The 57671-nt window shown below is 54.1% G+C and carries 43 protein-coding genes and 4 tRNA genes (1 of these 47 running past the window's edge); 29 read left to right on the plus strand and 18 right to left on the minus strand.

Annotation, left to right across the window (positions count from 1 at the left end; all coding sequences use genetic code 11):
* Nucleotides 1-459 precede the first annotated feature (459 nt).
* Entirely contained in the window at nt 460-1881 is a 1422-nt protein-coding gene (locus G497_RS0100895) for a DegQ family serine endoprotease (RefSeq protein ID WP_027186734.1), read from the minus strand.
* A gap of 306 nt (nt 1882-2187) precedes the next feature.
* On the opposite strand from G497_RS0100895, the gene G497_RS0100900 reads away from it, so the two are divergent.
* Nucleotides 2188-3600, plus strand: a complete 1413-nt coding sequence (locus G497_RS0100900; protein WP_027186735.1) for an ArnT family glycosyltransferase — start codon at nt 2188-2190, stop codon at nt 3598-3600.
* A 171-nt stretch (nt 3601-3771) separates the two neighbouring features.
* Here the strand turns inward: G497_RS0100900 and G497_RS0100905 are convergent, their stop codons facing one another.
* Nucleotides 3772-4743 carry a glycosyltransferase family 2 protein gene (locus tag G497_RS0100905; RefSeq protein ID WP_027186736.1) on the minus strand — a complete coding sequence of 324 codons (972 nt, stop codon included), beginning with the start codon at nt 4741-4743 and terminating at the stop codon, nt 3772-3774.
* Nucleotides 4744-4754: 11 nt separating this feature from the next.
* A complete protein-coding gene (locus G497_RS0100910) occupies nt 4755-5939 on the minus strand; it encodes a putative hexosyltransferase (RefSeq protein WP_027186737.1) in 1185 nt (394 codons plus the stop codon).
* 746 nt (nt 5940-6685) lie between these two features.
* Between G497_RS0100910 and G497_RS0100915 the strand changes: the two genes are divergently transcribed.
* The gene (locus G497_RS0100915; RefSeq protein ID WP_027186738.1) at nt 6686-7417 is read left to right on the plus strand and encodes a glycosyltransferase family 2 protein; all 732 of its coding nucleotides are present in this window, start codon (nt 6686-6688) and stop codon (nt 7415-7417) included.
* 96 nt (nt 7418-7513) lie between these two features.
* Nucleotides 7514-8188: a TVP38/TMEM64 family protein gene (locus tag G497_RS16040; protein ID WP_051257694.1), complete on the plus strand. Its 675-nt coding sequence runs from the start codon at nt 7514-7516 to the stop codon at nt 8186-8188.
* A 347-nt stretch (nt 8189-8535) separates the two neighbouring features.
* On the opposite strand, the gene secF is transcribed toward G497_RS16040, so the two are convergent.
* The 3 genes from secF to yajC form a co-directional block, all read right to left on the minus strand.
* Nucleotides 8536-9642 (minus strand): protein translocase subunit SecF, encoded by a 1107-nt coding sequence (secF, locus tag G497_RS0100925; RefSeq protein WP_027186739.1) that lies wholly within the window; start codon nt 9640-9642, stop codon nt 8536-8538.
* A 295-nt stretch (nt 9643-9937) separates the two neighbouring features.
* On the minus strand, nt 9938-11524 hold the full coding sequence (gene secD / locus G497_RS0100930) for a protein translocase subunit SecD (RefSeq protein ID WP_027186740.1): 1587 nt from the start codon (nt 11522-11524) through the stop codon (nt 9938-9940).
* A 348-nt stretch (nt 11525-11872) separates the two neighbouring features.
* Complete coding sequence (gene yajC, locus G497_RS0100940; protein WP_027186742.1) at nt 11873-12253, minus strand: preprotein translocase subunit YajC; 381 nt, start codon at nt 12251-12253, stop codon at nt 11873-11875.
* 653 nt (nt 12254-12906) lie between these two features.
* Here yajC and rdgC point away from each other — a divergent pair.
* From rdgC to G497_RS0100970, 5 genes are all read left to right on the plus strand, one after another.
* Nucleotides 12907-13515 (plus strand): recombination-associated protein RdgC, encoded by a 609-nt coding sequence (gene rdgC / locus G497_RS0100950; protein WP_027186744.1) that lies wholly within the window; start codon nt 12907-12909, stop codon nt 13513-13515.
* Nucleotides 13516-13520: 5 nt separating this feature from the next.
* Nucleotides 13521-14042, plus strand: a complete 522-nt coding sequence (locus G497_RS0100955; RefSeq protein WP_027186745.1) for a hypothetical protein — start codon at nt 13521-13523, stop codon at nt 14040-14042.
* A 240-nt stretch (nt 14043-14282) separates the two neighbouring features.
* The gene (locus G497_RS0100960; RefSeq protein ID WP_034636043.1) at nt 14283-15299 is read left to right on the plus strand and encodes an ABC transporter permease; all 1017 of its coding nucleotides are present in this window, start codon (nt 14283-14285) and stop codon (nt 15297-15299) included.
* Nucleotides 15300-15302: 3 nt separating this feature from the next.
* Nucleotides 15303-16133, plus strand: a complete 831-nt coding sequence (locus G497_RS0100965; RefSeq protein ID WP_051257695.1) for an ABC transporter permease — start codon at nt 15303-15305, stop codon at nt 16131-16133.
* Between the two features lie 269 nt (nt 16134-16402).
* Nucleotides 16403-17995, plus strand: a complete 1593-nt coding sequence (locus tag G497_RS0100970) for a DNA repair protein RecN (RefSeq protein WP_027186748.1) — start codon at nt 16403-16405, stop codon at nt 17993-17995.
* A 329-nt stretch (nt 17996-18324) separates the two neighbouring features.
* Here G497_RS0100970 and G497_RS0100975 read toward each other — a convergent pair whose 3' ends face one another.
* Both G497_RS0100975 and dksA read right to left on the minus strand, forming a co-directional pair.
* Entirely contained in the window at nt 18325-20271 is a 1947-nt protein-coding gene (locus G497_RS0100975; protein WP_027186749.1) for an NFACT RNA binding domain-containing protein, read from the minus strand.
* 394 nt (nt 20272-20665) lie between these two features.
* Nucleotides 20666-21028, minus strand: coding sequence for an RNA polymerase-binding protein DksA (gene dksA / locus G497_RS0100980; protein WP_027186750.1), 363 nt, complete (start codon nt 21026-21028; stop codon nt 20666-20668).
* Between the two features lie 211 nt (nt 21029-21239).
* Here dksA and G497_RS0100990 point away from each other — a divergent pair.
* The 7 genes from G497_RS0100990 (at nt 21240) to G497_RS0101020 (ending at nt 25375) form a co-directional block, all read left to right on the plus strand.
* Nucleotides 21240-21314: transfer RNA gene (locus G497_RS0100990), tRNA-Gly, on the plus strand.
* 59 nt (nt 21315-21373) lie between these two features.
* Nucleotides 21374-21447 (plus strand) — tRNA-Cys (locus tag G497_RS0100995).
* Nucleotides 21448-21451: 4 nt separating this feature from the next.
* Nucleotides 21452-21526 (plus strand) — tRNA-Gly (locus G497_RS0101000).
* Nucleotides 21527-21551: 25 nt separating this feature from the next.
* A tRNA-Gly gene (locus G497_RS0101005) sits at nt 21552-21626 on the plus strand.
* A gap of 406 nt (nt 21627-22032) precedes the next feature.
* Nucleotides 22033-23199 (plus strand): ketoacyl-ACP synthase III, encoded by a 1167-nt coding sequence (locus G497_RS16045; protein ID WP_051257696.1) that lies wholly within the window; start codon nt 22033-22035, stop codon nt 23197-23199.
* A gap of 12 nt (nt 23200-23211) precedes the next feature.
* Nucleotides 23212-24996, plus strand: coding sequence for a GNAT family N-acetyltransferase (locus G497_RS18790; protein ID WP_051257697.1), 1785 nt, complete (start codon nt 23212-23214; stop codon nt 24994-24996).
* An 85-nt stretch (nt 24997-25081) separates the two neighbouring features.
* Nucleotides 25082-25375: a hypothetical protein gene (locus G497_RS0101020; protein WP_156907866.1), complete on the plus strand. Its 294-nt coding sequence runs from the start codon at nt 25082-25084 to the stop codon at nt 25373-25375.
* 307 nt (nt 25376-25682) lie between these two features.
* On the opposite strand, the gene G497_RS16055 is transcribed toward G497_RS0101020, so the two are convergent.
* From G497_RS16055 to G497_RS0101045, 5 genes are all read right to left on the minus strand, one after another.
* The gene (locus G497_RS16055) at nt 25683-27284 is read right to left on the minus strand and encodes an HAD-IIIC family phosphatase (RefSeq protein WP_051257698.1); all 1602 of its coding nucleotides are present in this window, start codon (nt 27282-27284) and stop codon (nt 25683-25685) included.
* Nucleotides 27285-27290: 6 nt separating this feature from the next.
* On the minus strand, nt 27291-28370 hold the full coding sequence (locus G497_RS0101030; RefSeq protein ID WP_027186752.1) for a 3-oxoacyl-ACP synthase III family protein: 1080 nt from the start codon (nt 28368-28370) through the stop codon (nt 27291-27293).
* A gap of 25 nt (nt 28371-28395) precedes the next feature.
* Entirely contained in the window at nt 28396-28824 is a 429-nt protein-coding gene (locus tag G497_RS16060) for a VOC family protein (RefSeq protein WP_051257699.1), read from the minus strand.
* Nucleotides 28817-29053: an acyl carrier protein gene (locus G497_RS0101040; protein ID WP_051257700.1), complete on the minus strand. Its 237-nt coding sequence runs from the start codon at nt 29051-29053 to the stop codon at nt 28817-28819. The genes G497_RS16060 and G497_RS0101040 overlap by 8 nt, the downstream gene beginning before the upstream one ends.
* A gap of 181 nt (nt 29054-29234) precedes the next feature.
* Nucleotides 29235-33824: a hypothetical protein gene (locus G497_RS0101045; RefSeq protein WP_027186754.1), complete on the minus strand. Its 4590-nt coding sequence runs from the start codon at nt 33822-33824 to the stop codon at nt 29235-29237.
* 486 nt (nt 33825-34310) lie between these two features.
* Here G497_RS0101045 and G497_RS16065 point away from each other — a divergent pair, with 486 nt between their 5' ends.
* Nucleotides 34311-35489 (plus strand): lipid A deacylase LpxR family protein, encoded by a 1179-nt coding sequence (locus G497_RS16065; protein WP_051257701.1) that lies wholly within the window; start codon nt 34311-34313, stop codon nt 35487-35489.
* Between the two features lie 119 nt (nt 35490-35608).
* Here the strand turns inward: G497_RS16065 and G497_RS0101055 are convergent, their stop codons facing one another.
* The 4 genes from G497_RS0101055 to ybgF all read right to left on the minus strand — a co-directional run bounded on the left by G497_RS0101055 (nt 35609) and on the right by ybgF (nt 39891).
* Nucleotides 35609-35938, minus strand: a complete 330-nt coding sequence (locus G497_RS0101055; protein ID WP_027186755.1) for a DMT family transporter — start codon at nt 35936-35938, stop codon at nt 35609-35611.
* A 112-nt stretch (nt 35939-36050) separates the two neighbouring features.
* Nucleotides 36051-37076, minus strand: coding sequence for a tyrosine recombinase XerC (locus G497_RS0101060; protein WP_245576329.1), 1026 nt, complete (start codon nt 37074-37076; stop codon nt 36051-36053).
* 7 nt (nt 37077-37083) lie between these two features.
* Nucleotides 37084-38745: a DNA-processing protein DprA gene (dprA, locus tag G497_RS20530; RefSeq protein WP_034636046.1), complete on the minus strand. Its 1662-nt coding sequence runs from the start codon at nt 38743-38745 to the stop codon at nt 37084-37086.
* A 183-nt stretch (nt 38746-38928) separates the two neighbouring features.
* Nucleotides 38929-39891, minus strand: a complete 963-nt coding sequence (gene ybgF, locus G497_RS18795; RefSeq protein ID WP_169726949.1) for a tol-pal system protein YbgF — start codon at nt 39889-39891, stop codon at nt 38929-38931.
* Nucleotides 39892-40299: 408 nt separating this feature from the next.
* Between ybgF and G497_RS0101080 the strand changes: the two genes are divergently transcribed.
* The 11 genes from G497_RS0101080 to G497_RS16085 all read left to right on the plus strand — a co-directional run bounded on the left by G497_RS0101080 (nt 40300) and on the right by G497_RS16085 (nt 55285).
* On the plus strand, nt 40300-41259 hold the full coding sequence (locus tag G497_RS0101080; RefSeq protein WP_027186759.1) for a hypothetical protein: 960 nt from the start codon (nt 40300-40302) through the stop codon (nt 41257-41259).
* A 1112-nt stretch (nt 41260-42371) separates the two neighbouring features.
* Nucleotides 42372-44297, plus strand: coding sequence for a biosynthetic arginine decarboxylase (speA, locus tag G497_RS0101105; RefSeq protein WP_027186761.1), 1926 nt, complete (start codon nt 42372-42374; stop codon nt 44295-44297).
* A 540-nt stretch (nt 44298-44837) separates the two neighbouring features.
* Nucleotides 44838-46022: a saccharopine dehydrogenase family protein gene (locus G497_RS0101110; RefSeq protein WP_027186762.1), complete on the plus strand. Its 1185-nt coding sequence runs from the start codon at nt 44838-44840 to the stop codon at nt 46020-46022.
* Nucleotides 46023-46130: 108 nt separating this feature from the next.
* On the plus strand, nt 46131-47306 hold the full coding sequence (nspC, locus tag G497_RS0101115; RefSeq protein ID WP_027186763.1) for a carboxynorspermidine decarboxylase: 1176 nt from the start codon (nt 46131-46133) through the stop codon (nt 47304-47306).
* A gap of 11 nt (nt 47307-47317) precedes the next feature.
* Nucleotides 47318-47671: a DMT family protein gene (locus G497_RS0101120; protein ID WP_027186764.1), complete on the plus strand. Its 354-nt coding sequence runs from the start codon at nt 47318-47320 to the stop codon at nt 47669-47671.
* A 112-nt stretch (nt 47672-47783) separates the two neighbouring features.
* Nucleotides 47784-48680, plus strand: a complete 897-nt coding sequence (locus G497_RS0101125; protein ID WP_156907868.1) for a DUF3298 domain-containing protein — start codon at nt 47784-47786, stop codon at nt 48678-48680.
* 4 nt (nt 48681-48684) lie between these two features.
* Nucleotides 48685-50325 (plus strand): hypothetical protein, encoded by a 1641-nt coding sequence (locus G497_RS18800; RefSeq protein ID WP_027186766.1) that lies wholly within the window; start codon nt 48685-48687, stop codon nt 50323-50325.
* A 138-nt stretch (nt 50326-50463) separates the two neighbouring features.
* On the plus strand, nt 50464-50775 hold the full coding sequence (clpS, locus tag G497_RS0101135; RefSeq protein WP_027186767.1) for an ATP-dependent Clp protease adapter ClpS: 312 nt from the start codon (nt 50464-50466) through the stop codon (nt 50773-50775).
* 1 nt (nt 50776) lies between these two features.
* Nucleotides 50777-53311: an ATP-dependent Clp protease ATP-binding subunit ClpA gene (gene clpA, locus G497_RS16080; RefSeq protein ID WP_084515830.1), complete on the plus strand. Its 2535-nt coding sequence runs from the start codon at nt 50777-50779 to the stop codon at nt 53309-53311.
* Nucleotides 53312-53410: 99 nt separating this feature from the next.
* A complete protein-coding gene (locus G497_RS0101145; protein ID WP_027186768.1) occupies nt 53411-54451 on the plus strand; it encodes an agmatinase family protein in 1041 nt (346 codons plus the stop codon).
* A gap of 6 nt (nt 54452-54457) precedes the next feature.
* Nucleotides 54458-55285: a HesA/MoeB/ThiF family protein gene (locus G497_RS16085; RefSeq protein WP_051257703.1), complete on the plus strand. Its 828-nt coding sequence runs from the start codon at nt 54458-54460 to the stop codon at nt 55283-55285.
* A 21-nt stretch (nt 55286-55306) separates the two neighbouring features.
* On the opposite strand, the gene G497_RS0101155 is transcribed toward G497_RS16085, so the two are convergent.
* Complete coding sequence (locus G497_RS0101155; RefSeq protein ID WP_027186769.1) at nt 55307-55816, minus strand: DUF456 family protein; 510 nt, start codon at nt 55814-55816, stop codon at nt 55307-55309.
* 498 nt (nt 55817-56314) lie between these two features.
* Between G497_RS0101155 and groES the strand changes: the two genes are divergently transcribed.
* Together groES and groL are read left to right on the plus strand one after the other, a co-directional pair.
* Nucleotides 56315-56602, plus strand: a complete 288-nt coding sequence (groES, locus tag G497_RS0101160; protein WP_027186770.1) for a co-chaperone GroES — start codon at nt 56315-56317, stop codon at nt 56600-56602.
* A gap of 42 nt (nt 56603-56644) precedes the next feature.
* A protein-coding gene (gene groL, locus G497_RS0101165) for a chaperonin GroEL (RefSeq protein ID WP_027186771.1) crosses the window boundary here: on the plus strand, nt 56645-57671 show its 5' portion. 617 nt of this gene lie beyond the right edge of the window; only the first 1027 of its 1644 coding nucleotides appear in the window; the start codon lies at nt 56645-56647; its stop codon lies beyond the right edge, outside the window.

Here is a 57671-nt window from a genome sequence, read left to right on the forward strand (position 1 = left end):
CTTCTCCGCTCGGGCTGCGTAGAAATGTACGGGCAGCAAAGCTACCCGTACCCTCCGCCCTCCCTCCACGGCTCGCTACGCTCGCGACTGCCGTCGGCTTTAGGGAAGGGTCATACATACGGCGGGCGCAGCCACCTTAGCCTCCGCGCAGCGTGTTGGCTTGCCGCAAGGCAAGGCAACACCAACCGGATGTGCCGTTCGGGCATGGCGTTGGTGAAAAGATACAATTTTTTGCGCAGGCAAGGCGCGGGGCGATTTTGCAAGGGGCTGTATATAAATACTGCCCCGCTGGAAAATTGCCCCGCAACGCAGCATGCGTGAAAAAGGGTAGTTTTACCAACGTACCATGCCCGACCTCATCAACAGCGCTACAAGTGCATCAAAAAGCTCCACCAAAAAAGAAAAAGTGGGCAAAGGCCAAAGCCTTTGCCCACAGTCTTTATGATTCAGAAGAGCAAGTTACTTTTTCTTCCCAAGGTCCACAGCCGCAAAGAACAACCGCCCTTCACGGGCAATGTGCAACAGCACAGCACCATTGCTTTTCTCAGCCGCCGCCACAAGGGCGTCAAACTCTGCCACGGTGGCAACAGAGGTGCGGTTTACTGAAACCACCACGTCACCAGGACGCATACCCAAGGTGGCACCTACACTGTCTTGTGCCACATCTGTCACCACAAGGCCCTTGGCACCAACCACCTTCAGTTTGGCAGCCTCGCCTTCTTCCAGGGGGCGCACCATCAGGCCAAGGCCTGTGCCGCTCCCATTTTCATTGCCTACAACGCCAGTACCTTTGCGCTCTTTCACCTGTACTGTTTTTTCCAGTTTTTTCCCGTCACGCCATACCGTAAATACGGCTTCTTTGCCGGGGGCAAGCAGGGCCACTTTGCGCAGCAGGTGTTCATTATCATCAATGGGTTGCCCGTTGAGGGCAAGCACCACGTCACCAGACTTGATACCAGCCTTGTCCGCAGGGTCGCCTGCCATCACGTCACCCACAAGGGCACCTTTGGAATCTGGCAGGCCAAGGGCCTTGGCTGTGGCTGCGTTTACCTTCTGAATGGTTACACCAATCCAGCCACGGCTCACGCGCTTGTTATCTTTCAGGTCACCAATAATCTTTTGGGCCATGCTGGAAGGAATGGCAAAGCCAATGCCTTGCGCCTGGCGGGCAATAGCGGTGTTCACGCCAATCACTTCGCCATTCATGTTTAGCAAGGGGCCGCCACTGTTACCAGGGTTAATGGAAGCATCCGTTTGCAAAAAGTCGTCATAGCTGCCGGAGTGAATGTTCCGGCTTTTTGCGGAAAGAATACCCGCAGTGACGGTTCGGTCCAAACCCAAAGGGTTGCCAATGGCCAGCAACCATTCACCCACTTCCAGGGCGTCGGAATCGCCAAATTTAAGGAAGGGCAAATTCTCTGCTGTAATTTTCAGCAGGGCCAGATCGGTTTCCGGGTCTGTTCCCACCACCTCGGCCTTAAAGCCCTCTTCATCTTTCTGGCGTTCTTTATCACTAAAGGTAACGCGAATGACGTCTGCCCCTTCCACCACGTGGTTATTGGTCACAATGTAGCCGTCGGCTGAAATAACAAAACCGGAACCAAGGGAAGCGCGTTTCTGGCTGCGCTCGGGCTGGCCACCAAAGTTGTCAAAAAATTCTTCAAACCCAGGCTGGTTCCGGAACATATCAAAGCCGGGGGGCAACATGGGTCGCTGGCGCATTTTTTCGGTGCGCTCGGTGTTAATGTTCACCACGGCTGGTCCTGCGGCTTTAACAAGGTCGCGAAAGTCCGCCATGGGGGCTGCAACAGCACTGCTGGCAGCAAAAACCACACACAAGGCAAGCAAAGTGCTTACCCGTGAAAATAACCGCTTATGCATAAGTACACTCCTGTTTACATGCAAAAGGTATGCACACAACATACCCAATGGAAAAACAATAAATCGTATTTCAGGTTTGTAAAGAGGAGGTACTAACTTGACACACAGAATGGGCATGTGTAGCATTTTATACATTGCATTGGTCATTCTCATATGATTGCCAGGTAAGTGTCGGGCTATCTTTTTATTCTCTGCCAAGCATTGCCTTGCACAGAAGGCGCACTGCACAAGCAAGGCCATTTTTAAATACACCAGACAATGTTACAATAACTTTGCGTGGTTGAGTTGTGTTTACCGGGAGCGTTTGTGATTAAGCAGAAATTATATTCTTTATATTCCTCGCCCTACCTGTGGGGTGCACTTATTGCAGGAACACTCTTGTTCAATGTCTTTTTTTTACTCGGCACAAAACCAATTAGTAGCTGGGATGAAGCAAGGCACGGCGTAAGCGCTTACGAAATGCTGCAAAGCGGCAACTTTGTGGTGAATACCTATATGGGGGACTTTGACTACTGGAATTTGAAGCCGCCGTTTGCTTTTTACCCCATGCTTGCAGGCTTTTCCCTGTTTGGCTTTACCCCCTTTGGCTTACGTTTTTTTTCTGCAGTAAGCACCATCGTACTTTTCGGCATCCTCTTTATGTTTAGCAATAAAATTGGAGGACTGAGAACGGCAAGACTGGCCTGCGCAACCTTATTAAGCGTTGAACAGTTTTTTTTAAAGCATAATGCAAGAACAGGTGATGCAGACGCTTTTTTCGGGCTTTTGTATTTTGCCTCTGTTGTGGTGCTGCTGTACCATTGGCGCAAACCCGTGGCCAGTTATGTGGCTGCCTTCCTGGCAGGAATGGCCTTTCTTACCAAAAGTTTCCATATAATTCCCCTTATACCCACCATCGTCATCATCTTCTTTCTGCAATGGGGATGTTCCAAGCAGTCCGTAATGCTCTTCCTGCGGGCCTGCCTTGTGGGCGCACTACCTGTGGTTGTGTGGGGCCTGCTGCGCTACCAGTATGACGGCTTCTTGTTTTTTATTACCATGATTAAGGTGGATGTTTTGAACCGCTCACTTACGGCAGTGGAGGGGCACGGGCAACCACCGCTCTATTATGTGGCGCAAGTGCTTAAGGCATTTTGGCCCTGGCTTGCGGCAACAGGGCTGGCATACCTTGCCCTGCTCTTTCTGCATAAAAAAAGCGATGTGATTGCATGCTGGAAAAGCACCATAACCGACAAAGAAAAATTGCTTATTTGCCTGGTCGTTGCCGCCATAATGCCCATTTTCTTTTTCAGCCTTTCCCAGTCCAAGTTGCGCTGGTACTCATACCCTGCCTTCCCCTTTTTCGCCCTTGGCATTGGCTACGCCTTGCATTGCGCACTTACCTGCCTGAAGGATCATGCCCGCGTCTGTTTTGCCCTGCTTACTCTGGTGGTGACGTTTGGTGTGGTGCAAGAAGGCGTTTTACTTGCTCACCTTATGCAGGCTGTAAACAAGCGGGTGCCATCACAAGATTTTATGGAACAACTCGGCACGAATAAAGAGATGCAAGGCGCGGTGCTTTTTCTGCAACAGGGTGAATGGGAGCAACGTGACGTTCTTTCATCCTATTTTTATGGCCCGTTTACATTGGCCCCGGGGGGGGAAGCGGCGTTTGCAGCAAGCAACAACCCCAAGAAATTCCTTGTGCCCAATGAGCCTACAACAGACCGGGAACGGTAAATATACCGCTAGGGTTACCTCCCTGTGGGCATCCCCCCCATTCCTGATGCATAACACCCAAGCACGTAAAAGCGCTCAGAACAGAAACAGCCACAGCACCACCCCAAAACGGGTTTACGTGCTGTGGCTGTTCTGGCAAAAACAAACGTCTATAGGCGCAAAGAACTGGCGCTACGGCAATGTTTTTTCAAGGCTACAGTTTATGCATTGTTCCACAATATACAGTGGCCTGGCTTTCACTTCCTCATAAATTTTGCCAATATATTCGCCAATAATACCAAGAGAAAGCAGAATAATGCCCCCAAGGAAGGCTTGCAGGCACATAAGGGAAGTCCAGCCTTGCACAGCGTGCCCAAGAAGCAGGCTTCCAAACGCCCAAAGGGCTGCAAAAAAACCGCCCATGGCACTTACAACGCCAAGCACGCTCACCATACGCATAGGCATGACGGAAAAAGAAGTTATGCCGCGCCATGCAAAAGCCAGCATTTTACTCAACGGATATTTGGTTTCTCCATACTGGCGAGCATTGCGTGAATACGACACTGCCACCTGCTTAAACCCACTCCAGGCAAACAGGCCCCGCAGAAAAAGCTGGCGTTCCGGCATGGCATTTACAGCGTCTACACAGCGGCGGGAAACCAGCCGGAAGTCGCCAGTGTCGGCGGGCATATCAATGGCAATGCTCCAGCGCATAATGCGGTAGAACAGCCAGGCAGAAGCAAGCTTGAAGGGCGTTTCCCCTTCGCGCTGGGTTCGCTTACCATAGGCAATATCATAGCCTTCCTTGTAGCGCTGTACCATTTCCAGCACAACATCCAGCGGGTCTTGCAGGTCTGCGTCCATAATAACCACAGCGTCGCCCTTGGCATAGCGCAAACCGGCTGCCACAGCAGCCTGGTGACCAAAATTACGGCTGAAGGACACCACCTTTATGCGTTGGTCTGCCTTGGCCCACTGCTGTAGGTAAGCCAGCGAGTTGTCGGCGGAACCATCATTCACAAGGACAATCTCAACAGCCGTTTCCCCCAGCGCAGGCAACCATGCTTCCAGCGCTGCCCTAAGGTGGGGCAGGGTATCTTCTTCATTGTATACAGGAAAGATGAAGCTGAGCAATGAAAGCTGATTTATAGTGGTGTCATTCATGGCTGTGCTCCTTAACATTGTTCTGTTTTTGGCGTGGTTGTTGCCGTAAGGCTATGGTACAAATCTGCCCCTAATACGGCCACAGCTACACCAATGGCAGCAGCCCCAACCTGAAGCGGAATAACACTGACTTCGAATAAAAATGGCATATAGGAAGTGAGAGAAGCGAGTACAACCAGGGCAGGCACATAAAAGCGCTTTGGCTCATAAAACGCATAAATAAGGGTTAGTATATCAGCAATAAAGAAATAGCGTTCGTGCATTCTGGGCAGGAAAAAAGGCACCGCAGTGGCAAAAAATGCCATGGAAAGCAGCACATGCTTTACGGAAGGCCGCATTTTAAAAAAGGCGAAACACCCCGTAAATACAAAGGTAAGGCCTGCCCACTGGGCACCTTTTTTAAGAGGTTGGCTTACATCATGAATAAACGACCACAGTGTGGGGGCACTCATAGTGAGGTGCTTGAATGTTTTGGACTGTGCCAGCAGTGCTTTTAAAAACAAGGAGCTGACAGGTGCCCCGGCAAAAAGCACTATGGGAAGGTAAAACAGCATGTAACAAATAACTGGCAGAAAAAGGGTCCATAGTGGAATGGGCCCCACCAAGGCAAAAGCCATAAACACGGGCAACACAAAAATGCCTTGCAGCTTAAAGCACAGGGCAACAGAATAGGCCAGCATAGCCCGCACATAAGAGGCTTTGAGCATGTAATACAGGGCCACAACAATAAACAGGGTAAGCAGTGAATCGCACTGGCCCCAGGCTGCGCCGTTAAGCAGCACCGTTGGCAGGCAAAGTGTTACGGCATAGGCCATTTGGCCCCGCATTTTGTTGCCAGTGGCTGTATACACTGTGCGGCCTGTAAAGGCAGCCAGCAAAAAGTCTGAAATGCAGGAAATTATTTTAATGGCATACAGGGGCGCAACATGCAGCTTGGTAAAGAAGTACATGAGGTACAGGTAAGGCATGGTATAGTCGGAAAAGCGGCTTTGAAACACCGCAAACCCTTCATTGGAAATTTTGGTATACCAAGGCAAAAGGCAGTTGAGGTAGTCGCCTGATTCAAAACTCACCAATTTTTGCCGCACAACAATGGCAGCTACGCTCACAATAAGAAGAAACAAAATATCTGCATATTTATAAATATGTTCACGAAAGCGCTGTTCAAATGCATTGTAATGCGATGCCAAACTCATGCAATCTCCTGTTTCCATTCAGGCTGTGGTTTATTTGAATACTGCGCCCATAAAGGGCATTTTTCGTGCAGTATTACACGTAAAAGGTGTATACAATCATACCCTTGTGGTAAGCCATGCGGCATTTACTGTTATTGCATCATGGGTTTATATGCCTCAGGCACCAAGGCAAGGCGTAATATACTCATTTAGGCCATATTCGCCTAGTCTTTTTTGCAGGATATTTACGCAAGTCACACAACCCCGAAAAATGCCAACTCCATTGCCGCCCTGTGAAATAGCATGTGCTCCCCTTGCTGCAACACCCCTTCTTCACATGCCCTGGACAATGCATGCAGCACTCACAGAATGTACCTGCCGCTACGTTGCCTCCGTGCCTCTTTGTATCAATACCTGCCATGTAACAAGGTAAAACTGCCGCACGCCAAAGGGCAACTGGCCCTTGCCAATAGCACACCACATGTCCGCTATAGACCATTCTCAAGCAGCGTTTATGTGCCCAGTGCCCTTGTGAACCACTTCCCTATGCGCTATAAACACGAACAGCCAAACGCCAGCAAGTGCGCCGCTCAACGGCACAAACCATGAGCCCCAAAGAAGCAGGGTTGCCATTCCCGGTTACTGCCATGCATAAATTACGAGTAAAGACCATGGGGGATGCTCTTCCCCAAAAGCCTTAAACACCTCACGCCAGTGTTCATTCGGAACGACTTTTCCTCCAACAGCAAAACGCAATGTACTCCGCCATGAAACAAACGTTTTCCGCACCCACTGTGACGCTGATTGTTCCCGTTTACAACGAACAGGAAAACCTGCCCCTGCTCACCCAGGAAATTGAAACAGCCATGCAAACCCAGCCCCGCTTCTGGCAGGTGCTTTATGTGGACGATGGCAGCACAGACAACAGCCTGGAAACCATCAAGCAATTGGCGGCAGAAAACCCACACGTGCGCTACCTTGCCTTTGCCGCTAACTGTGGGCAGTCTGCCGCATTTGCCGCAGGCTTCAAGGAAGCTGAAGGCGCCGTGCTGATTACCCTGGATGCAGACCTGCAAAACGACCCTGCGGACATTCCCGCCATGCTTGACTGCTATGACAAAGGGTATGACATGGTCATTGGCTGGCGCAAAAACCGGCAGGATACCGTGCAAAAAAAACTGGCCTCACGCTTTGCCAACGCCGTGCGCAACCGCCTTTCCCGCGAAACAGTGCGCGACACGGGCTGCTCTTTAAAAGTGCTGCGGGCCAGCATGGCCAGGGAGCTTCCCATGTTCACAGGCATGCACCGCTTTTTACCCACCCTTATGAAGCTGCGCGGTGCCACTGTGGCTGAACTGCCAGTAAACCACCGCCAGCGCAAGCACGGCGTTTCCAAATATGGCATTTGGGACAGGGCCTTCAGCGCCCTGTACGACCTGTTTGCTGTGCGTTGGATGCAAAGCCGCTCCTTCCGCTATTCCATTCGGGACAAAAAATAGGCATATACTTTTTGTTGTACTATAACATACTATTCTTCCCTGCTGCCCAGCCACGCACACTGGCCTGGGCGGCAAACCATTTCCTCAGGGCTTCCCATGCATAAGAATATTGTTGTATTTGTGGTTCTTATTACCATTGCCGTGCTGGCCCGGCTACTTGACCTGGATGAAATGCTGGAAGCCACCTGGCTGCATACCCACATTGTCACCCAAGGGGCAAAAGGCATAGCCCTGTTTGTGGGGCTTACTGCCGTATTTTCTGCCCTGGGCATACCCCGCCAACTGCTGGCCTTTGCCGGGGGCTTTGCCTTTGGCATTGGCTACGGCCTTGGCTGGGCACTTCTTGGCCTTACCCTTGGGTGCACCCTTGGCTTTTACACCGCCCGCCTTGTGGGCCAAGGCAACCTGCCCCATAAAGTCCATGCAGCCTTAAAGCGCATTGAACCCTTTTTGCAATATAAGCCATTCCTCATGGCCTTGTGCATTCGCCTCATGCCCATTGGCAACAATGCCCTTACCAGCATGGCCGCAGGCGTCAGCCACGTGCCTGCCGCAAGCTTTATTGCCGGTTCCGCAGTGGGCTATTTACCGCAAACTATTATTTTTGTCCTGCTGGGCAGCGGCATTCAACTGGAATCCACCTGGCAAACAGGTCTTTCCATCGTTCTATTTCTCATTTCTTCAGCCCTGGGCACGTGGCTTTACCGCCGCTACAGAAGGCATGCTGCCATGCACAGAGCGCCCCTGACAACCGCTTCGGCAGAACAATAACGCCCTCTTTTCAACAGAGCCCATCTCACAACGCACTAAACAACAAAAGCGGCATGAACACATGCCGCTTTTGTTGTTTAGCCCTGGAATTAATTGCCTGAGGAACACTTGAATAAACCATTCCGTTACTACTGAAGAATTGCCTTTAGGAAACGCTCAGTTTTTCGTTTGGCAAGGCACAAGCTTTTTTTGCTATGCCGGGCCATCTTTTCTCCCCAATTTCCCTAAAGCCGACGGCAGTCGAGAGCGTAGCGAGCCGTAGAGCGACAAGACGAGGCGTAGGCGGCCCCGCCCACCGGAGCATGTACCCCGTTTCAGGAGCGGAAGAAGGTCAAAATCAGCGTTTCCTACACTTGTCCGGCAACCCTGCCATCTGTATCGCGCGGGCGTTCGTCAACACCAATGTGGGCGTGGCTCACTACGTCGTCACCCATGGCAAGCAAAATAGGGCTTGCCACAAACATGGAAGACGCTGTTCCCACCAGCACACCAATAAACATGACCAAAGAGAAGTCGAAAATAATCCCCCCACCAAACAGCAGCAACGCAGAAATAACCATAAGCGTCGTGCCGGAAGTGAGAATGGTTCGGGAAAGGGTTTGGTTAATACTCTGGTTAATAACCACGGAAAGGGGCTGATCTTCATTGTTACGCAAATTTTCCCGTATGCGGTCGTACACAATAATTGTGTCGTTCAGGGAATAGCCCACAATAGTCAAAAGAGCGGCAATAATGGTCAGGTCAAACTCTTTGCCAAGCATGGCAAAAACACCCACGGTTATGAGCACGTCGTGCACAATGGAAACTACCGCCCCCAAAGCAAACACCAGCTTCAGCCGCCAGCATAGCACCACAGTACAGCCAAGGGCCAAAAACACCAAAAGCACCTTGTTTACACCAAAAGCACCCAGGGCAAACATGCCGCCGCCTAGCACTGCCGCCATAATGGTGGCGCTCATCCAGCGGTATTCAAACCGCCCGGAAATATAAATGGCCGTAATTAGCGTGGCATAAAACATGGCTTCCAGGGCTTTGGAACGTAAATCAGCCCCCACCTTGGGGCCAACCATTTCCACCCGCTGAATTTCAAATTCTTTGCCCGCCATATGCTGGCGCAACGCACCGGCAATACTTTCTGTTACCCCGCTGGAGCTTTCTTCCCCCACGGAAATACGTAACAAATACGTGCGTGAATCATCGCCAAAGCGCTGTATTACAAGCCCTGGCAGCCCTGCCCCGTTAAGGGAGGTTTTCAGCACTTCATCGGAAACAGGTTCAGCAAATCGCACTTGGGCAGTCGCCCCACCGGCAAAGTCAATGCCGTACTTGGGGCCACCCGTAAGTACCATGGTGAGTATGCCCGCGGCAATAATAAGCACGGAAAGTACGTAGGCTATTTTCCGCTTGCCCACAAAATCAATATTCAAGTCGTTTTTTATTAAATAAAGACCCATTGTTTTCTCCTTGCATGGCAACTTTTTGCGCTACATTCCCAAAAGAAGGCAGCATTGCCAAACGCTATGAACCACTGATTCAACAGCTTTTGGGAAACGCTCAGTTTTTCGTTTGGCAAGGCACGAGCTTTTTTTGAAGCAGGAGTGACAATTCCGCAGGAAAGCGGAATTGGGAACCGCCCGCAGGTCGGGAGCCGAAGGCCGAGGCCCAGGAGGGGCCGAGTCAACTCTTCTGTCCTCGACTGTTTCAAAAAAAGTGAAGCAACGCAGCCAAACGGAATAAATCAGCGTTTCCTTAAATGCTTAGCTTACGCCCCGGCTTACGCATCCAAATCGTGAAAATGACCCTGGAAACAAAAATGGCCGTGAACATGGAAGCGATTATACCAAGGGTAAGGGTAACAGCAAAACCCCGAATGGGCCCTGTGCCAAACTGGTACAGAATAACGGCCGCAATGATGGTGGTGAGGTTGGAGTCAACAATGGCAAGAGTTGCCCGGGAAAAACCCGCTTCAATGGCTTCCAGCGGGCTCATGCGGCGCATTTCTTCACGTATGCGTTCAAAAACAAGCACGTTGGCATCCACCGCCATACCAATGGTCAGCACAATGCCCGCAATACCCGGCAAGGTAAGCGTTGCCCCAAACAAAGCCATGCCTGCAAGAATAAGCAGCACGTCAAAAAGGAGCATAAAATTGGCAATAACGCCGGAAAAGCCGTAGTAGACCATCATGAACAGCATAACAATGGCACCGCCCACCAGGGCAGCAGTTACGCCCTGGGTAATGGACTCCTGCCCAAGGGAAGGCCCAACACTGCGTTCTTCAAGCACTTTTACCGGTGCAGGCAAAGAACCTGCACGCAGCACCAGGGCAAGGTCGGTGGCTTCTTCCAGAGTAAAGTTACCTGTTATGCTGGCATTGTCGGTAAGTTTTGCCTGAATAACCGGGGCCGAATGCACTTTGCCGTCCAGCACAATAGCAAGGTTGCGCTGCAAGTTGGCTTCTGTCAGGCGGCCAAACAGCTCACTGCCGCGCCTGTCAAAAGAAATGGCCACTTCATAGTCGCCATACTGGGCACTGCCCACCACAGCATTTTCAATGTGGTCGCCTGTAAGCGACACTTCTTTTTCCACCGTAATAAAGCGGGGGGCACCCTTTGCTTCATCCCCGCGGCTACCCACATAGGGCAACTGCTCTGTGGGGCCTTTGGTTGTGGCAGGGTCCACCACAAGCCGAAATTCCAGGTGGGCAGTTTTGCCTATAATACCAATGGCTCGGTTGGAATCATCCATTCCGGGCAACTGCACTACAATGCGGCCATCCTGCTGCTTGCGCACGTCTGGCTCGGCAACGCCAAACTGGTCAATACGGTTACGAATGGTGGAAAGAGCCTGGTCCAGGGTGGAATCTGTAAAGCGCTGGCGCTCCAGTTCTGTCAGGGCAAGGCTGTAGCGCAGCCGCCCATTGGCCAGGGTTTTGGGAACTTCAAAGGCCAGGGAATGAAATTTCTGCTTCAGGAGCTCTTCAAATTCCTCCTGCTTGCCAGGCACAGTGAGCACAAATTCCAGACGCTCACCTGCCAGTTGCGGCGCAGTAATAAGCAAGCCCTTACGGCTGGCTTCTGCCAAAAGTTCTTGCCCCACCTGGGAAAGGTTGGCTTCAATGGCTTTTTCCATGTCCACGCCAAGAGTCAGGTGAATGCCTCCCAAAAGGTCCAGCCCCAGGTTCACGCGGGTGTTTGGCAAAAATCTTGCCAGCCCCTGGGGCTGCTCTCCCTCTTTAAGGCGGGGAACAGACAACATGTCTGGCAGCATAACATACGCACTGGCACACAACACCAGCAGCACAATGGCTACGCGCCATAAAATACCTTGTTTCATGAATGCTCCTGCACTGAAAAACATACACCGCAGCGCCTTCCAACCCTTTGCCCAATGCCCGTTATAAGGAGCACTGCAAGCAGCACAGGGGGAACACGTGCGGAGAAACGGGGGGATAAGCCCTGCATGCAAGGGTGGCAACCCCACAGGCCATGCCGCATTGCGGCGGCGTGCCCGGTGGGCCTACCACAAACACCGGAACCTTCCCGGAAAAAAGTGGACCGAACAAACAAAAAAAAGCTGCCCGCGCTCTTTTCCCGGCAATTCCCCCCAAGGCCCACCACATGTGTGGTTATGCCCATGGGGGGAAAGCGCCCTGCGAACAGAGAAAAAAACGCCGGATGCAGATTATTTTTTGTTTTCAGCCGAATCCTTGCCAGCTTCTTTCCCTTTGCCTTTTGCAGGTGCAGCAGGCGGGGTGGCAAAGCCGGAAACAAAAGAACGGCCCACGGTAATTTTGGTTTCGCCAAGGTCAAGCACCAGCTTGTCGTCTTGCACTTCCACAACCGTACCAAAAATACCGCCAGCGGTAATAACCTTGTCGCCACGCTTTAATTGGGAAAGCAGTTGCTTGTGTTCTTTAGCGCGTTTTTGCTGTGGCCGGATAAGCAGGAAGTAAAACACAGCAAACATTAAAATAAGGGGAATAAAACTGGCCAGAGCCCCTTCTCCACCCTGGGCAGCCTGCCCACTTGTACCCATGGCATATGCAGCAGTAGTCCAGAACATGAATCCTCCAAAAAAAGTTCATGGGCGCACCATGCGCCCGCGTAATATCCTTATTACTATAGCCACTAGGAAGCAAACTGGCAATGGTTTTCTCTACTACCTCGCGCACAAGGCCGAAGGAACAACCACCCTGCCCCCCGGCCCAGGCCACAGGCTAGCGCCGCCGGGGTATTTGCAGTTTTCCGTAAAATGGCCTATACAGGCAACACAGCGGTATACCTGCCGTTCTTATAGAACCTAAGGAAACGCTGATTTATTGCGTTTGGCAGCTTTTTTCCACTCGGGCTTCGTGGATATGTGCAAGGTGGCAAAGCCACTCGCACCCTCCGCCCTCATTCCACGGCTCGCTAGGCTCGCGACTGCCGTCGGCTTTAAGGTTTTTTGAAACAGTCGAGGATGGAAGAGTTGACTCGGCCCCTCCTGGGCCTCGGCCTTCGGCTCCCGACCTGCGGGCGGTTCCCAATTCCGCTTTCCTGCGGAATTGTCACTCCTGCCGCAAAAAAAGCTCGAGCACAGGGCCTGTGTCCCCGACCTTGCCAAGCGAAATAACGGCGCGTTTCCAAAATGCTCGTTAATGAGTGCTTCCCTAAACGCCAAGAGCCCCGCACCTGCCCCTGTGCGTTTTCTTATTACAGTGCAACCAGAAGGCCACCATGTCATTTTTAAACAGCAGCACAAGCTTTACCCGCTTTCGCATTACCGACCCCGTTCCCCCAAGCCTGTGGCCAGAACTGCCAGACAAGCTCCGGCAATTCGCCTTTCAGGACATTGATGAAATTCCCGAACAGCGTTCTTACGGCTGGGTAAGCTTTGAAGATATGCTGGACACGACCTTTGGCCTTGCCCCCGTTGAAAAGGGTGAGTACGTTACCTTTTCCATGCGGCTGGACACCCGGCGCGTGCCCCCGGCAGTAACCAAAAAACACCTGGCCCTGGCCCTGAAAAAAGAAGAAGCCCTGATGCGTGAAATGGGGAAAAAATTTGTTTCCCGCGAGCGCAAAAAAGAGTTGAAAGAACAGGTGGAACTGAAGCTGCGCATGCGCTTTCTGCCTATTCCTGCTGAATTTCAGGTTATTTGGAACACTGGCACCAACATGCTGTACTTTGCCTCTACCCAGCAGAAAATGATTGATATGTTTCAGGAACTTTTCATTCGTTCCTTTAATTTGCATATGGAACCCATTACCCCCTATGACCTCGCCCTTACCATTCTTGGCGACGCGGCGAAGCTTGACACCCTTGAACCCACCCAATTTGCGTAACCCCCATGAACGATACTCCCTACCTTGGTGAATCCACAGACCTTGTCCTTGGCCAGGAATTTTTAACATGGTTGTGGTACGCAAGTGCCACAGGCACCATTTTTAACGACAAATCAGGCCGCCCCTTTACCGTGAGCATGGAACAGCGCATTGTGGTGCAAGGCGGCACCGGCGAATCTATGGAAACTGCCAGCGTTTCCGGCATTGATTCTGAACTGCGTGAAGCCCGCATGGGCATTAGCAGGGGCAAAAAAGTAACCCGCGCCCTGCTACGCCTGGAACGCGACCCCGATGTTTGGCAGGTTTCCCTGAAAGCCGCCGACTTTGGCATTAGCGGCCTGAAGCCCCCCAAAATTGAACGCGAAAGCGACGACGACAGCGACGCCCTTATTCTGGAAAAAATGTACCTCATCGAGTCATGCCTGGAATTGCTGGACGCTATGTACAAGCACTTTCTGGAAAAGCGCTTTGGCCCCGCATGGCAGGAAGAAGTCAGTAATCTCCGCGAATGGACGAGCCGCGCATAGAAAACGCTCAGTGTTATTAGGGGACGCTGTCCCCCATACCCCCTGCAAGGGGCGTGACGCCCCTTGACCCCCATTTACATTTACTTACCCGCAAGGCGGGAAAGTAAATGCTGATGAGGGTTCCAAGGGCATCATGCCCTTGGCGGAGGGGGTTTGGGGAGGCAGAGCCTCCCCAAATAAAATGGGTCATATCAATTCATTGCCCTAACCACCAGCCTGCATAACATCCCTGAAAAACCCATGAAGCACTCCCCAGCGCCCCCATCTCCTTATGAGGTTATTGCCAAAAAAGTTGCATGGATGCTTATTGTTTTCATGGGCATCACCCTCATCAGCTTCATGGTTATTCACCTTGCCCCCGGTTCCCCCACCGACCTGCAAACCACCATGAACCCCCTGGCGGATGCAGACGCACGTAAGCGCCTTGAAGCCTTCTACGGGCTGGACAAACCCCTGCTGCAACAATACTGGGAATGGCTACTGCGCCTGGTGCAACTGGATTTTGGCAACTCCATGGGCAGCGACGCCCGCCCTGTACTGGAAAAAATTGCAGAACGCATGCCCCTGACCATTTGGATGAACGTGGCAGGCCTTGTGCTTACCCTGGTCATTGCCATTCCCCTTGGGGTGGTGGCGGCATGGCGCAAGGGCGGCTGGTTCGACAACCTCACCACCGTGCTGGTGTTTGTGGGCTTTGCCATGCCGGGGTTCTGGATGGCCCTGCTGCTTATGTCTTATTTTTCCATCACCTTGCATTGGCTCCCTCTTTCCGGGGTGACCTCGCTGGAATTTGCCACACTCAGCCCCTGGGGCCAGGCCCTGAATGTGGCCAAGCATTTGGCCATGCCCCTGTTTATTATTGTGTTTGGCAGCCTTGCGGGCATGTCGCGGTTTATGCGCGCTTCCATGTTGGAAGTACTGCGCCAAGATTTTATTGTCACCGCAAGGGCCAAAGGCCTGCCGGAGCGGGTTGTGCTGTTTCGCCATGCCCTGCGCAACGCGCTGCTGCCCGTCATCACCTTGCTGGGGCTTTCCGTGCCGGGGCTTATTGGCGGTAGTGTTATTATTGAATCCATATTTTCCCTACCGGGCATGGGCCAATTATTTTACGGGGCCGTTATGGCCCGCGACTACCCCCTGATTATGGGCAACCTTGTGCTGGGCGCTGTGCTCACCCTTATGGGCAACACCCTTGCCGACCTGTGCTACAGCCTTGCGGACCCGCGCATTCGGGTGCATACCCGGAAGGGGGCCTAACCCATGCAACGTATACTGTACTGGCTAAAAGGGCGTGAACTGCTCCTGCTGGGGGGATTTCTGGTGGGCACCGTGACCATTGCGGCCCTGCTGGCCCCGTGGCTTGCCCCTTACGACCCCCTGGCCCAAAACCTGGACGCCATGTACAATGCCCCCAGCTTCCTGCACTGGCTTGGTACAGACGGCTATGGCCGCGACGTGCTGAGCCGTATGCTTTACGGGGCGCGTGTTTCCTTATGGGTGGGCTTTGTTTCTGTGGGTATTTCCGCCAGCATTGGGGCCACCCTTGGCCTGTGCGCCGGGTATTTTCGTGGCCTTGTGGATGAATGCATCATGCGTTTTGTGGACATTATGCTGTGCTTCCCCTCCTTTTTCCTGATTCTGGCGGTTATTGCATTTTTAGACGCCAACCTCCTGAACATTATGGTCATTATTGGCCTGACTTCCTGGATGGGCGTTGCCCGCCTTGTGCGGGCGGAAGCCATGAGCCTGCGGGAGAGGGAATTCATTAGTGCGGCGCGCCTTGCCGGGGCTTCCACCATGCGCATTCTGTTTCGTCATATTCTTCCCAACGCTCTTGGCCCGGTTATGGTTTCGGCTACATTGGGCATTGCCGGGGCCATTCTTACGGAATCATCCCTTTCCTTTCTGGGTATTGGGGTGCAGCACCCCCTGCCAAGCTGGGGCAATATTTTACTGGAAGGCAAAGAGTCGCTGGAATTTGCGTGGTGGCTTTCCTTTTTCCCTGGCTTTGCCATTTTACTCACCGTGCTAGGCTACTATCTGCTGGGGGAAAATTTACGTGAGTTTCTCGACCCGCGCACCCAACGCTAGGGAAACACTGATTTATTCCGTTTGGCTACGGTACTCGTGTTTTTTGAAGCGGGGCAAGACCGAAGAGTTGACTCGGCCCGTCCTGGGCCTCAGCCTTCGGCTCCCGCCCTGCGGGCAGTTCCCAATTCCGCTTTCCTGCGGAATTGTCAGCACCCGCCTCAAAAACCACTTGTGCCTTGCCAAACGAAAAAACTCAGCGTTTCCCAAATACGATATTATGACAGAATTGTTCACATTTCCCGCTACGGGAATATGAAGGATAAAGAATCATGCTTGAGCTACTACGTATACACGACCTTGCGCTGATTGAAGACATGGAAATGGAGTTTACCCAGGGCATGAACGTGCTCACGGGGGAAACGGGCGCAGGCAAAAGCTTTATCCTGAAAGCGCTGAACTTTGTTACCGGGGAAAAAATGACCACGGAAAACGTGCGCCCCGGCAAAGAAAAAGCCGTAGTGGAAGGCCTTTTTCACGTTAATGATGAACAGTATATTTTACGCCGCGAACTGGCAGCAGAAACGGGCCGCAGCCGTTTTTACTGTAACGACCGTTTAGCCTCGCAAGATACCGTAGGGGAACTGAAGCCTTCGCTTATTGTCCACACCAGCCAGCACGGCCAGCAAAAACTGCTACAACCTGCTTTTCAGGCCCGTATGCTGGACGACTTTCTGGAAGACCCCACCCTGCCGGAAGAAAAAGACCGCCTGCTGGCCGCCCTTACCGAGTGCCAGGCTAGACGAAAAGCCCTGGAAGCCCAGATGAAAGCCCTGGAAGACAAGCGCGATATTCTGGAATTTCAGGCCGCAGAAATAGCCAAGGTAGCCCCAAAGGCAGGGGAAGAGGAAGAGTTGGAACGCCAGCGCGACACCCTGCGCAACCAGTCTGGCATACGCGACAGCGCCATGCAAGGGCTGGAAGCCCTGCGCGGCGGTAGCGACGGCCCCGGTATGCTGCACTACATGGCGGGCCTGGAACGCGCCGCCACGGCCCTGGGCAAGCACCTGGAAGACTATGCCGACCTGCCCGGCACCCTTATTGAAGTGACGGAAAGCCTGAAAGAAGTGGAAAACCGCCTGAGCACCGCAGCCCGCCACAGTGCCCCGGTGCTGGACAACGAGCAAATCGAGTCGCGCCTGTACGCCCTGGCCCAGCTCAAGCGCAAATTAAAGCGCCCCCTGGATGCCATTTTGCACCTGAGCAAGGAAATTGAAGACAATCTCTCCTTTCTGGACTCCTGCGGCATTGACCGGAAAAATCTGGAAAAAGAAGAAGAGGCCCAGTGCGACGCCCTTGCCGCCCTGCTCCTTCGCCTGAACAAGGCACGGGAAGCTGCCGCAGGGGAGCTTGCAGAAAAGCTGCAACGGGAACTGCGCCAGCTTGGTTTTTCCGAACACGTGCGGGTGCGTTTTGCCTTCACCCCCCACCCCTTGCACCCCCAGCGCGAAGACTGCGTGGAAATGCGGGCCCGCCTGTTATGGCAGCCCAACCCTGGGCAGGCTGAACAACCTCTGGAGCGCATTGCCTCTGGCGGGGAACTTTCCCGCTTTTTGCTGGCCTTTGTTTCCCTCATGAGCAAAACAGGCAGGGAAACCCCCACCCTGATTTTTGACGAAGTGGACGCAGGCGTGGGCGGCATAACCCTGAACCGGGTGGCAGAAGCCCTGGAAACCCTGGCCGCCTCCCGCCAGATGATTCTTATTACCCACTGGCCCCAGCTTGCTAAACGGGCACAACGCCATTTTGTTATTAGCAAAACGGTGCGCGGCAATGAAACCTTTACCACCTGCCACCGCCTTGCCACCCCGCAGCAGGTAGAAGAGGAATTAGCCCGTATGGCAGGCGACGAAGGCAAGTTGTAGTTAACGAGTATTGCAGAATGAATTTAATTGACTTGAATTGGGGGACGCTGTCCCCCAGCCCCCTGCAAGGGACGTGACGCCCCTTGACCCCCATTTGCGTTCAGCTTTTCGCGTAGCGAAAAACTGAACGCTGATGGGGGGATCCAAGGGCATCATGCCCCTAAAGCTGACGGCAGTCGCGAGCATAGCGAGCCGTGGAGCGAGGGCGGAGGGTGCGGGCAGCTTTGCTGACCCGCACATCTCCACGAAGCCCAAGCGAAGAACGATGGGGCTTGGGGAGGCAGAGCCTCCCCAAGTAAAATGCAATAAATTCAGATATACAATAATCCCTAGTCATCTAATAACGCGGCAAGCGTTGCCTCCAGTGTTGCATCCAGGGCCACCACCATACTGCGCAGGGTTTTGTCCACATGCACAGCGCCGGTGGCAGAGCCTTTGGGGGAACGCACATGCCGCAGTTCCGCCACCATAATATCAGCCTTGGCGTCTTCGCTTTGCCAGCTTTTCAGCCCCACCAGCACTGCCGCTTCTTGCAGGGTGGTTTCCGGCAGTTCCTCGCCGCTATGTTTGCGCCGGATAATGGCGTGGGCGCTTGGCCCGCCCTGGCTATGCAGCCAGTAGTCATATGGTTGCCCGAGTTTGAGCAACCGCTGGTTGCCCTGTGCATTTTTTCCCCGCAAAATAGCGTAGCCGTCACTGGAAACAAAGCAGGCCACGTGCTTTTCCTGCAAGGCATCACGCAGGCCATGGGCTGTGGGCCGCATGGCCTTGCCAGCATCCTGCCCTGCCATTTTTGTTGCTTGCTGCAAAGCATTGCCTGGCCCAAAAGCACCCTTTGCCGCAGGGGTTGCCCCCTTCTTTCCCGGCCCCGGCCCCATAGCCACTGCCTCGCCGCGCAGGCGGGCCTCCAAAAACGCCAGCCCCCGCGCCCCACGGGCAGACTGCCGGAACATGTGGGCCATGTTTTCCCGCACTGTCAGTAGCGGGTTAAGGGCAATGGTGCGCTCTTCCATACATTCTTCTTGCACCATGGGCAACACCACAACCGCCTGCTTTTCTTCTGCCCCAAAGCGCCACAAATGCTCCTGCAAACACTTGGCAGTTTCCCGCAGGGCCAAAAGCCCTTCCAGCCGGGTGCGTTCTTCTTCCAGCCGGGTACGCAGGCGCGCCTCTTTTTTGGCCTGCTTCTTTCCCGGCTCTGCCTGCTGGCGTTCTTGCCGCTGTTCTATTGCCGCCAAAAAGGCCTGCTCTTCCACTGCACTGGCAAGGCTCAACATGGGGCACGGCACAAGGCCCCCCTCTTCTGCCAGCCGCCACAACCAGGGGCGCTTGCCTTCCTCGGCCCCATGGGAATCGTCTTGGCTTGCCTCGTCTGCACCGAAAGTGTCTTGGACATCATCAACTTCATGGGGGGAATGCTGCGACTGAAACAGGGCAGCAGCCAGAAAAGGCGCAGGCATTTCTTCCAGCTTGCGCCGGGCAGCCACGGCCGGGGGCAAGGGCCAGGCAGAATACAATTGCGGTACAAGGCCACCTTTACCATAATAAAACAGGGCGTCGCCTTCTGCTTCCAGGTCAATCATCAGGGCCTGGGCTTCCGGGCATTCCAGGGCAGCCAGAGTTTCCCGCAACAGTGGCGTCAGCAGGGAATACTGCTGCCACGGGCCGCTGTCTTCCGGCCCGTCTCGCCGCTTCTGTGAATTGTGGGGCAGCTCGCACAGGCCTGCCACCACCTCTGCCGGGGGCCACAGGGGTGGCTCTGCCATGCCCTCTGGCAAGGCCGGGGCAAGGCTAATGCCTTCGCGCAGGTCCAGCACCAGCCACAAGGGGCGCTCTGCTCCTGCATCAGCTCCTGTGGGTAATATAGCGGCTAGGGCAACGGGCGCTGCATAGTCACCTGCACCAGGGGTTGCCCCCTTGGCAGCCGTGCGGGCCTTGGTGCCTTCCACCACCTGCGCTGCTGCCCCCAGCACAGGCACTGCCAACCGCCGGGATGCAAAATGCGCCACCCCGCGCCCAAGGCGCTTGCCCCCAATGTATTTACGCAGGCACATCACATCGGCCCGCGGGGTTTGCGGGTTGGGCAGGGCCACATGGGTAACAAAAAAAGCCGGGTGCGCCGTGTGCGTGCTGCACACCAGCCGTACCTTGCGCGGCCCCATTTGCAAAAGCAGCACTATGGTGTGCGGCAAGGGGCCATACACCTTCATAACCCTGGCCCCTTCCAGAAAAGGCACCAGATCTGTACACAACACGCGAAAGCTGTGAGCGTCCACTGTTTTCCCCTTAAGCCATAATTTTTTACACGCCATACCATGCGGAAGCGCCGCCAAACAGAATAACTGGACCATGGCACATTGGAAACGCTCAGTTTTTTCGTTTGGCAAGGCATGAGCATTTTAAGAAGCAGGAGTGGACTCTTCCGTCCTCGACTGCCTCCCTAAAGCCGACGGCAGTCGCGAGCGTAGCGAGCCGTGGAGCGAGGGCGGAGGGAACAGACAGCTTTGCTGGCTGTTCATCTCAACGCAGCCCAAGCGGAAGAAAGTCGCCAAACGGAATAAATGAGCGTTTCCACAAAGTAAACAAAAAACGGCCCTAATGAAAGGGCCGTATTGGTTGCGGCAGGCGCTGACCTGAAACGGAAAGCCAAACCTGGCAATGGAAAGGCGGTTAATCGCCCCGTAAGTGTTCGTCTGCTTCTTGTTTGCTTTTGCAATTAATGCAAAGCTTTGTTACCGGGCGGGCATCCAACCGAGGAACCCCAATATCATCACCACACTCATCACAGATTCCAAAAACTCCGTCATCAAGTCTTTGTAATGCTGCACGGATCTTTTTAATCAGCTTGCGCTCTCTGTCGCGAATTCGTAATGTGAACGCGCGGTCAGACTCAACGGTCGCCCTATCTGCGGGGTCAGCGCAGATTTCATTGTTGTCCGTCATGTCTTCAAGGGTCAGTTCCCCTTGTTTAAGAGCTTCTTCAAGCATTTGATTCAAAAGGGCCCGAAAATGTTCCAAATCCTTTTGTTCCATAACGTAACTCCTTGTGCAGTCGCATGCTCCCCTATAATTCAAGCAACACAATGTATTCGCGAAGCGCATAGTTGTAAAGCAAAAAAAGTAAAAAACCTTCTTCTACAATAAAGATGATTAAAATCACAATGAAATTACAGTTTTTACAAAAAAAGTGAAAATTCCTGCTTGACAAAACAGCGGTGTGTGAATTAAACCTCTCTCTCGTTGGGCGGGAGTAACTCAGTGGTAGAGTGCAACCTTGCCAAGGTTGAAGTCGCGGGTTCAAATCCCGTCTCCCGCTCCAATGAAACAAGCCAGACGCCTAACATAAAGCGTACCTGTGCACAAGCGCATCGTGTTTTTGGCGGCATGGCCAAGTGGTAAGGCAGAGGCCTGCAAAGCCTTTACCCCCAGTTCAAATCTGGGTGCCGCCTCCAGTAAGCGGGAGTAACTCAGTGGTAGAGTGCAACCTTGCCAAGGTTGAAGTCGCGGGTTCAAATCCCGTCTCCCGCTCCACTAAAAACATCCATGCACATTCACTGCGGGAATAACTCAGCGGTAGAGTGTCAGCTTCCCAAGCTGAAGGTCGCGAGTTCAAATCTCGTTTCCCGCTCCAGCAAATTGAACGACTTACAAGGAAAAACCTTGTAAGTCGTTTTTTGTTTTGCGACTTTTTTGCGACTAACGGTCGCAGAAATATTTTTCCCGCACCATTTTTCAAGCTCCTCCCTAACCCACCACAGGCCAGCCTCTACCCCAAGAGCCTGGCCTGTTCCGTTATCCTTTCCCCCTCCGCTACTCTGCCGTTTCCGGCTGCGCACGCGGGGCTGCCCTCCCCGCTGCCACGGCAATGCATAATCCTCCCTTGTCATTTCCATGAAGTATTTGTAAAATATCTTATAATAGTATATATTTCATCCCTCAACGCGCCCCTTCCTGCGGGAACTCCCCTTACCATTCATGGGGCCGTCTGGCAAAATCCACAACAATCACCCTGTCTGCACAATGCAAGAGGTGCCTGCATGGCCTTTTCACAATTCACCAATGTTTCGCTGGCAGCCGTTAGCGCCGTGGTTCCTGCCGAAAGCGTGGCCCTTGCCGACGAGCTGCAATATTACGAAGGCAGCCTGGAAAAGGCCCAGCGCCTTGCCACGCTAAGCGGCCTGAACATACGCCGCAAGGCCCTGCCAGGCGTTACAGCTTCCGACCTGTGCGTGCAGGCTGCCCAGCGCCTGCTGGCAGAAACGGGTGTGGACAAAAGTGAAATTGGGGCGCTTATTTTTGTCAGCCACAGCCCGGACTACCTGTTGCCTGCCTCTGCTGCCATACAGCAGCACATCCTTGGTCTTTCCCATGAATGCGCCACCATGGACATGAACGTGGGCTGTGCCGGGTGGGTAAAAGGCTTTTGGGTGGCATCCGGCCTTGTGGCTTCCCGCGCCTGTTCCAAGGTGCTGCTACTGGTGGGCGACACCCCCAACCGCTTCCTTGACCCTGCCAACCGCGTTACCTCCCCCGTGTTTGGCGACGCAGGCACAGCCGCCCTTATTACGTACGACGAATCTGCCGGGCCCATGAGCTTTTTGCTGGGCAGCAATGGCAGCAAGCATGAAGCGCTGGTTATTCCCGGCGGGGGCAGCCGCATTCCCCAGCGGGCAGACGAAACCCCGGCAGACGTATATAACCAGAAAGTAGCCGACCCCAAAGGCAACCCCTGGACACTGGGGGGCTACGGGCAAATATGGATGGATGGCATGGCCATTTATTCCTTCGGGGTGTCGGTTATTCCCCCGCACATTATGCGCCACCTGGAACTGACCCAAACCGGGCAGGAGCAGGTGAACAAGCTGCTGCTGCACCAGGCAAACCGGGTTATTATTGAGGCCATTGCCAAAAAAACTGGCCTGCCCCTGGAGAAAGTTCCCTACGAGACCCTGACCAAATACGGCAACCTTGGTTCTTCTTCCGTGCCTACGCTGATGTGCGAACACTTTTCCCCCACGGGCCTGGGAACAGACAGAAGTAAGGTACTGCTGTGCGGCTTTGGGGCCGGGCTGGCCTGGGCTTCCTGCTTGCTTTCCCTTGAAGGCACCCGCATTTTGCCTGTGCACGACTACATTGCCCCAGAGCACATTCCCACGCGGGAAGAGCATATTGCCCGTTGGCACAAAAAGTTTTCCGGCGAATAAAAGGACACCACCATGCCCCCAGCCCCATACCTGCCTGTTGACCCCATTCTGCTTTCCGGCCCTTCCATAACCCACAGGGAAATTGAGTGCGTTGCCGACGCCGCCGGCACGGGCTGGAACATGAATTGCGCCAGCTATATTCGTATTTTCCAGCAGCAGATGATTGGCTATTCCGGGCACAAGTATGCCTTCCCCACTTCCAGTTGCACCGGGGCCATGCACCTTGCCCTGCTGGCGCTGGGGGTTGGCCCTGGCGACGAAGTGCTGGTGCCGGAAATTGCCGATATGTCTGTTGCTGCCTGCGTTGTATACACCGGGGCAACGCCCGTGTTTTGCGATGTAGACCCGCACACCCTGTGCCTTAGCCCGGCTTCCGCCGCTGCCAACATTACCCCCCGCACCAAGGCCATGGTGCCTGTGCACATGTACGGGCAACCGTGCGACATGCAGGCCCTGCTCACCCTGGCCCAGCAGCACAAGTTGTTTGTTATTGAAAACGCCACCCATGGCCTGGGCAGCCAGTACCGGGGGCGGCGCGTGGGTTCCTTCGGACATTTTTCCGTGTTCAGCTTTAACGGCACAAAGGCTGTGGTGGCAGGGGAAGGCGGCATTCTGCTTTCATCCGACAAAGAACTGTTCAGGCGGGCCATGAAGCTGGGTTCACAGGGTCGCAACGAAAATAACCCGTTCCTTTACGACGCCATTGGCTATAACTACACCATGTCCAACTTGCAGGCTGCCATGGTTTCCGCCCAGTTGGAACGGTTGGGTGACCTTATGGCAAAAAAGCGGCAAATTTTTGGCTGGTACCATGAGCGCTTGCGGGGCGTGCCCGGCATTCGCCTGAACGCCCAGCGCCCGGACAGCAAAAACAGCTTCTGGATGACCACCCTGTTTTTTGACGATGCCAGCATGGTGCGCCACGACTTCATGAAGCGCCTTGGCATGAGCGGCGTTACGTGCCGCCCGGTGTTTTACCCCCTTTCTTCCATGCCCATGTTTACCAAGGCAGACAACCCCGTGGCCTACAGCGTGGCGTTGCGGGGTATTGTGCTGCCCTGCGGGCACAACCGCACGGAAGAAGAGGTGGAATACATTTGCGGGGTTATCAAATATTTACTGGCAAACAAAACAGCCCCCGTTGCCAACGTGCAGCCCACGGGCTGGCTGCACTACAAGGCAGAGGTGCTTGCCCTGTTCCACAAGGGAAAAACCGCCGGGCTTTCCTTGCCCTTTGAGCATGATGGAAAAGCCTGCGCCCTGCGGGCTGTTACCAAAAGCGACATTGAAAAGCCGGAAGTGCTTGCCCTGTTCAAAACATTGCGGGCAGACAACCCCCAGGCCTTTCTCAGCGATTTCCCCATAACCAACGAATCCATGACAGAAGCCCTGACCCAGTATGCCCACAAAACCCGCGACTTTATTCTGTTTCTTGTCATGTATGGTGATGCAATAATGGGCCACGTGGGGGTAAACGACTTTGCCTTCCAAAAGCATGAATGCGTTATTGACGGCCTGGTCATGCGCCCGGACGCGGTGAAGGGCCTTGGTGCTGCCGCGTGTGAAACACTGTTTGCCTGGGTGAAGGACACCCTTAAAATAACCCGCATTTACAACCACGTGGTGGGCAGCAACCACAAGGTACGACTGCTGGCAGCGGCACAGGGGTTCAAGGAAGTGAACAAAACCTCGCTGTATAAAACCGAAATAGGTGGCAATAGAGTTTACCGCCCCATGTACATTATGGGCCACGACAAGCCTGAGGAGTATTTTGTGTTTTCTGCCAAAGAGCTATAACAAATTTTCCATAAAGGGGCAGGCCCCCATACACAAAGAACAGCACGCTCATGCCAACGCCGCAACACAAGTACAGGAGAACACCATGCTCACACAAAATGATATCTACGCTCTTTTACAGGAAGCTCTGGACATAACCCAAAAAGGGGCCACAGTGGTCCATCCATTCAGCCCTTCCTTGCAGCTTTTAGGCCGGGAAGGCGTGCTGGATTCACTGGATGCCATGATTTTTCTGGATAACGTAGATGAACTGCTTAAAGCAAAAACAGGCAAAAACATTATGCTTATGGGCGAAGATGCCTTTGCCCGTGAAGATACACCCTTTGCCAGCATTGCCAGCCTTGCGGCGTACATCGAAGAGCTGCTGGCAAAGAATTAGGGGGACGCTGTCCCCCTACCCCCCTGCAAGGGACGTGACGCCCCTTGACCCCCATTTGCGATTACTTTTCCGCAAAGCGGGAAAGTAATCGCTGATGCGGGATCCAAGGGCATCATGTCCCTAAAACTGACGGCAGTCGCGAGCGGAGCGAGCCGTGGAGCGAGAGCGAGCCGTGGAGCGAGAGCGAGCCGTGGAGCGAGAGCGGCGGGTACGGGCAGCTATGCTGCCCGTACATCTCTACAAAGCCCGAGCGGAGAAAGTGATGGGTTTGGGGAGGCAAAGCCTCCCCAAGTAAAAATCAATAAAATTAAATAATACTTGTTTCCACCTGCACCGTTACTCCGGGCAGGGCCGCAGCAGGCAGGGCAGGCAGCACAACGGTGCCCTGTTCTTGCAACGGGGCCGGGGCCAGGGCTTGCAGCCAGGCAAGGCCCGGTGCATTACGCGGGCCTGTGCGGTAGAGAATGTGCACCGCCGGGCCAGCGTGCAGGCGTTCCCCTGCAAGAGCCAACATGTGCTTGAGCATACCGTCTTCAATGCCCCGGCCAAGCGCCCGGCAACTCACCACCACTTCATCAAGGCACAGGGCATTATCTGCCTTGCGCGCCAGTAATACCGCAATAAGGCCGCTGTCGGAAAGGGTATCCTTCATGGAAGCCGTAATGGCGCAGCATTGCCCCCCGGCAAGGGAGGCAGCCACTGCTGCCTGGCTGGGCCGGGCATAGGCCAGAATGAACTGGTTTGTTTTGTGCAGCAACTCCCCAATGCGGGCTGCATGGTGCGCTGGGTTTGCTTCAAGGTGCAGGGTAATGCCCAGCTCACGCAGGTATTCCTCGGCTGAAAGGCTCTGCTGCATGCGGCTGCGCTGGGCGTTGGCCTGAATGTCGGCGCTGCGCAGGGCATCTTCCGCAAGCACGGTGGTTTTACGCAGACCAGGGTAATAACGCAGGCCCGCAAGGGTTTCTTCCGGGGAGTCCGCCGCAAGCACGCGCACGGCAGGCAAGGTTCGGGCCACATGCAGGCGTTCACCAGGGTTGTCGTCCACAAACAGCATGGCATCCAGCCCAATGTTCATGGCAGTGGCAATGCTCTGAATATTGTCTGCCTTAGGCTGCCAGTTCACCCTGTGCACCGCAAAATCTTCCCAGCGCAGGGGGTAATCTTTGCGGGCGGCAAACAGGGCCTTCACGTCCTCTTCTTCATTTTTTGAAGCCAAGGCGAGCAAAAAGCCCTTGCGCGCCAATTCTGCCACAAAGGTTTGCAGCGCAATGTGGGGCTGCACCCCCTGTATGCCGTCTTCCCCCAGCACCCCTGCATGCAGGGTATTGTCCAAGTCCAAAACCAGGGCCTTTAAAGGTGGGAAAAGCAGAGCAGGAATACAGTGCGTGCCCAGTTCCCGCGCCAAAGCCAAGCAGGCGGCATTGGAAAGGCGCGTGCCGGTAAAGGGTTCAAGGCGGGCATCAAAGGCTTTTTCCCCAAGGGGTGCCAGCAGGGCATCGCATTCCATGTACAGCACATCTGGCAAGGCGGGCAACGGGGCACCAGCATTGGCCGCTGGCAGGCCACAACAGGCCACCAGCACAGGCGCAGGGCAGGCTTCCTTCAGGGCGGTAATACGGCTGGCAAGCCATGCCGGGAAATTGGGGGTGGTATAGCGAGTGGCATCCAACCACACCAGGTGCATGTCTACCTTGTTGGGCAGAACCGCGGCATTCAGGCTGTCGTCATACTCACTGTATAAAAAATCGGCCTGCACCCGTGAAAGACCAAGAAAGGCGTTGAGTACGGAAGCCACCAGTTCAAAGGAATGGTTACGGTGAACAGCAACGGCAAGGGTGCGCTCTGCTTGCACCGGGGGCAGGGCCAGCAAGAGCTCACGCCGAAGAGGTTCCTGAAACAGCACATTCATGGTGCATTATTCCTTTGTGCGGGTGAACACCTGCGGCGGCAAGCACACCACATTGTCCAGGGCCAGTTGGCAAGCACCCCAGGAAAGGCCAATACCAAATCCCTGCATAACAGCCTGCACGGTTTTTCCTTGCAGGGCTTCTGCCAGTGCCCCGCAAAGCACACCGGGAATGGAGGCAGAATTCTGGTTGCCATACCGGGGGAACAGGTCGGAAGGCACCTTGGCAGCGGGAATGCCTGCCTTTTGGGTAATGGTTTCCACAATATACCTGTTGGCCTGGTGCAGCAGGAAATAGTCAATGTCTGCTTGGGTTTTGCCGGAAAATTCCAGAATATTATGCAGCAGCAAGGGCTGTTCTGTCATGGTGAACTTGAAAATGCCAAAGCCGTCCATGACTATATCTTCCAGAGAACGGGCATTGCCGTCTTCCCCTGTTATAGCCTGCCGGGTTTGCGGGGTGGAAGGGGTGCGGCTGCCCCCTGCCGGAACATACATGGTTTCCAACTGGGCGCCCTCAGCCTGAAGGATGAAGTGCATTTTGGGGGCACCTGGGGCATATTCCACAATGGCGGCGCTGCCTGCATCGCCAAACAGGGGGGCCAGGGTGCGGTCTTGCGGGTTGGCCTGCTTGCTTAAGGTGTCGCCTGCCACCAGCAAAACCCGTTTTGCCCCGCCAGCCGCCACCATGCCTGCAAGCCACAAACCATACACAAAGCCGGAACACCCCATTTCCACATCAAGGGCCAGCGCTTCCTTGCCAAGCCCCAGCCGGGCATGCAGCACATGGGCGTTGCCGGGCATGCGGTAATCAGGCGTTTGGGTAACGGAAATAATGGCGCCAATTTGGGCAGGCCCCAGCCCCAGGGCATGCAGCAAGCGGGTGGCAGCCTGCCCGCATAAATCGCAGGTAGTGGTGCCTTCGCTTGCGGTATAGCGCGTGCCAAAACCAATCATTTTTTGCAGCCGGGCAAGCTGGGCCGTATCATGCCCGTAATACTGCGGCTCATTTTCAATGGTATGTATATTTTCACCCAGCACAAGGGAACACCCAGCAAGGCGTACATTTTCAAGAATAAACTGTGCCATGAATCACCCTATTCCCTTGGAAAAACTATATCTGTAACGGAACGACAGGCTCACCTGCGGCACATTCCACCAGTTCAACAAGCATCATGTTGGGCAGCATCACAAAACAGATGCGCTGAAAGTACACGGCAGCGGTTACAGGCACCACTACCCTTGCTCGCTGTTCGCGCACAAAGGTTTCCAGTACAGGCTCTATGGAATCCACAACGTAGGAAAAATGGTAAAACTTAATCCCATTCTTCAGGCAGGAATCCAGTGGGCCGGTGCTTTCCGTATTTTCCAGCAACTCAAGCAGTGGCTGGTTTGGGGCTGCTATGAACACCCCCCGTATTTTTTGGCCTGGGTCAACAAAGGCTTGGGAACATTTTTTATAGCCAAGGGCCTCAAACACAGGCAATTCCTTGGCAATGCTGCGGGTAGCAACGCCAATGTGGTGCAGCTTCAGATTATGCATGGGCCAGCTCTTGCAATTTTGCCACCAACAGGGCTTGCGTGGTAAGGGCGGGAATATCCTGCGGGGCAAACGAAACCTGAAAATGCTCTTCCAGGGTCATAATAATTTCAATGTGTTTCATGGAATCCCAGGCAGGGCAGGTTGCCATGCACATATTGCTTTCCGGCACAACAGCCTGACCAAGCAGCAGGGAAAGCAGCCTGGCCACTTCAGTTTCAATGTGTTGCATAGCACTCCTTTCACATGGCTGAGCGGAATAAAAAGAACTTGGGAAGGCCCCATGCTACCGTTCACCAGAAAAAGGCGCAAGAGGCCAAAATCATTTTACCACAAAATGCAACATGCCCCGCAGCCTCTTTGCAAAGGGTGCGGGGCACATATTTACACTGTGTGTGTTGAAGCTGTTGCGATTATGAAGAGGACGTTACCAACTGCACATACAGGTTGTGCAGTTCAGAATTTTCATTCTGGTACACGGTGTAGTCCACCCCGTTAATATTTTCGGTTTGCTCTGTGGCAGACCAGCCCGAGTTTTCCAGGTTCAGGGTATCGTTATTGTCTGCGCGCAGGATAACGTTGGTGCCGTCATGGCCGCCTTCGCGCAGGGAACCGATGAACGAGTTCAAGCCATCCAGGTTGATGCTCTCGTCATTGCCGTCTGCCATATCCAGCAGCACGTTTTCAATGCCTTTCACATACCCGTTGTCCACAGCGCTTGCCAGGGAATGCAGTGGGTCTGTATCACCATCAAAGCGCACGTACAGCACGTCGTTGGCGTGGCGTGTCCCGTCCAGGGCAAAGGAGTCGGTAATAACCGAAGCATCATTCACCATGGTCAGGTCTACATCAGAACCGAAGAACTGCACGTCCATGCCGCCTCGCTGGTGCAGCAGGTCTGTCAGCCAGGAAACGTCATTGGGGTTATCTACACCCTGCACAATCATGCCTTCGCAGTGCAGTTTTTCCATGGTGCCTTCATGGCTCAGCCAATCTTTGTACCATTCCTGGAAGGTGGCGGCATCCGGCGCTTTCAGAATAAGCAGGTCGTGCCCTTCGCCACCATCAATATTGATGTTGTTGTAGCCACCAGCAAGGTAGGGCTGCATTTTTCCGTTGAGCATAATGGCATCATTGTCGGAACCTGCGTCAATATTTACCCCACTTGCGTATTTTCCGGTTTCAATACCACCGGAAATGGAAATCATGTCACTCCCCCACCCGGTAGTAATGTTGACCTGTCCGCCAAGTTTCACGTCAATGCCACCGTTAATAACCAGGGAATCGTTCCCAAAATGATCCTCTACACGGTTATAACCGTTGCTAAAAGAATTGGACTCATAGCTATAGTCATAGCCAGCCTTGTCTGTGTGAATTTCAAAGTTGCTATATACCGGAGAGTCGATATCTCCTCCCCTGGAAGAAAGACCATGCTCAATGGTGACAGAGTCGTCCCCACCCCCACCGTAAATAGTGAAGATGCCACCTTTACCCAAGGTAACGGCTCCATCAATGGTAATGGTATCTGCCCCTTGTCCCGTGTTCAACGTAACATGCGAGGGAGAGGTGTAGGTACCAACAGAAGGGTCATACACCCAATTCAGGTCGCCTACATGCACGTCCCCATTCAGGACAATGCTATCGCCAAATTTTTTGCCCAAAGAAGAACCACTGGAGTATACATTCGCCTGTCCTTCATTGCTTTGAATAACAACATTCCCACCTTTCAACGCTTCAATGGCAATGCCGCGCAACTGTTCCGCCCCATTGGTAATGGTGCAGTTAATCACCACTGTCATGGCATTGGTAGTACTTCCCTGCTGGTAGCCATCCGCATCATATTCCGGCGTTCTGGTGGATTCTATTTTCACCAGGCCGTAATTATCTGCATGTATGCCCACACTGCTATTGGGGTCATCCACAGAAATGGTCAGGTCGGAGGTATTAAGTGAAACAACGCCGCCCTTCCAACTGCCCGAACTATAGTTGGGGTCAATTATGGAAGAAGCCATTATGCCGTAACTGGCAGAATTGGGGTTGGTGGCATCGCCTTTTGCTTCAATCTCCATATTTTTCGCCCAAATATCCACGCGCGATTCGCGGGAAACCTGGTTGCCAGTTTCGTCAAGCAAATTATGCCCAACGGCCTGTATGCCAGTATTGGTTCCTGCACCCTGGGCAGAAAGTTTGAGCGACTCTATGGACTCTGGAGCATAATAATCACCCATGTTTTTACTATACAAAGTATGTGCTCGTGCCGGGGCGTCTCCAATAATCTTGATAGAAGCACCACCCTCGGCTGAAATGGCTGTAGCTGTGCTTGTACCCTGCTGGGCCATTTCCGGGGTGCTTTCCACTTTGGCGGCAATTTCCACCTCTGGCGCGTCCATGCGCAACACCATGTTATAATTATAGTTAGACATTGACCCATTGGTAGAATCAAAAAATTCATGGGAAACTGCGGCAATACCAGTGGCTGCTGTTACCCCGCCGTTGTGGTGGGCAGTCACATCAATGGATATTTTTTCATCCGCAGTCATGGCGAACTGGGTTTTGCTCAAATCATTAACCCGAATACCGGTAATCTCGTTGTTTGCCACAGTGGCATCCATACCTGCTTCACCTTTCAGGGTAATGTTTTCCCCAATCATGGTGCTGAACCGAGCCTTATCCATGCTGTATGGCTTGCTCAATGGGTTAAAGTTGATAACAGAAAGATTTTCACCATTGGCCCTTACACTCAGGTCAATATCCCCTTCTGCCTTCACATTCAGTTTACCAAAACCCACTTCCACAGCAGAAATGTTACCGGTAGAAGCACCAGATTCTTTGACTGTGCTTACCGAAACATTACCACCAGAGGTAATATTCACATCACCAAAAAACAGTTTAATACCTGCGGCTTCACCGGCATATTCCTGACCGGCTTGACCATCCAGGTTCACGTTCACGGCAACATCACCTGCTGCATCTACATTCACGATGCTTTGGTCATAGCCAGGAGCAGGCTGCCAGGTGACAGGGTCATATGGCCCGTTTTCGTCAACGGTATCGTTGCGGAACTGGTCTGCCAACCCGTTAATATAGTCCCCGCGCTCAAACTTATTCAGGTTCGAAAAATTGGGCAGGTCGTTGGCACCCAGGCCATAGCCGGAGTAGATGCCATACACCCCTGCCGTGTTCAAATTATCGCCCGTGGTGCTGTTGGTGGTGGTAATGGTAATGTTGCTGCCAGCCTCTATGTCCACATGCCCACGTTCCGTGGCAGCCACAGCGGCATAGGCATTGCCTGAATGGTCTGTTGCAGTATCTCCGGCAACATCCACGCTCACGTTCACATTTTCTTTCGCCGTCAGTGTGGTTTGGGAATTTTTCTCCACCGTCAAGTTAGGCCAGGAGTTAGGGTCATAGCTTGTCGCTGCCCCGTCGCTGCGCACACCAGTCACTGTGGCAGTTGCCCCGGCACCTGCGCCTGCGGCAGCAGCGGAAACGGTAATATTATCGGCAGTAACAGTATTGGTAGCCCCTTGCCCGGCATAGGTGCCGCTGACATAGCCTGCGTTATCACCGCTCAGCGCTGGGGCCACGTTGCCCCCGGCGTGCAGCAGAACATCGCCGCCGCCTTCTGCCACGGTAAGGGTATTGGTTGCGTCCTTGCCGGAGGCCCCCATGGCTGTCATCACAGTGGCTTCATACTTCAATTCACTCTGGTCGTAGCTACCCCAATAATTTTGTTCAGTAATCGGGGCACCGTGGAACACGGTGAATAGCCCCTTGTCTTCATTGCTTATAGCAAGGGAACCACCATTCAGCAGGTTGCCAAGGTCAAGGTTCAGGGTGTTAGTGGCAGCATCGGCCCCTTGGGCCAGCAGGGAACTGTCTGTCAGTTGCAAATGAATTTTGCCGAGTTCGGCGGTGTCAGCTTCGGCCACATGGGTAAGTACGGCACCCGCTTCGGCACTGCCAGTCATATGTTCATGAATAACACCAGCCCATACGTTTTGTGTATAGGTAGGGTTCTGGGCAGGGGCTTCTTCCCAAACAACACCTTCACCCCATACGATATCAGCAGGGGTCACATCGCGCCATTCGGCGTCTTTCAATTCATCCGGTGTAGAAGTAACCTGCACCACATAGCTTTTGTCGCCAATAATAACGGTGAAGTTTTCCAGCGTGCCCACCCCGGCAGCGGGATCTTTCAGGGAAAATTCAATAACCCCTGTTTTGGGGTCATACTGCCATGTGTAGTTGCTGTTTTCCGGGGAAAACACGGTAATGCCAGCAGGTTGGGTAATGCCAAAGGCTTGCCCAAGGTTCACGGAAACCACCGGATTGTCCACACCGTCTGCTTCCAGCAGGGCCGCACGGGCAAATTGCGTGGGCCGGGTAATTCCAGCCACAGGGTCAACTGGGTCTACAGGGTCTACAGGGTCTACAGGGTCTACAGGGTCTACAGGGTCTACAGGAGGCGCAGGGGGAGTAAAGGGAGCCGCCGGGGAAGTGGCAGCACCTGCTGTTGCCGCTGCCTGCAGGGAAGGCGTAGAAAGAACATCTCCACTTGTACGCTGGGCATTGGAAAACTGGTCAGAACCGAGGGTGCCCAGCTTGTCTACGCCGGTAACGCTCATGGCATCCACTGAGGCCATTTCATTCAACCCGCTACTATTTGTAGTGGCATCAGGCCCGGCAGCGGTGGAAACATCAAGGGAAGGGTCCATAGCAGCCAGAAAGTCTGCACTGGCCACCTGTGTTCCATCTTCTAGCTGCAGGGTAGGCAACGCACTGCCCTCCTCTTCAACCACAAAGAAGTTTTTCAGCTCTACCCTGGCCCCATCGTCCAGCAGAATAACAAGGTCAGGGCTTAACTTCCCGTTGTTGGCAACAGGCCGTTCAAAATTTGCCGTGCGCAAGTCAAAGGCAAACTCAAGGGTTTGCTCCGGAACAACGGGAATAGAGATATTTTTTTGTGAAGTAGAAGGTGCTGCAATACGTTGTGTAGCCATCTGGGTGCCTCCCATTAAAGTACCTACCGCAGGCCAAAAAGCAAAATCGCTTTTATGAGAAGAAACCTGCAATGAATTTTTCGACTTCATAGAACCATAACATTTTTTTAAAAGCAGTCAATATTTTTTTGTACATGTTATGACCACAATAACACGACAAATTCACTGCACAGATAAACAAAATTGAATATTGTCTAAGTAAAACAGAACCATAGAAGACAAGTACAAAACAAATACTGATGCAAAAATACAACACAAAAAACAACACACAACCGCATGCAACGTATAGAGTTGTATTCGATGCAATACAGTCCGCATACACAAAAGCAATATGCCCCGCCACGAACGTGTTTTCCTTACAGGAAAAGGAGTTGCCCAAACCATGCAGAAAGAGTATGTCTCAGGCACACCGTTGTATGCTAGATGACGATTGGGCTGGTGTTCAGGGCGTACACTGGCCAGCCTGTTTGCCCTAAGGATAACTGCATGAACCCACTGAACACTATACGCCTATATTTGGGTACATTACTATGCTGCGTTGCCATTTGGCCGGCTTTTGCCGCCAAGGCCACCCCTGCCCCAACAACCGGGGCAACGCACACACCTGAAGCCTACCAAAGTATGCATACGCACAATGCCACCCAAAGCCAGAATGCCCCGGGGTTCCCCCATGAACAAAATACTCCCCCGGCCGAAAGCGGCCCTTCCATTGCCACTGTGGTTGTGTACTTTGAAAATGACCTTTTTTACAACACAGACAAATACTATACCAACGCCGTGCAGGTTCGGGCCATTTCCCCGCCCTTGCGTTCCCTGGCAGACAACAAGATTTTTGGAGACGCTGTAGATGACCTACTGAAACAGGCCGAACTTATGCAGGACAAAACCCTGCAATACAACGTTTCCTTGGGGTTTGGGCAACAAATTTATACGCCCAAGAATACAGATTCACGGGAACTGCAAGAAAATGACAGGCCCTATGCCGGGTATATGTACGGACTTGTGGCCCTACACGCCAAGCAGCAACACATGATGGACACGGCAGAACTGGCCTTTGGTATGGTAGGCCCCAGCGCTTTGGGAAAAACAGCCCAAAATGGCGTGCACCGCGTGCGCGACCTGCCCCTTGCCAACGGCTGGAAGCACCAGCTACGCGACGAACCCACCCTTATGGCTACCTGGACCCGTAACTACCGCCTGAACACGGAAGCTGTGAACACGGGCTGGGCCTGGGACATACTTCCCTACCACAGCCTTACAGCAGGTAACGTGCTGACGCAGGCTGCCCTGGGCACCGAACTGCGCTGGGGCTGGAACCTTCCCGGCAGTTTTGCCACCTCGCAAATTCGCCCCGGTTCCGGCATTGACGCGCCCACCACAGGCCTGCTTACCCCCAAGGTGGCAGGGGCCCCCACTTGGGGCTGGTATATGTTTGGTGGCTCGGAAGGCAAGGCCGTGGCCCACAATATTTTTCTGGACGGCAACACCTGGAAAAACAGCCACAGCATAGACAAACGCCCCCTGGTGAGCGACCTGAACTTGGGCATGGCTGTTATTTATGAAGGCATGCGTTTTGCTTACAACCACGTTTACCGCACCAAAGAATTTTATGGGCAGAAAGACGGGCAAAACTTTGGCTCCATGACCATGGGCATTCCTTTTTAAAGAAGGCGGCAATACCAATTCCGCCAAACAACAGAGCGGGGCAAGGCAGAAAAAATGCCCTGCCCCGCTCTTGGCGTTCAGTAAAATAATGCAGCCAATCGGAATAACTCAACGCTTCCCTATGTGCTGATGGTCTTGGAGAACAGGTTAATAACCAGCACACCCGCCAGAATAAGCGCAAGACCAATAATAGCAGGGATATCGAGTATTTGTTTAAACACTACCCAGCCAAACACTGCAATAACCACCATGCCAATGCCAGACCAAATAGCATAGGCAATGCCCACGGGAATCATCTTCAGGGCAAAGGAAAGCAGGTAAAAAGCCAGGGAGTAGCCGGCCACCACCACAAGGCTGGGGCCAAGGCGGGTAAAGCCTTCACACAGGCGCAAGGAAAGCGTGGCAGCTACCTCGCACAAAATGGCTCCCACAAGAAGCAAATACGCCATACCAAGAGTCATACAGTTCCCTTGCTCTTCGTTGCAGCTGGTACGAAGAGTCTTCTCTGCTTGTAGTTATTATCTCCCCCTGGAAACAACACTGCTCCCAAGGGCCACTTCCTCATTCTTTCTCTGATTTTGGGTGGGCCTTGGCATATACTTGCATGAGGTGGGCCAGGCTCACGTGGGTATAGCGCTGGGTAGTGGCAATGCGGGCATGGCCCAACAGCTCCTGCACGCTGCGCAGGTCTGCCCCTGCCTCAAGCAGGTGGGTGGCAAAAGAATGGCGCAACGCATGGGGAGAAACCACCGCAGGCAAACCTGCCTGCTGGCACAAGCGCTCAATAATACGCTGGGCTTCACGCCGTTGTAAGGCAGCGCCCCGCGCCCCCACAAACAGGGCTAGTTCACCCTGGCTGGCCACCTGGGGCCGCAGGCCAAGCCAGCGTTCCAGGGCTAAAACCGATTCTTCAGTAAGCGGAGCAAGGCGCTCCTTGCCCCCTTTCCCCAGCACGCGCACATGCCCTGTGTGGCCTGCCACCCTTCGAAAAGAAAGGGCCAGGGCCTCGCTAATACGCAAGCCCGAACCATACAGCAATTCTGCAAGGCAAATATCGCGCGACCACAACGCAGCTTCCTTGGAAATTCCTGGGGCTGAAGAGTTCATACAAGAGCTTTCCTCTCCAGAAACACCTTTGGCCGTAACGTTTCCTGCTCTCCCTGTATGAACTGCCGCACTTGGCCCAGCCCCTTCCAGCAAGGCAAATGCCTGGTCTACATTCAAGAACACCGGGTGGCGCTTTTCTGTTTTGGGGTTGCCAATGCCTTCAGTGGGCATGCTTGTTACCTTGCCAAGGCGCAGGCAAAAACGAAAAAACGAGCGCAACGCCGAAAGCTTGCGTCCAACGGAAGTTTTTTTTACCCCAAGGCGGTGCAGTTCCGCCAGAAAGCGCTGCACATGGCGTTTTTCCACCCCTTCCGGCGTGGCAAGGCTGGCCCCAATTCCCTCAATGAACGCTCCAAACTGGGCAAGGTCGCGCTGGTAAGCTTCCAGCGTAGCCAAAGAATACCCCTTTTCAAATTCCAGATGTGCCAAAAAAAGGGCCAAAGGCTGGGGCATTGCAGCAAAAGACGTAGTATTTGCCATGGCAGGCTTACCCCTGCCGGGCAAGGCTATACACCATGCCAGGGTGCCGCTGCACCACACCGCGAATTTCCAGTATGGCCAGGGTACCGCTTACCGCAGCTACAGCCATGCCAAGGGCACGGCACACATCATCTATGTGAGCGGGGGTTGCAAGCTGTTGCGCCACAAGCAGTTCCTCCGCAGAAAGGCCAAGGCCTTCCAAAGCGCAAAGCAGACATTCCGCGCTTTGCCCGCTGCCTTCTAAACCATCAGAAGGACCAGAGTCTGGCGCGGCACGCTCCGGCGTTGAGCAAGATATTTCGGGTGGCACAGGAAAATGAGTGGAAACAGCACCCAAAACGGCTCCGTCAAAATTTTCAGGCGGGGTATTGGCGGCTCCGAAAACGACACCAGCGGTTGCATCGGGCGGCGCAGCAACGGCCCCTGCTAACCCGACACCGGGGGTAAGTAACGCCCCATCCACGGCCTGATAGGGAAAAAACAACTCTTGCTGGAAGGAACGCAAGGCCGCATGTTCAGCCGCACTTTTCCCCGCCTTGGGGGCTTTTACGCTTTTTTTATCTTCAGTTTTTTGGGCCTTACGCTTTGTGGCAGGCTCTTCCGGCACACGCCAGGGCAGCTCCCCTTCCGGCAATACAGCTTCTGCTTCTTCCAGGGCTTTGGCTTGCAAGGCAAAAGCGTGGCTGGCGGCTTTTTCTGCCTGGGGCTTACGCTGCTGGCGCTGCTCCAGGGCCTTGGCAGCGTCCTGCGCCAAAAGGGGGGCCAGTTCCTGTAAAATATCGTCGGCATTGAACACAGCCTTTGCTCCGCGTCGAATAAGTTCACGGCACCCCTCAGAACAAGCCGCCGTGGTATGCCCCGGCACTGCAAACACATCGCGGCCCTGTTCCAGGGCAAGCCGGGCTGTTATCAGGCTGCCGCTGCGGGCGGCGGCCTCCACCACCAGCACTCCACGGGAAAGTCCGCTAATAAGGCGGTTGCGTATAGGAAAATGGGCAGCCACCGCTGCCGCACCAGGGGCAAATTCGGAAAGCAACAACCCTTCACGGCCCATGGCTTCGGCCAGGTCGGCATTGCCTGGGGGGTACACCACATCCACCCCCGTGCCCAGCACCCCAATGGATTTACCGCACTCCTTCAGCCCTGCCACATGGGCAGCCCTGTCAATACCTTTGGCCATGCCCGAAATAACCGTAACCCCGGCAAGGCTTAACCCACGTGAAAAAAATGCCGCCACGGCAAGCCCTTCATGCGTGCAACTGCGAGAACCCACCACCCCCACCGTGGGGTTGCTGAGCAGGCTCAGGTCACCTTTGTAATAAAAAAACAACGGGCCATCGGCCACTTCCTGCAAAAGCGGGGGAAATTGCGGCATGTTCCACAACAACAGCTCACACCCTTCCCGTTGCAGGACGGTCCATTCCTGCAAGGCCAGATCACGCCAGCCTTCCTTGATAAAATCACGCCCGGCATAAACAGAAGCCACCCCCACATCATGCCAGGCACGGGGCGAAGCAAAGCACGCCTGCACGGCTGCATAGGCACTGCCAAACACATCCAGCAAACGCCGAATACGCAAAGCCCCCAGCCCGCGGCTATAGCGCAGGGCAAGGCATGCCCATAATTCCGCCCTGTCTGCCGGGCCAAGCTCCTGGAAGGTTGCCAACATGCCCCCTTAACAATCAAATGCACGTATTGCGCAGGGGAACCATAACAACACCCCTAGCAGCTCTCAGAAATACGAAATCACGGATAAAATAGCGTTGGCAAGTACGTAGCGAAACGGAATAACTCAGCGTTTCCTTTATACTTACCATAACAAACCGCCACGCAAGGCATGGCGGCTATGCCATTACTTTTTGGCAGAAAGATATTTTTTTGCCAGCGCTGCCGCGTGGCTGCTTGGAAAATCTTCCGTCACAACCTGCCAGTGGAAGCGGGCATTTTCCATGTCATTGAGCTTGGCGTAGGAAAGGCCAGCCTTCAGCAAGGCATCTGGCGTTTTGTTATGCTTTGGGTAGGCGCTTGCCACATCTTTAAACAGCAGCACAGCCTGGGCATATTCCCCAAGGGAATAGCGGGCTTCCCCCTGCCAATAAATGGCGTTACCCACAAGAGTACTTTTGGGGTGGGCAGCGGCAAACGTTTCAAACAATTGAATGGCCTCGCGGTATTTCCCTTTTTCGTAGGTGGCCAGGGCTGTGTCATAATCTGTCTGCCCGGTTTTATACTTAGCAAGGCCCTGGGCTTCCTCGGGGGGGGGCACAGCACGCGGTGCGGCAGGGGGTATGGGGTTCGGCTCAATTTTACGGGGGCCGGATTTGCCTGTGCTGGCACCCACAGGGGCCTGGGTTTGCTCCAGGGCACTCAAGGCCTGGGTTAAAGCACTCCCCTGGCTTTGCGGCGCTGCATTGCTTGCGGCTGCGGCTTGCCCTGCTGCCACAACCACCGGCGGCTTTGCCACCGGGCGTGGCCCAAGGCCAGAAGAGGAAGATCCCGCAGATACAGTAGGTGCTGCAGAAGCTACAGGAGCGGGGGAAACCACCACCGGGCTTTGCACAGCCCGTGCCACTGGGGCGGCAACGGCTTCCGCTGGGCGAGCCTGGGCACCTTTGCCCTTGGCAGCGGGCACTTTGGTCCCTTTACCGCCTTGCAGGGAGCCCATTTCTTCTTCCATGGCTACCATGCGGTCTTCCACGCGGGAAAGGCGCATGTCCAGCACTTTTTGCCCTTTGGCTTGCGATTCAAGGGAAGAAAGTCGTTCCTCTGTTTTCCACCCAGCGCAGCCTGTAAGCAGAACAGCGGCAAGAACCATGGTTGATTTCAGAATAAAATGCGTGCCCAAGCGACCCCCAATATAATGATGCCATGCGCAATGAAAATGACGCATAAAAACGTTTCGTCTTACAGCGCCCAAGCGCGCAGGTAACTACTGCACAGTAACGCAACGTACCCTAACGGATAATGCTTTTTTTTTCAACTGCCCCTGTGCCTAACGACCCGCACTTGCAGGGTGCGGCATTTTCAGGCAAAATCAATGTGGTTCAAATTGGTAGCTGGCCAACAGTAGGTGATTTTGCTGGTGAAGTTACCTCGCGCAGCGTGTGGTGTGCCTTTACTGTCACCCCATTTTGTTTTTTTACGGAAAATAGACTGCCCTGCAACAAAAAATGGCCTGACAATATTCAGGTAACATACAGAATATTTCAACAGGAGCCTTTCAATGCCAACGTTGCCTTTTGCCCTGGAACACCCTGCCCTGCACTTTAGCGCCATGCTATTTTTGTATTGGGTATTCGCCCTTGCCCTTGTTGCCCCCCTTGCCCTTGCCACCCTTGGGCTGCGCTTTGCCGGACAAAAAAAGAAAATATTTCCCCATTTGCTGGCAACCCAGGCGGCCCCCCCCCTGCTTACAGGAACTTGGCTTGCCTATGCCGCTTTAGTGCTTTTTCTGTTCATGGGCAGCCAAAACACATTTCAGGAAATAACCAAATCTCACCTGCTCCTGACCCTGTTGGGCTGTTCCCTGCTTTTATTATTGGGCCTTACCCTTGGGGCCATACGCTGGAAAACATGGCGCAAGCAAGCCGCATTGCAGGCGTTGCTTCTGCAGGTTGTAGCCCTGGTAAACCTGGCCATTCTGCCCCTTTTTGCCCTTGGTGCCAGCCTGCTGCACAACCCCACCCCGGAAGTGCACGGGGCTTTTAAAGATGTCCCCCTGGAAACTGCCCAGGCATTTTTCAGTACCCTGTTTTTGCCAGAATTCTTCCCGCTAAACGCCTTAGTCCTGCTCCACCTTGCCGGAACAGGCCTTGCCCTGGCTGCATTACTGGCTGGCCTGCGCGTTGCCCTGCGCCGCAACAAAGACGACTTTGGCCGCGACTACTATGCCTATGCCACCCGCACCACCGCCTGGTGGGCCGCCGGGGCCGGGGTGCTGTTTACGGTTGCCACAGCCTTTGCACCGCAATCATTAGTCTTTTCAGACTATTTTCAAGAAGGATTGGAACGCACCCTGTACACTGCCGCAGCCCTTGGTGGCATGGCAACCCTTTTATGGGGGGTTGTGGGGGCAAGCAGCACACCACTGCGCCTTAAATGGCTTTTTTTCCTGGCCGGAATACTCTTTTGTGCGGCCTTTGGGGTGTTTTACCCCATATTGGTACCCACATCTCTGGTATAACCCAGGCCCCAAGCGCTTTGCCCCTGCCCCACAGCCGTAACGCCCACGCCCATAGCACAACAACGCCTTGCCTTACTGGCAGGGCGTTTTTTTTCTTGACACCCCCCCCTGTTTTCTCTAAGGAAGCACTGACTAAATGGCATTTAAGAAACGCTCAGTTATTTCGCTTGGCAAGGCACCAGCTTTTCTTGAAGCAGGAGTGACAATTCCGCAGGAAAGCGGAATTGGGAACTGCCCGTAGGGCAGGAGCCGAAGGCCGAGGCCCAGGAAGGGCCGAGTCAACTCTTCCGTCCTCGACTGTTTCAAAAAAAGCGAAGTAACGCAGCCAAACGGAATAAATCAGCGTTTCTCTAATAACCGCCTTTCACATTCACCAAGGAATGGTTGCCCAGGCATGCGACCATTGCCACGGCTTTTTGTATATCCACCAAAAAGCCACCCACAGTCAGAAAGCCCTCCTGTCTTGCAGGCCATCCTGACAACTGCCCGGGGCGTTGCCTGCGGAACCGTGTTCCGCCATCTGGGCTATTGTTGGTAGAGCGTCACCCCCCACTGCGGATTTTAGCGCTCTTGTGCATACGTAAGCACCCCTTGCGTACTGTTGTTTTGGTACCCGCAACCCGCGCCGTTTCACGGTCGGTTTTTCCCCATTCGTTTATCTATTGCAAGCACTTCGTTGTGCCCCGGCCTTTGCCTTACGGCCACAGCGCCCATAAAGGTAGCCCATGGTTGTGGCAGCCTTTTGCGCTGTGTTCAGGCCGTTTGCCGCTTTTTGCCACGCTTGTGTTGCTGTTTCCAGCGCACAGGCCTATGCTGCGTGGTGCTGGCCCATAGTACATGGGCTGGTGTGCATGCGGTGTGGCTATTGCGCTGCGTGCCTTACTCCACTTTCAAGTAAAAACTACGGTTTTCCCTGGAAAGTCGCTCACAGTGGCACCGCAGCCTTGCTCCGTTAAAACCAGACGTTTTGGTTGCCTGCTTCCGCAGGTTCCGTAATACCGATTCTGGCCGTGTAAATTTGGAATTGGTAATGCTCATTTCAGCGCCCATGCGCACAACCGCAGGCTGGCCCATTGCCACCTGCCAACCGCCACCTGGCTCGAGGGTATGCTTTGACACGCAAACGCACGCTGCAACGCTGGAACACGGAAGACGCCGCCGAACTTTACGGCATTCGCAACTGGGGTGCCGGATATTTTGACGTAGCTGAAACTGGCGACGTTGTTATACGTCCATTTGGCAATAAAAACTCTGTGGGAGTAAGCATTCCGCAAGTGATTGAAGGCATGCGCCAACGTGGGCTGGATATGCCCGTGTTATTACGCGTAGAAAATATTTTAGATTCACAAATTTCCCTGCTGCACAAAAGTTTCCGCAAAGCCATCACCTCCCTTGGCTACAACGGGGAATACCGGGGCGTTTTCCCCATCAAGGTGAACCAGCAGCAGCAGGTGATAGAAACCATTGCCAAGTTTGGCAGCCGTTACCACCACGGGCTGGAAGTGGGCAGCAAGGCAGAACTGTTTGCCGCCATGTCGCAACTGCGCGACAAAGAAGCCTGCCTTATTTGCAATGGCTATAAAGACGAAGAATTCATAGACCTTGGGCTATTTATTACCCGCATGGGCTACAAGTGCTTTTTTGTAGTGGAAATGCCACGCGAACTGGACCTGATTATTCAGCGGGCAAAGCACATGGGCGTGCGCCCCTACATTGGTATGCGGGCCAAGCTTGCCAGCAAAGCCAATGGGCACTGGACTGATTCCGGCGGCGACCGTTCCACCTTCGGCCTAACTGCCACCCAAATTGTCGATGCCGTGGACACCTTGCGGGAAAAAGACATGCTGGACTGCTTCCGCCTGCTGCACTACCACCTGGGTTCGCAGGTTTCCAACATTCGCGACATCCGTAAAGCAGTCATGGAAGCTTCACGCATGTATGCTGGCCTGGTGAAGGAAGGTGCCACCATGGGCTACCTGGACCTTGGCGGTGGCCTGGCTGTGGATTACGATGGTTCGCGCACAAACTACATTTCCAGCCGTAACTACAGCCTGGACGAATACTGCTCTGACGTGGTGGAAGCGGTTATGGCCACCCTGGACGAATCTGGCGCACCCCACCCCCACATTATTACAGAGTCCGGCCGGGCCACAGTCGCCTATTATTCCTTGCTGCTGTTCAACGTACTGGATGTAAGCCGCATTGAAAGTGGTGACGAAAAAGACCTGCCAGAAGTGGCGGAAGATGCGCCAGAAGCTACGCGCAACATGCTGCAAGCCTTGCAAGGCATGACCCTGCGGAACTTGCAGGAAAGTTACAACGACGCCATTTACTACCGCGATGAAATTCGCCAGCAGTTTTTGCACGGCAAGGTTTCCCTGCGGGAGCGCACCGTGGCTGACCGCATTTTCTGGACCATGATCAAGCGCATTGCCCAGGAAAAAACCAGGGCACCCCACCCGCCCAAAGACCTGGCGGAAATCGATTTGGCCCTGGCAGACATTTACTATGGCAACTTCAGCGTGTTTCAGTCCTTGCCAGATTCATGGGCCATTGGGCAAATGTTCCCGGTTATGCCTGTGCACCGCCTGGACGAATGCCCCACCCGGCAGGCCATCCTTTCAGACATTACCTGCGACAGTGATGGGCGCATTCAAACCTTTATTGCCCCCCACGGCGTCAAAAATACCCTGGACGTACACCCCCTGAAAGAAGGGGAGGAATATTACCTCGCCGTATTTTTGGTGGGAGCCTACCAGGAAACCCTGGGCGACCTGCACAACCTGCTGGGCGACACCAACGTAGTGTCCATTCGCGTGAATGAAGACGGCACGTATGAATTTGTACGGGAAATTCCCGGCGACTCTGTGGCAGACGTCCTTTCCTACGTGGAATACGACCCGCGCCGCATTGTGGAAGACCTGCGCAAACTGGCGGAAAATGCCGTGCAGGAAGGCCACATTACCCCCACAGAACGCTTTGCCCTGATGCAGGCCTTTGAAGACGGCATGCGCGGGTATACGTATTACGAAAGATAGGAAGAAAGGGAAGATTTTATGGGGGAAGGAACCCCAAGGACTAAAGTCCTTGAGTTTCCCTCCCCCATACCCTCTCCCTCCTGAACCTGTTTTGAGAGATTTTTTGATTCATTTTTCTTAAACACCGAAGCCCTTGCAAATATTGGGACGCAGCTTTGCGCGTCACAATATTCGCAAGGAGGCTGTGCTTGGGCGGGGCGTTGGTGAAAAGATAAAATTTTTTGTGCAGGAAAATTCGACTTCCTTAAAGCCGACGGCAGTCGCGAGCGTTAGCGAGCCGGGGAGCGAGGCTGGAGGGTACGGCAGCTTTGCTGCCTGTACATTTCCACGCAGCCCGAGTGGAAAAAGGTCGCCTGCGCGAAAAAGGTTAGTTTTACCAACGTACCACGTTCAAAACCAAACACAATACATACAGCTTGCCCTAACACATATCTCTGCCCATGGGCGGCATGGCGCCGCAGTTGCAGTAACCGTGTGGAACCAACGTGTTCCACCCCAACCCTAAGGGATTATTCCCTTAGCCCCTAATGGAGGCTCCCCATGAAAAAAGTGCTTATTATTGGCGCTGGCGGCGTGGGCCAGGTTGTGGCCCACAAATGTGCGCAAAACCCCGAGGTATTTGGCGAAATTATGCTTGCCAGCCGCACGGAATCAAAATGCAAGGCCATTGCTGCCCAGCTTTCCCGCCCTATACAAACTGCCCAGGTAGATGCAGACAACGTGCCGGAACTGGTAGCCCTGATAAACAGCTACAAGCCCGACCTTGTCATGAACATTGCCCTGCCCTACCAGGACCTGACCATTATGGACGCCTGCCTGGAAACCGGGGTGGACTACCTGGACACCGCCAACTATGAACCGCTGGATGAAGCCAAGTTTGAATATAAGTGGCAGTGGGCGTACCAGGAGCGCTTCAAGCAGCGCGGCCTCATGGCCCTGCTGGGTTCCGGCTTTGACCCCGGCGTGACCAACGTATTCAGCGCTTACGCCCAAAAGCACCATTTTGATGAAATTCACCAGCTTGATATTATTGACTGCAACGCTGGGGACCACGGCTACCCCTTTGCCACCAACTTCAACCCGGAAATCAACATCCGGGAAGTAACCGCCAAAGGGCGCTACTGGGAACGCGGGGAATGGGTGGAAACCGACCCCCTTTCCTGGAGCATGAATTTTGACTTCCCCGCTGGCATTGGCCCTAAAAAATGCTTCCTTATGTACCATGAAGAGCTGGAATCCCTTGTACAGAACCTGAAAGGCATCAAGCGCGCCCGGTTCTGGATGACATTTTCAGACAACTACCTGAACCACCTGAAAGTGCTGGAAAACGTGGGCATGACCCGCATTGACGAAGTGGAGCATAATGGGCAGAAAATTGTGCCCATCCAGTTTTTGAAAACGCTGCTGCCAGACCCTGCCTCCCTTGGCCCCCGCACCAAAGGCAAAACCTGCATTGGCTGCCTGATTAAAGGGGTGAAAGACGGTAAGCCGCGCACCTACTATGTGTACAATATTTGCGACCACCAGGAAGCCTACCGCGAAGTACAAAGCCAGGCCATTTCCTACACCACGGGCGTGCCTGCCATGATTGGCGGCATGATGATGCTCACCGGCAAGTGGAAACAGCCCGGCGTGTGGAACATGGAACAGATGGACCCGGACCCGTTCATGGAAAAACTCAACCTGCACGGCTTGCCCTGGCAGGAAACGTTTCTGGAAGGATAGGGACATGCTGATTTAATTAGTAATTCCGTAACCTGACCCAATTGGCGGGGGCAAACACCGGGTTGCCCCCACTTCTTTTTTCATTGCTTAAGAGGAATACTCACTGCCATGCCCAAAGCCGCCCCCCTGCCCTGGCCCCAGTTGTTGCCAAGCACCCTGCCCACCCCCTGCTTTGTGGTGGATGAAGAACGCCTGCTGGCCAACCTGCGCGTGCTGGAAACAGTGCAGCAGCGCACAGGCGCAAAAATTCTGCTGGCCCTGAAGGGGTTTGCCATGTTCAGCACCTTTGGCCTGCTGCGCCAGGTGCTGCACGGCGCGTGTGCCAGCTCCCCACATGAGGCACGCCTTGCCCGTGAAGAATTTGGCAAGGAAGTACACGCCTTTGCCGCTGCCTACAGCGAAGCAGACATGGCAGAACTGGTGGAATTGGCTGACCACATTGTGTTCAACTCCTTTGCGGCATGGCACCAGTTTGCCCCCATGGTACAGGCTGCCCGCCAGAGGGGACGCACCATTGAATGTGGCCTGCGCATCAACCCGGAACATTCCGAAGGGGCCGTTTCCATTTACAACCCCTGCGCGCCGGGTTCCCGCCTGGGCATTCGCCGGGCAGCATTTGCCGGGCAACGCCTGGAAGGTATTGACGGCCTGCACTTTCACACCCTGTGTGAACAGGACGCCGCCCCCCTGGCCCGCACCTTGGAAGTGGTGGAACGCAACTTCGGAGAATTTTTCCACACCTTGAAATGGCTGAACTTTGGCGGCGGGCACCACATTACCCGCCCCGGGTATGACCTTGACCTTTTGTGCCAGTGCATTACACGGGTGCAAGAACGCTATGGCCTGCAAGTGTACCTTGAACCGGGCGAAGCTGTGGCCCTGAACACGGGTGTGCTTGTTTCTACGGTGCTGGACGTGGTAGATGCCGATATGCCCATTGTGCTGCTGGATACTTCCGCCCCGGCCCACATGCCCGACGTGCTGGAAATGCCCTACCGCCCGGAAGTGGTCAACGCCAGCCTACCAGGGGAACGCGCCTGGACCTGCCGCCTGGCGGGCAAATCGTGCCTGGCAGGCGATGTGATTGGTGAGTATTCCTTTGACACCCCCCTGAACATGGGGGATACGCTCATATTTCTGGATATGGCCCACTACAGCATGGTAAAAACCACCACCTTCAACGGCCTTGGCCTGCCTGCCATTGCCCTGGCGGAACAGGGTACCCACGCGTTACGCATGGTGCGCCAGTTTGGGTATGAAGATTTTAAGATGCGTCTGTCCTAAGGAGGTACGCCATGGCACCTTCCCTTTCCATTCCCGTAACCACCATTGGGCTGCTCCTGCTTTCCAACCTGTTCATGACAGCCGCATGGTACGGGCACCTCAAGTTTCCCTCCGTTGCTCTGCCAGTGGTCATTTTGGCAAGCTGGGGGCTAGCTTTTTTTGAATATTGCCTGCAAGTGCCTGCCAACCGCATAGGCTATGGTTACTTCAACGCCACAGAACTGAAAACCATTCAGGAAGCCCTTTCCCTTATGGTATTTATGGGATTTTCCGTTGTGTACCTTGGGGAACCGTTGCGCTGGAACTACCTTGTGGGCTTTGGGCTTATCGTGCTGGCGGTGGTGGTTATTTTTAAAAAATGGTAAGGAACATACGCCCGATGGCATGGTAATTTTACAAGACAACTATTTACATTTCACGTTTGCAAGGCTTTGTGCTAAAGAACTTGAAGCGTTCTTTTACGCAGGAGAATCATTCATGTTCAGCCTTTTTAGCCTAAGCGCCCTTCCCCCCTCCCCCGCAGTGTGCCCCTGGTGCCTTCGGTCTGCCTGTTCATGGGGCAGCCGTATACTGGTGGTGGCCCTTGCAAGCGCTGTGGTGCATCTATTTATGCTGTATTCACCTGCCCTGGCAACAGAAGACTCCGCCGCAGATACTGCCGCATTTTTCGACCAGGTATACGCCACCTCACCCGACGGCAACAAAGGCAAGGCAGGTAAAATCAAAAGCCATAAAGACCTGGAACGTCGCCATACCATTGAAGGTTCGGCAGAGCGCTTCCGGCTGTATGTTTCCTTTCCTTCCCTGGGCCACCCGGTGATTGACGCCAACCTGCGCCTGTGGGCCCTGCAACAGGTCAGCCTGTTCACCCAAGGGCTGGAGGAAGTCGCAGACAACTCCGCCCGCTTTTCCCTGCTCATTACCTACCAGGCCTTTACAGATTCCCCCCGGTGCAACTCCGTGGTTTTTTTTATTGCGACGGAAACAGGCGCTTCAGGCACCCAGCATGGCATGGCTACCTTTACCTTTGACCTGAAAACAGGCAATATCCTCAAACTTCAAGATTTTTTTGAAAAGCCCAACGCCCTGGTGCCATTTCTTTCGGCATTTGCTTATGAGGCCCTCAGCAAGCAGCCCTGGAGCAATAAATCCCCCGACCTGCTAGTGGCAGGCACCGCACCAGAAGCCGCAAACTTTGCCTTTTTCAGCATAGACCACCTGGGCCTTACTCTGCATTTTCCTGAAAACCAGGTAGCAGAAGCGTCATTTGGGCCACAGTCTGTTATGGTTCCCTTAAATAAACTTATGGAATTTGGCCCCAGATTTGAATTTTGGGACAAGCCCGAAGCCATTAAAGCACGGGTAAAGCGGTAGCCCAATGCCCAAATGCTCTTTTTGGCAACGCCTGTTTTCTGTGCGGGCCGTTCCTTTTTTGCCTGTGGCCCTTATGTTGTGTGTTCTGTGCCTGCCTACCCCTGCCTTGGCAAAGGGCGTGGGCATGTATACGTTTGGCAACTTTGAAGACCACGGCTCCCGCCTGGATGTAACGGTGTGGTTTCCCTGCCGGGTGGAAGGCACCAACAGTAAAATAGACGGCTACACAATGGCCGCCACCCGCACTTCCCGCATTACTCCGAGTTTTTACCCTGTGGTCCTGCTTTCACACGATGCAGCCGCCAGCCGCTTTGCCCACCACGACATTGCCACAGCCCTTGCCCAGCAAGGCATACTGGTTATTGCCCCCACCCACCCAGGGGACAATTACAACGACAGCTCCCTTACCTATACCACCCGCAGCCTGTACGACCGCCCGCGCGACATGCTGCGCGCCCTGGAACTTGTGCTGGCTTCCCCGGAATTTGGCCCCTATGCCGATGAATCTCGCATGGGTATTGTGGGGGTTGGCACAGGGGCCTTCACGGCCATGCAACTGGCAGGCATTGCTCCCAACTTTTCCGGGTTTGAAGCCTATTGCGCCAACGCCCCTGGGGCAGACCCCTTTTGCGCCCCCTGGGTACAAAAAAGATTGGCCCGCGTAGCCAATGAAATGAAAACAATCATTGCCAAGGAAGGGAAAAATGCATTCACCCCTGCCCCTGGCACCTATGCCCCCCAGCTTATTACCGTGCCTGTGCCCCCCCCACAGCCAGTAGAAGTTGCGCCGCCCCCGGCAAAGCCCTCCCTGTGGGCACGTATTTTTAAAAAGGACGATGCCCCCGGCACGGCACCACAGGGGGAAGAAAGCACCCCGCCTGAAGCTGAACCCAAAGAAAAAGAAAGCAACGGCTATGCCAATACCGAAGCCGTGCTGAACAGCGTGTTCGACAACCCACGGTACCTGCCGGTGGAATTTCAAACTAGCTATATCTATGGTGCAACCGACGGGCAGGGCTCCGTGCTTATCCTGCCGGGGCCAGTTATTGCCAATTTCCGCGAAATTATTGATGATGAAGCTGAAAGTCCCCCGCCTTCCCCTGTACCCGTGCAGGAAAAGCACCGCAAAGCAGATGTTTTTTTGCGCCCTGCTTCCCAAAGAGTATTCCGGGCTGTAGCCCTGGTGGCCCCTGCCGGGGGTGCGCAGCTTGCCGGCACTGCCGCCAGCATTCCCCAGGCTCTTGCCCTGGTGGAAGCACCACAAGACGGGTTGTATGCCCCCCTGCGCCATGCCAAACCCATTTATGCCAATTTGGGCGTAATGCCTGAACTACTGGAAATACACAATACTGACCACTTCTCCCTGTTTGCCGCATGCCCACGGGAAATTTCTGATGTGCTAACCCAAGGGTGCGGTACCCTTACCGGGGCAGCGCGCGACCACGTTGCCCATGAGCGTGATGCATTTCTTGCCAACTTTTTTGCCACTCATTTGGGTGCCCCTGCCCCGGTGCCCCCCCCTTCCGGGCTTGTGGCTGCCCCTGCCCCGCAGCCTGAAATGGCAAAACCTGTGCCGCAGGAACCACCTGCCCCCACAACAACCCGTGGCAAAACAGGCAAAAAGCGCCAGGCAGGCAGAAATTAGGGAATTGCCCTGGAAGCACTTGCATTTTGCTGCAACAATACCCATTGTACTAAAATTAATCGACGTTGCAAGAACCAGCGCACGCTTACGTGCAGCCGAGACTTGCGCCAATACCGATGAAAAGGCTGGAGACCGTCCATGACACCTCGTTTTTCCACAGAGCATGAAGCTGGGGGCCTTGCCACACCAGAGGTAAGAGAACCCAAGCGCTACAAGGTTTTGTTGCATAACGACGACTACACCACCATGGAATTTGTGGTAGGGGTGCTTACTCTTATTTTCCGCAAAACCTACGATGAAGCCGTAGCCATTATGCTAAGCGTGCATGAAAAAGGTATTGGCGTGTGCGGCGTATATACTGAAGAAATTGCTGAAACCAAGGTTTCCCAGGTACACACGGAAGCCCGCAAAGCAGGCTACCCCCTGCGGTGCAGCATGGAGGAAGAATAATATGTTTGATAGCCACCTTGAACGGGCTTTTGCCCTGGCCATTACAGAAGTAAAAAAACGCCACCATGAATATTTTACATTAGAACACCTACTATACGGTATTTTGCTGGAAAATACCGGACGCGAACTATTACGCGCCATTGGGGTGAATACCAAAAATTTACAGCACAAGCTGGATGTCTTTTTTGAAAGCGATATCACGCCCCTGGTTTCTGAAACCAATGGCGAGGTCATTCAAACCCTTGCCTTGCAACGTGTCGTGCAGCGTCTTATCCGGCATGTGGAATCTGCCGGAAAACAGGAAGCCAGCTTGGGCGATGTGCTGGCCTGCATTATGGAAGAAGAAAACTCCTACGCCGCCCATTACATTCTGGTGCAAGGGATTTCCCGCCTGGACCTGCTGGACCATATCTCCCACACTGTAGCCAAGGCCTCCAAAGAACACACTGCGGAAAGCGGACAGGATGAAGAGAATATTGACATCAAAGCGCTGCGCCAGTTCACCACAAACCTTACGGAACGCGCCGCCAAAGGGCTTATAGACCCCCTCATTGGACGCAATGGCGAATTGCAGCGCATTGTACAAGTGCTTTCCCGCCGCCGCAAAAACAACCCCCTGCTGGTGGGTGACCCTGGCGTTGGCAAAACTGCCCTGGCAGAAGGGCTTGCCCTGCGCATTGCCAACAAACAGGTGCCCGGCCCTTTCCACAACGCCACAGTGTTTGCCCTGGACCTTGGGGGCATGATGGCAGGCACAAAGTACCGGGGCGACTTTGAAGCCCGCTTGAAATCGGTGCTGGCTGGGCTGGAACAATACCCCAATGCCATATTGTTTATTGACGAAATGCACACCATTATTGGTGCCGGGGCAGTGAATGGCAGTGCCCTGGACGCTTCCAATATTCTCAAGCCTGCTCTGGCCAATGGCACATTGCGCTGCATTGGTTCCACCACCCATGAGGAGTTGCGTACCCACCTGGAAAAAGACAAGGCCTTTGCCCGACGCTTCCAGAAAATTGATGTGGCAGAACCTTCAGAAAGCGAATGCGTTGCCATTTTACAAGGCCTGAAAAAACATTACGAAAGCCACCACAAGGTGCGCTATACCCCGGCTGCCCTGGAAGCAGCAGTGCGCCTTGCAGTACGTTACCTGCCAGGTGCCCGCCTGCCAGACAAAGCCCTGGACCTGATAGACGAAGCAGGTGCCAAAAAACGGCTGGAAATTATTGGGGAACAAGCCCTTACCAAGGCAGAACCTACAGCCAAAGCAACGGCAAAAACAGCGGCAACCCCTGTGCCAACAGAAAAAAAGCCTGCCAAAACCGGGCAAAAACCTTCTGTGGGTGTGGCGGATGTTGAAGCTGTAGTTGCCTTTATGGCCCGCATCCCTTCTGTTAAAGCCACCACAACAGACACTGCCTCCCTGAAAACCCTGGAAAGCGAATTATTAAGCGTTGTGTATGGGCAGGGCAATGCGGTTTCCCAGGTAACCCGCGCTGTGCTGCGTTCCCGTGCAGGGTTTGGGCGGCCCAACCGACCTGCCGGGTCTTTCCTGTTTTACGGCCCCACTGGTGTGGGTAAAACCGAACTGGCCAAGCAACTGGCGGCCTCACTGGGGGTAGCCTTTTTGCGCTACGATATGTCGGAATACATGGAAAAGCACACCGTTTCCCGGCTTATTGGCTCCCCCCCCGGCTATGTAGGCTTCGACCAGGGCGGCCTGCTCACAGAAGCGGTGCGCAAAACACCCCATGCCGTGCTGTTGCTGGATGAAATGGAAAAAGCCCACCCCGATGTATTCAACGTACTGTTGCAGGTTATGGACTATGCTACCCTCACAGACAACACCGGGCGCAAAGCGGACTTTCGCAACATCATTCTTATTATGACTTCCAACGCCGGGGCCTTTGAAATGGCTGCCGCCAACATTGGGTTTGGCCCGGTACGCGGCAATGCCAGCTCCACCGAAAAAGGGAAAAAAGCTCTGGAGCGCATGTTCGCCCCTGAATTCCGTAACCGCCTGGATGCCATGGTTCCCTTTGCGCCCCTTGCCAAGGAAGTGATGACCCGCATTGTGGACAAGTTCTTTGCCGAGCTGCAAGAACGCCTGCAAGAACGCGGCGTCCACATTGCTCTCAGCCCGGAAGCGAGGGAGCACCTTGCTCATGTGGGCTATGACCCCGCCTATGGCGCACGCCCCCTGGCACGGGTTATGCGTGAACAACTGGAAGACCCCCTGGCAGCAGAAGTGCTGTTTGGCAAGCTCAGTAAGGGGGGCAGCGTACTGGTGACTGTGGGACGTGAGGCACCTGCCGCAGCAAGTAAAGCGGATAATGCCACTGCCAATAAGGATAAATCGGCGTTGCATTTCACCATTACCTCTGGTGCCCGCCCACAAGGCAAGCAGGATATTGCCACCGCCAAGGTTGCCCCTGCCCCCAAGGCCACAAAAAAGGTTCCCGGCCCCAAAGCGGGCAAAGCGGCTGCTGGGGCTCAAAAGCGCCCGGCTAAAAAGCCCACAAAACGAACAGCATAAGCATCCATTCCGGCTGGGGAGGTGTTACCTCCTCAGCCTTTTATTCGTCAAAGTGTCCACCCTCCACTCCCCTCAACCCACCACAGCCCTCCCCCACGTATGGAAGATACCACCACCGCTACCCGCTTTCTGGAGTCTGAACTGCCCCTGCTGCCCCCGGCAGCCTGCCGTTTTCACGTTATTCCTGTTCCGTATGAAGCCAGCGTTTCTTACGGCGGGGGCACAGCCCAGGGTCCACAGGCCATACTGGATGCCTCCTGCCAGTTGGAAACATGGACAGGCGCAGGGGAACCTTCCCACCAGGGTATTTTTACCTGGCCTGCTGTGCCCTGCACCGGGGAAGCAGAAACCGTGATGCAACACATTGAAGCCGCGGTGACCAAGGCCTTGCAGGCTGGCCCGCAAGGGGCTTTACCAAAACCGTGGCCGCACCCCTGGCAACAGCCAGGACTTCAGCCAGAGCATGGGGCAGGTGATGGCTCACAGAGCACCAATACAGCACCACTCTTTGCGGTGTGCGCAGGTGCCCCCACCCTGCCCGTGGTACTGGGGGGGGAACATTCCCTTACCCTTGGGGTGTTGCGGGCCATGAAAAAAGCCTATGGCCATTTTGGCATAGTGCATTTTGATGCCCATGCCGACTTGCGCCACAGCTACCAGGGCAGCATTTACAGCCATGCCAGCGTTATGCGCCGCGCAGTGGCAGACCTGGGGCTGGACCTGTTCCAAATTGGTGTGCGCAGCCTGTGTATAGAAGAACGCGACTTTCGCCAGCAGGCAGGCATACCCCACTTAGATGCCCGCGTTCTGCAATGCCCCCGCCCGTGGGGTACACCTTCACAGGCAACCGCCCAGCCCCCGCACAACGAACCGGTGGTACGCCTGCCAGAATCATTCCCGCACACTGTGTTTCTTTCCTTTGACATAGACGCGCTAGATGCTTCCCTTATGCCCGCCACTGGCACGCCTGAACCCGGCGGCCTGTTCTGGTGGGATGCCTTGAACCTTATGGTCCAAAGCCTTACCGGGCGTGTGCTGCTAGGGGTGGACGTGGTGGAACTAGCCCCGCAACCGGGGCAGCATGCCCCCAACTTTCTGGCAGCACGGCTGGTGCATGAAATTATGGGTATGGTGAGGTAACGTTCCATGGCAGAAAAGAAACATGGCTCACAGGCGGCGCTGGCACCGTACTGCGCGGCAACAGCCCCAGAGGATGCAATACAACCGCAGCCTTCTTGCCATAACACCCGCCACAGCCGCTCCCTTACCGCCTATGCAGATATTACCGATGCCAGCCCGGAAGAATGCCTGCATCGCCTTGCCACCAGCCGGGTTGTGCTTTTGGGGTGCGGCGGGTTAGGTGGTCATGTGCTGGAAGGACTGGCGCGGGCCGGGGTGGGCTTTTTGCGCGTGGTGGATGGCGACACCTTCAGCCCTTCCAACCTCAACAGGCAAACCCTGTGTACGGAACACACCCTTGGCCAAAACAAAGCCCTTGCCGCACAGCAACGGGCCGCCGCCATAAACAGTGAAATAGACGTGGAAGCTGTTACCACCTTTGCCACCCCCGCCACCTTGCCCGGCCTGCTGCAAGGCATGCATGTGGTAGTAGACGCTCTGGATAACGTGGCGGCCCGCTTCCAACTGGCAGAAGCAGCCTGCACCTGTGGCATCCCTGTGGTACATGGCGCAGTAGCGGGGTTTTCCGGCCACGCCACGGTGGTGTACCCTGGGGATACCAGCCTGCACAGCATTTATGCCACCAATCAGGGGGAAGCTCCTAACAGCCCCAATACAATGGCAGGGGCTACAGAAGCCCCCGGCGTTGCCCCGCCAACCCCGGCCCTTATAGCTGCCGTGCAGGTAGCAGAAACCATCAAAATTCTCTTGGGCAAGCCAGAGCTGACCCTGCGCAACCGTCTGTTTTTATGCGACTTGGGCAGGGCCTATGCCCAGGTGCTCCATTTAACGTAACAGTGCATTTCCTCAATACGGTCACGCACTGTGCCAAATAGCCGGAATAGCGTGGAACAATAAGCTAACAGCCAGGGCCAGCTTTATCACAAAGCCACCAAACCGCCCAAGGGTTACCCCAAAAGCCGCCTTGGCTGCTGGGCCGGAAGCCATGCCCCGCCCTTTTTCCACCACAAAGCACCCCAAAAAGCCCCCTGCCAGCGCCCCCAAAAGGGCCCCAACCCCAAAAAATAGCGGGGCACACATAATGCCCCCGGCAAGGGCACCCACCATGCCGCCAAGGCTGCCTTTATCTGTACCGCCATAAAGCTTGGCACCATAGTACCCTGCAAAAAATTCCACCACTTCAGCCACAAGGCACAGCCCACCCCACAGCAAGAAAAACTGCATGGTGAACACAGATGAGCTGTCGAAAAAGGCCCAAATCCCGGCAAGGGCCAAAATGCCCCAGGTGCCGGGCAACCCAAGAAAAAGCAAAAAAACACAGGCCATCATAGTGGTTATACAGGCCACAGCAAAAATATACGTCATGGAAAAACCTTGCAGGTAACAGGTGTCATGAAAGCAGCAAACCAACCGCCAAATACAGCGGTTGCCGCCGCCATACTGTAAATCAAAGTTGCTACGCGTCAAGTGGCAGCGTAACCATACAACACTGGCATGAAAACACAGTACCATCCCCCCTGCACCTGGTATTTCTCTCAAAATTTTACGGTTAAATAGAGCAACAATATTCTGTGCCATTTTTTTGGCTTTTTCTGAATAAAACTTGTCAAAGTAAATCAATATATTAGAAAACGGCACCCCCTTTTTTGATTTTTTTTTACCCTCGCCCCCTTTCCTTCCCCGAAAAACGATTTATACTCATGTCTTGCAAGGGGAGCGCCACGCCTCCCTTCCTGCACCGGATTTTCAATCCCCCTTGGTATTAGGTCGTAAGACCAACCTGTGGCGCGCTTGGAACGAACGCGCCGTTGTGGTGTGTGCACCAAAAACAAGCTATTCATTTTATTTGGAGGTTTTAGCATCATGAATTTGAAGCCCCTGAACGACCGTGTGTTGGTCAAGCGTCTGGAATCCGAAGACAAAACCGCTGGTGGACTGTACATTCCTGACACCGCCAAGGAAAAGCCCTCCAAGGGTGAAGTCATTGCTGTGGGTTCCGGTAAAGTAGCCGACGACGGCAAGGCCATTCCCATGACAGTGAAAGCTGGCGACAAGGTACTGTTCAACAAGTACGCCGGCACTGAAATCAAAATCGACGGTGATGAATACCTCGTCATGCGTGAAGACGACATCCTTGCCATCATTGCTTAATAACGTAAGCGTAATACGAACACATTTTCAGGAGAACATCTCATGTCTGCCAAAGAAATTTTATTTGACGTTAAAGCACGTGAACGCATTGCAGCTGGTGTAGACACCCTTGCCAATGCAGTAAGAGTAACCCTTGGCCCCCGCGGCCGTAACGTGCTGATTGAAAAGTCTTACGGTTCCCCCGTTATTACCAAAGACGGCGTGACCGTTGCGAAAGAAATTGAGCTGGAAGACAAGTTCGAAAACATGGGCGCACAAATGGTTAAAGAAGTGGCTTCCAAAACCAGCGACATTGCTGGCGACGGCACCACCACTGCTACCGTGCTTGCCCAGGCTGTATACCGTGAAGGCGTAAAGCTTGTGGCTGCTGGCCGCAACCCCATGGCCGTGAAGCGCGGCATGGATAAAGCCGTAACGCGCCTGGTGGAAGAGCTTAACACCCTTGCAAAGCCTACCCGCGACCAAAAAGAAATTGCCCAGATTGGTACCATTTCCGCCAACTCTGACAGCACCATCGGCAACATTATTGCCGAAGCCATGAGCAAAGTGGGCAAAGAAGGCGTTATTACCGTTGAAGAAGCGAAAGGCCTTGAAACCACCCTTGATGTTGTGGAAGGCATGCAGTTCGACCGCGGGTACCTTTCCCCCTACTTTGTGACCAACCCAGACAAAATGCTCTGCGAAATGGATGAACCCCTCATCCTTATCATTGAGAAAAAAGTTTCCAACATGAAAGAAATACTGCCTGTGCTTGAGCAGGTAGTAAAAATGGGCCGCCCCCTTGTTATTCTTGCTGAAGACGTAGACGGCGAAGCCCTTGCTACCCTGGTGCTGAACAAGCTGCGCGGTTCTTTGCAAGTTGTTGCCGTGAAAGCCCCCGGCTTTGGCGACCGCAGAAAAGCCATGCTGCAAGACATTGCCATTCTTACTGGCGGCACCGTGGTTTCCGAAGACATGGGCATTAAGCTGGAAAACATCTCCGTTGCCGACCTTGGCACCGCCAAGCGTGTTGTTATTGACAAAGATAACACCACCATCGTGGACGGCGCAGGCAAAGGCGACGACATTA

It is taken from the genome of Desulfovibrio cuneatus DSM 11391, from assembly GCF_000430005.1.
Lineage (GTDB): Bacteria > Desulfobacterota > Desulfovibrionia > Desulfovibrionales > Desulfovibrionaceae > Frigididesulfovibrio > Frigididesulfovibrio cuneatus.

What these genes read in the sequence shown, in the direction of transcription:
- G497_RS0100970 (WP_027186748.1), top strand. Translation starts at nt 16,403, where the DNA reads ATGCTTGAGCTACTACGTATACACGACCTTGCGCTGATTGAAGACATG.
- G497_RS0101145 (WP_027186768.1), top strand. Translation starts at nt 53,411, where the DNA reads ATGGAAGATACCACCACCGCTACCCGCTTTCTGGAGTCTGAACTGCCC.
- nspC (WP_027186763.1), top strand. Translation starts at nt 46,131, where the DNA reads ATGCCCAAAGCCGCCCCCCTGCCCTGGCCCCAGTTGTTGCCAAGCACC.
- G497_RS0101030 (WP_027186752.1), bottom strand. Translation starts at nt 28,370, where the DNA reads ATGGCACAGTTTATTCTTGAAAATGTACGCCTTGCTGGGTGTTCCCTT.
- yajC (WP_027186742.1), bottom strand. Translation starts at nt 12,253, where the DNA reads ATGTTCTGGACTACTGCTGCATATGCCATGGGTACAAGTGGGCAGGCT.
- G497_RS16060 (WP_051257699.1), bottom strand. Translation starts at nt 28,824, where the DNA reads ATGCATAATCTGAAGCTGCACCACATTGGCGTTGCTACCCGCAGCATT.
- G497_RS16055 (WP_051257698.1), bottom strand. Translation starts at nt 27,284, where the DNA reads ATGAATGTGCTGTTTCAGGAACCTCTTCGGCGTGAGCTCTTGCTGGCC.
- G497_RS0100965 (WP_051257695.1), top strand. Translation starts at nt 15,303, where the DNA reads ATGCAACGTATACTGTACTGGCTAAAAGGGCGTGAACTGCTCCTGCTG.
- G497_RS0101110 (WP_027186762.1), top strand. Translation starts at nt 44,838, where the DNA reads ATGAAAAAAGTGCTTATTATTGGCGCTGGCGGCGTGGGCCAGGTTGTG.
- clpA (WP_084515830.1), top strand. Translation starts at nt 50,777, where the DNA reads ATGTTTGATAGCCACCTTGAACGGGCTTTTGCCCTGGCCATTACAGAA.
- dksA (WP_027186750.1), bottom strand. Translation starts at nt 21,028, where the DNA reads ATGGAACAAAAGGATTTGGAACATTTTCGGGCCCTTTTGAATCAAATG.
- ybgF (WP_169726949.1), bottom strand. Translation starts at nt 39,891, where the DNA reads ATGGTTCTTGCCGCTGTTCTGCTTACAGGCTGCGCTGGGTGGAAAACA.
- G497_RS0101020 (WP_156907866.1), top strand. Translation starts at nt 25,082, where the DNA reads ATGCTCACACAAAATGATATCTACGCTCTTTTACAGGAAGCTCTGGAC.
- groES (WP_027186770.1), top strand. Translation starts at nt 56,315, where the DNA reads ATGAATTTGAAGCCCCTGAACGACCGTGTGTTGGTCAAGCGTCTGGAA.
- G497_RS16065 (WP_051257701.1), top strand. Translation starts at nt 34,311, where the DNA reads ATGAACCCACTGAACACTATACGCCTATATTTGGGTACATTACTATGC.
- G497_RS18790 (WP_051257697.1), top strand. Translation starts at nt 23,212, where the DNA reads ATGCCCCCAGCCCCATACCTGCCTGTTGACCCCATTCTGCTTTCCGGC.
- G497_RS0100905 (WP_027186736.1), bottom strand. Translation starts at nt 4,743, where the DNA reads ATGAATGACACCACTATAAATCAGCTTTCATTGCTCAGCTTCATCTTT.
- rdgC (WP_027186744.1), top strand. Translation starts at nt 12,907, where the DNA reads ATGTCATTTTTAAACAGCAGCACAAGCTTTACCCGCTTTCGCATTACC.
- G497_RS0101080 (WP_027186759.1), top strand. Translation starts at nt 40,300, where the DNA reads ATGCCAACGTTGCCTTTTGCCCTGGAACACCCTGCCCTGCACTTTAGC.
- clpS (WP_027186767.1), top strand. Translation starts at nt 50,464, where the DNA reads ATGACACCTCGTTTTTCCACAGAGCATGAAGCTGGGGGCCTTGCCACA.
- G497_RS0101155 (WP_027186769.1), bottom strand. Translation starts at nt 55,816, where the DNA reads ATGACGTATATTTTTGCTGTGGCCTGTATAACCACTATGATGGCCTGT.
- G497_RS16040 (WP_051257694.1), top strand. Translation starts at nt 7,514, where the DNA reads ATGCATAAGAATATTGTTGTATTTGTGGTTCTTATTACCATTGCCGTG.
- G497_RS18800 (WP_027186766.1), top strand. Translation starts at nt 48,685, where the DNA reads ATGCCCAAATGCTCTTTTTGGCAACGCCTGTTTTCTGTGCGGGCCGTT.
- G497_RS0100915 (WP_027186738.1), top strand. Translation starts at nt 6,686, where the DNA reads ATGAAACAAACGTTTTCCGCACCCACTGTGACGCTGATTGTTCCCGTT.
- G497_RS0100955 (WP_027186745.1), top strand. Translation starts at nt 13,521, where the DNA reads ATGAACGATACTCCCTACCTTGGTGAATCCACAGACCTTGTCCTTGGC.
- G497_RS0101125 (WP_156907868.1), top strand. Translation starts at nt 47,784, where the DNA reads ATGTTCAGCCTTTTTAGCCTAAGCGCCCTTCCCCCCTCCCCCGCAGTG.
- G497_RS16045 (WP_051257696.1), top strand. Translation starts at nt 22,033, where the DNA reads ATGGCCTTTTCACAATTCACCAATGTTTCGCTGGCAGCCGTTAGCGCC.
- G497_RS16085 (WP_051257703.1), top strand. Translation starts at nt 54,458, where the DNA reads ATGGCAGAAAAGAAACATGGCTCACAGGCGGCGCTGGCACCGTACTGC.
- G497_RS0100960 (WP_034636043.1), top strand. Translation starts at nt 14,283, where the DNA reads ATGAAGCACTCCCCAGCGCCCCCATCTCCTTATGAGGTTATTGCCAAA.
- dprA (WP_034636046.1), bottom strand. Translation starts at nt 38,745, where the DNA reads ATGTTGGCAACCTTCCAGGAGCTTGGCCCGGCAGACAGGGCGGAATTA.
- G497_RS0100895 (WP_027186734.1), bottom strand. Translation starts at nt 1,881, where the DNA reads ATGCATAAGCGGTTATTTTCACGGGTAAGCACTTTGCTTGCCTTGTGT.
- G497_RS0101040 (WP_051257700.1), bottom strand. Translation starts at nt 29,053, where the DNA reads ATGCAACACATTGAAACTGAAGTGGCCAGGCTGCTTTCCCTGCTGCTT.
- G497_RS0101055 (WP_027186755.1), bottom strand. Translation starts at nt 35,938, where the DNA reads ATGGCGTATTTGCTTCTTGTGGGAGCCATTTTGTGCGAGGTAGCTGCC.
- G497_RS0101120 (WP_027186764.1), top strand. Translation starts at nt 47,318, where the DNA reads ATGGCACCTTCCCTTTCCATTCCCGTAACCACCATTGGGCTGCTCCTG.
- G497_RS0100910 (WP_027186737.1), bottom strand. Translation starts at nt 5,939, where the DNA reads ATGAGTTTGGCATCGCATTACAATGCATTTGAACAGCGCTTTCGTGAA.
- secD (WP_027186740.1), bottom strand. Translation starts at nt 11,524, where the DNA reads ATGAAACAAGGTATTTTATGGCGCGTAGCCATTGTGCTGCTGGTGTTG.
- G497_RS0101045 (WP_027186754.1), bottom strand. Translation starts at nt 33,824, where the DNA reads ATGGCTACACAACGTATTGCAGCACCTTCTACTTCACAAAAAAATATC.
- secF (WP_027186739.1), bottom strand. Translation starts at nt 9,642, where the DNA reads ATGGGTCTTTATTTAATAAAAAACGACTTGAATATTGATTTTGTGGGC.
- G497_RS0101060 (WP_245576329.1), bottom strand. Translation starts at nt 37,076, where the DNA reads ATGGCAAATACTACGTCTTTTGCTGCAATGCCCCAGCCTTTGGCCCTT.